The 48218-nt window shown below is 58.7% G+C and carries 40 protein-coding genes; 15 read left to right on the top strand and 25 right to left on the bottom strand.

The window, feature by feature from the left end; genetic code table 11:
- Window positions 1–239: hypothetical protein (locus VEB01_RS17750; protein WP_324877765.1), on the top strand; the 239-nt coding region annotated here is incomplete at its 5' end.
- Here VEB01_RS17750 and tyrS read toward each other — a convergent pair.
- The gene (gene tyrS, locus VEB01_RS17745) at window positions 217–1422 is read right to left on the bottom strand and encodes a tyrosine--tRNA ligase (protein WP_324877763.1); all 1206 of its coding nucleotides are present in this window, start codon (window positions 1420–1422) and stop codon (window positions 217–219) included. The two genes, VEB01_RS17750 and tyrS, sit on opposite strands and share 23 nt — an antisense overlap.
- A gap of 425 nt (window positions 1423–1847) precedes the next feature.
- Between tyrS and VEB01_RS17740 the strand changes: the two genes are divergently transcribed.
- The gene (locus VEB01_RS17740; RefSeq protein WP_324877761.1) at window positions 1848–3149 is read left to right on the top strand and encodes a hypothetical protein; all 1302 of its coding nucleotides are present in this window, start codon (window positions 1848–1850) and stop codon (window positions 3147–3149) included.
- A gap of 157 nt (window positions 3150–3306) precedes the next feature.
- Here the strand turns inward: VEB01_RS17740 and VEB01_RS17735 are convergent, their stop codons facing one another.
- From VEB01_RS17735 to VEB01_RS17665, 15 genes are all read right to left on the bottom strand, one after another.
- Window positions 3307–4344: a cytochrome-c peroxidase gene (locus tag VEB01_RS17735; RefSeq protein WP_324877759.1), complete on the bottom strand. Its 1038-nt coding sequence runs from the start codon at window positions 4342–4344 to the stop codon at window positions 3307–3309.
- Window positions 4345–4623: 279 nt separating this feature from the next.
- On the bottom strand, window positions 4624–5244 hold the full coding sequence (gene ureG, locus VEB01_RS17730) for an urease accessory protein UreG (RefSeq protein ID WP_324877757.1): 621 nt from the start codon (window positions 5242–5244) through the stop codon (window positions 4624–4626).
- 182 nt (window positions 5245–5426) lie between these two features.
- Complete coding sequence (locus VEB01_RS17725; protein ID WP_324877756.1) at window positions 5427–6101, bottom strand: urease accessory protein UreF; 675 nt, start codon at window positions 6099–6101, stop codon at window positions 5427–5429.
- A complete protein-coding gene (gene ureE, locus VEB01_RS17720; RefSeq protein ID WP_324877754.1) occupies window positions 6091–6528 on the bottom strand; it encodes an urease accessory protein UreE in 438 nt (145 codons plus the stop codon). Before ureE ends, VEB01_RS17725 begins: the two co-directional genes overlap by 11 nt.
- A gap of 10 nt (window positions 6529–6538) precedes the next feature.
- Window positions 6539–8242 (bottom strand): urease subunit alpha, encoded by a 1704-nt coding sequence (gene ureC, locus VEB01_RS17715; protein ID WP_324877752.1) that lies wholly within the window; start codon window positions 8240–8242, stop codon window positions 6539–6541.
- Entirely contained in the window at window positions 8239–8544 is a 306-nt protein-coding gene (locus VEB01_RS17710; RefSeq protein ID WP_324877750.1) for an urease subunit beta, read from the bottom strand. Before VEB01_RS17710 ends, ureC begins: the two co-directional genes overlap by 4 nt.
- A gap of 141 nt (window positions 8545–8685) precedes the next feature.
- Window positions 8686–8988: an urease subunit gamma gene (gene ureA / locus VEB01_RS17705; RefSeq protein ID WP_324877748.1), complete on the bottom strand. Its 303-nt coding sequence runs from the start codon at window positions 8986–8988 to the stop codon at window positions 8686–8688.
- A gap of 241 nt (window positions 8989–9229) precedes the next feature.
- Window positions 9230–10051 (bottom strand): urease accessory protein UreD, encoded by an 822-nt coding sequence (locus VEB01_RS17700; protein WP_324877746.1) that lies wholly within the window; start codon window positions 10049–10051, stop codon window positions 9230–9232.
- A 9-nt stretch (window positions 10052–10060) separates the two neighbouring features.
- A complete protein-coding gene (locus VEB01_RS17695; protein ID WP_324877745.1) occupies window positions 10061–10600 on the bottom strand; it encodes a HupE/UreJ family protein in 540 nt (179 codons plus the stop codon).
- A gap of 202 nt (window positions 10601–10802) precedes the next feature.
- On the bottom strand, window positions 10803–11582 hold the full coding sequence (locus VEB01_RS17690; protein ID WP_324877743.1) for an ABC transporter ATP-binding protein: 780 nt from the start codon (window positions 11580–11582) through the stop codon (window positions 10803–10805).
- Window positions 11582–12406, bottom strand: a complete 825-nt coding sequence (gene urtD / locus VEB01_RS17685) for an urea ABC transporter ATP-binding protein UrtD (RefSeq protein WP_324877741.1) — start codon at window positions 12404–12406, stop codon at window positions 11582–11584. The genes VEB01_RS17690 and urtD overlap by 1 nt, the downstream gene beginning before the upstream one ends.
- The gene (gene urtC / locus VEB01_RS17680; protein WP_324877740.1) at window positions 12403–13488 is read right to left on the bottom strand and encodes an urea ABC transporter permease subunit UrtC; all 1086 of its coding nucleotides are present in this window, start codon (window positions 13486–13488) and stop codon (window positions 12403–12405) included. The genes urtD and urtC overlap by 4 nt, the downstream gene beginning before the upstream one ends.
- Before the next feature lie 3 nt (window positions 13489–13491).
- Entirely contained in the window at window positions 13492–15135 is a 1644-nt protein-coding gene (gene urtB / locus VEB01_RS17675) for an urea ABC transporter permease subunit UrtB (RefSeq protein WP_324877738.1), read from the bottom strand.
- 435 nt (window positions 15136–15570) lie between these two features.
- The gene (gene urtA / locus VEB01_RS17670) at window positions 15571–16872 is read right to left on the bottom strand and encodes an urea ABC transporter substrate-binding protein (RefSeq protein ID WP_324877736.1); all 1302 of its coding nucleotides are present in this window, start codon (window positions 16870–16872) and stop codon (window positions 15571–15573) included.
- Window positions 16873–16914: 42 nt separating this feature from the next.
- Complete coding sequence (locus tag VEB01_RS17665; protein WP_324877734.1) at window positions 16915–18147, bottom strand: hypothetical protein; 1233 nt, start codon at window positions 18145–18147, stop codon at window positions 16915–16917.
- Window positions 18148–18837: 690 nt separating this feature from the next.
- On the opposite strand from VEB01_RS17665, the gene VEB01_RS17660 reads away from it, so the two are divergent.
- From VEB01_RS17660 to VEB01_RS17650, 3 genes are all read left to right on the top strand, one after another.
- Window positions 18838–19686 carry a hypothetical protein gene (locus VEB01_RS17660; RefSeq protein ID WP_324877732.1) on the top strand — a complete coding sequence of 283 codons (849 nt, stop codon included), beginning with the start codon at window positions 18838–18840 and terminating at the stop codon, window positions 19684–19686.
- Between the two features lie 347 nt (window positions 19687–20033).
- The gene (locus tag VEB01_RS17655) at window positions 20034–23408 is read left to right on the top strand and encodes a hybrid sensor histidine kinase/response regulator (protein WP_324877730.1); all 3375 of its coding nucleotides are present in this window, start codon (window positions 20034–20036) and stop codon (window positions 23406–23408) included.
- A 1-nt stretch (window position 23409) separates the two neighbouring features.
- On the top strand, window positions 23410–24363 hold the full coding sequence (locus tag VEB01_RS17650) for a response regulator transcription factor (protein WP_324877728.1): 954 nt from the start codon (window positions 23410–23412) through the stop codon (window positions 24361–24363).
- A gap of 140 nt (window positions 24364–24503) precedes the next feature.
- On the opposite strand, the gene VEB01_RS17645 is transcribed toward VEB01_RS17650, so the two are convergent.
- From VEB01_RS17645 to VEB01_RS17605, 9 genes are all read right to left on the bottom strand, one after another.
- Entirely contained in the window at window positions 24504–25709 is a 1206-nt protein-coding gene (locus VEB01_RS17645) for a zinc-dependent alcohol dehydrogenase (protein ID WP_324877727.1), read from the bottom strand.
- Window positions 25710–26164: 455 nt separating this feature from the next.
- A complete protein-coding gene (locus VEB01_RS17640) occupies window positions 26165–26581 on the bottom strand; it encodes a putative toxin-antitoxin system toxin component, PIN family (RefSeq protein WP_324877725.1) in 417 nt (138 codons plus the stop codon).
- Window positions 26578–26802: an AbrB/MazE/SpoVT family DNA-binding domain-containing protein gene (locus VEB01_RS17635; RefSeq protein WP_324877723.1), complete on the bottom strand. Its 225-nt coding sequence runs from the start codon at window positions 26800–26802 to the stop codon at window positions 26578–26580. The genes VEB01_RS17640 and VEB01_RS17635 overlap by 4 nt, the downstream gene beginning before the upstream one ends.
- 72 nt (window positions 26803–26874) lie before the next feature.
- Complete coding sequence (locus VEB01_RS17630; RefSeq protein WP_324877721.1) at window positions 26875–27009, bottom strand: hypothetical protein; 135 nt, start codon at window positions 27007–27009, stop codon at window positions 26875–26877.
- 219 nt (window positions 27010–27228) lie between these two features.
- Window positions 27229–28170: a DUF6748 domain-containing protein gene (locus VEB01_RS17625; protein WP_324877719.1), complete on the bottom strand. Its 942-nt coding sequence runs from the start codon at window positions 28168–28170 to the stop codon at window positions 27229–27231.
- 428 nt (window positions 28171–28598) lie between these two features.
- Window positions 28599–29105 carry a YchJ family protein gene (locus VEB01_RS17620; protein ID WP_324877717.1) on the bottom strand — a complete coding sequence of 169 codons (507 nt, stop codon included), beginning with the start codon at window positions 29103–29105 and terminating at the stop codon, window positions 28599–28601.
- A gap of 212 nt (window positions 29106–29317) precedes the next feature.
- Entirely contained in the window at window positions 29318–30550 is a 1233-nt protein-coding gene (locus tag VEB01_RS17615) for a hypothetical protein (RefSeq protein WP_324877716.1), read from the bottom strand.
- Window positions 30551–30565: 15 nt separating this feature from the next.
- A complete protein-coding gene (locus tag VEB01_RS17610) occupies window positions 30566–31543 on the bottom strand; it encodes an alpha-E domain-containing protein (RefSeq protein WP_324877714.1) in 978 nt (325 codons plus the stop codon).
- Window positions 31528–32991, bottom strand: a complete 1464-nt coding sequence (locus tag VEB01_RS17605) for a circularly permuted type 2 ATP-grasp protein (RefSeq protein ID WP_324877713.1) — start codon at window positions 32989–32991, stop codon at window positions 31528–31530. Before VEB01_RS17605 ends, VEB01_RS17610 begins: the two co-directional genes overlap by 16 nt.
- A gap of 294 nt (window positions 32992–33285) precedes the next feature.
- On the opposite strand from VEB01_RS17605, the gene VEB01_RS17600 reads away from it, so the two are divergent.
- The 10 genes from VEB01_RS17600 to VEB01_RS17555 all read left to right on the top strand — a co-directional run bounded on the left by VEB01_RS17600 (window position 33286) and on the right by VEB01_RS17555 (window position 47794).
- Window positions 33286–34107: a proteasome-type protease gene (locus tag VEB01_RS17600; RefSeq protein WP_324877711.1), complete on the top strand. Its 822-nt coding sequence runs from the start codon at window positions 33286–33288 to the stop codon at window positions 34105–34107.
- A gap of 443 nt (window positions 34108–34550) precedes the next feature.
- The gene (locus tag VEB01_RS17595) at window positions 34551–37898 is read left to right on the top strand and encodes a transglutaminase family protein (RefSeq protein ID WP_324877709.1); all 3348 of its coding nucleotides are present in this window, start codon (window positions 34551–34553) and stop codon (window positions 37896–37898) included.
- Window positions 37895–41248 (top strand): transglutaminase family protein, encoded by a 3354-nt coding sequence (locus tag VEB01_RS17590; RefSeq protein WP_324877707.1) that lies wholly within the window; start codon window positions 37895–37897, stop codon window positions 41246–41248. The genes VEB01_RS17595 and VEB01_RS17590 overlap by 4 nt, the downstream gene beginning before the upstream one ends.
- Before the next feature lie 340 nt (window positions 41249–41588).
- On the top strand, window positions 41589–42797 hold the full coding sequence (locus VEB01_RS17585; protein WP_324877705.1) for a cyclopropane-fatty-acyl-phospholipid synthase family protein: 1209 nt from the start codon (window positions 41589–41591) through the stop codon (window positions 42795–42797).
- Between the two features lie 423 nt (window positions 42798–43220).
- Window positions 43221–44501 (top strand): NAD(P)/FAD-dependent oxidoreductase, encoded by a 1281-nt coding sequence (locus VEB01_RS17580; protein WP_324877703.1) that lies wholly within the window; start codon window positions 43221–43223, stop codon window positions 44499–44501.
- Window positions 44502–44524: 23 nt separating this feature from the next.
- Window positions 44525–45598 (top strand): chorismate transformation FkbO/Hyg5 family protein, encoded by a 1074-nt coding sequence (locus tag VEB01_RS17575; RefSeq protein ID WP_324877701.1) that lies wholly within the window; start codon window positions 44525–44527, stop codon window positions 45596–45598.
- Between the two features lie 53 nt (window positions 45599–45651).
- Window positions 45652–45921 (top strand): phosphopantetheine-binding protein, encoded by a 270-nt coding sequence (locus VEB01_RS17570; protein ID WP_324877699.1) that lies wholly within the window; start codon window positions 45652–45654, stop codon window positions 45919–45921.
- A gap of 3 nt (window positions 45922–45924) precedes the next feature.
- Window positions 45925–46563, top strand: coding sequence for a COG4648 family protein (locus VEB01_RS17565; protein ID WP_324877696.1), 639 nt, complete (start codon window positions 45925–45927; stop codon window positions 46561–46563).
- A gap of 35 nt (window positions 46564–46598) precedes the next feature.
- Complete coding sequence (locus VEB01_RS17560; RefSeq protein WP_324877694.1) at window positions 46599–46901, top strand: 3-hydroxyacyl-ACP dehydratase FabZ family protein; 303 nt, start codon at window positions 46599–46601, stop codon at window positions 46899–46901.
- Window positions 46898–47794, top strand: coding sequence for an LpxL/LpxP family acyltransferase (locus VEB01_RS17555; protein ID WP_324877692.1), 897 nt, complete (start codon window positions 46898–46900; stop codon window positions 47792–47794). The genes VEB01_RS17560 and VEB01_RS17555 overlap by 4 nt, the downstream gene beginning before the upstream one ends.
- Window positions 47795–48218: the final 424 nt, after the last annotated feature.

Raw genomic sequence — 48218 nt, 5'->3', positions numbered from 1 at the left:
CAAACTCGCCCAATTCGACACAAGCGCCCACACCATTGCTTGATCAATCTGTTAAAGAACATTCGGCGTCCGCCGCGAAGAAGGATCATTATAAAGACTTTCCAGTCCGTGTCAACCCTTCCTTTTCCCTTCCCTCCCGCCGCCTGCGCCGCCCGATTCGCTCAGGCCCGTCAGCACCGGAAGAGCTGACTATTATGCCTCAACCCACCTCACCCGTCAAGTGCGTGGGTTTAATTTAACCTTGGCGATTTTCCGTTTCCCCACTTGGACGATGTATGAGGCTCCTGCCCTCAATACTAGCTTTTGGTCAGAGATCTTCTCTCCGTCGATCTTTACGCCACCCTGCAGGATGAGTCGATTCGATTCCGAGGTACTAGCGGCCAAGCCTAAATCTTTAAGGAGATTCGGGACTGGATAGCCGCTTTCTCCAGTTACTAACTCTTGCTCATCCAAGTTCTCAGGAATCAAACCTTGCTTAAAGCGAGCCTCGAAATTCTCCAAAGCGCTTTTAGCGAAACACGGCCCATGAAAGCGGCCCACGATTTCTTGCGCGAATCGAACCTTGTATTCGCGTGGATTAGCGCCTTCACTGCACTGTCGTTTCCAAGCATTGATCTCTGACAATGGCGTAAAACTTAGCAACTCCATATACCGCCACATTAAGTCATCAGAAATGGACATCAGCTTTCCGAACATTTCATCGAACGGCTCAGCAATTCCAACGTAATTAGCTAGCGATTTCGACATTTTTTGTATGCCGTCCAACCCTTCCAAAATCGGCATCGTGATAACAACTTGAGGCTTCTGCCCGAATGTTTCTTGCAATTGCCGCCCAACTAAAAGGTTAAATTTCTGGTCAGTTCCACCTAACTCGACATCAGCCTTCATGGCGACCGAGTCATATCCCTGAATAAGCGGATATAGAAATTCATGGATAGCTATTGGCTGTCCGGCCTTGTATCTGTTGCTAAAGTCATCCCTCTCCAGCATTCGCGCGACGGTATGCTTAGCAGCCAATTGGATCAAGTCAGCCGAGGTCATAGCGTTCATCCAACTGGAATTGAACATGACCAGGGTCTTCTCCGGATGCAAGATTTTGTATATTTGCTCCTCATAGGTTCGAGCATTCTCGATTACCTGATCCCGGGTCAGAGGTTTGCGAGTAGCATTTTTCCCGGTGGGATCGCCGATCATTCCAGTAAAGTCGCCGATGAGGAATATAGCCTCGTGACCTAGATCCTGAAACTGCTTCAGTTTGTTTAAAAGAACCGTATGTCCGAGGTGCAGATCCGGTGCCGTAGGATCGAAACCGGCTTTTATGCGCAGAGGGCGTCCTTCGCCCAATTTCTTGATTAACTCATCTTCTCTGATAATCTCCGCCGTGCCTCTTCCGATTAATGCTAGCGCTTCGTCGACAGACATAGAGAAATCCTGTTTGGTCGTCTGAATAAAAAAGCTGGAATTGTAAATCAGGGGCAGATGTACGTCGCTTAGAATTAGCGATCACGATGAACTTTGTTAGACGCCGAGTTCGTTAGATTACTCGCCGGATCGCCCTAAACCTGCTGCACGGCATCTAAAGCTACACGGTGAACGCCGTCACTGAAGTTTTAGAGATACATCCCAATACTGTGTACCGCTTGGAAGGTCCGGGCACAAGCTAAAGGAGGCACTGAGGATCTATCAGCACGCTGTCCTTAGAGAGTCTACGCTGCCATAGATCCCTTGTTACCTTCTTAATTAATTACAAAAATGCTCTGCACTCCGCATAAAATCACAAATCTCCGACAAAAACGCCCCGTTGCTCATGCATAATGATTAGCACACTTAGGCTTTCCGCCAGGTAGATGGACAACTTGACCAAACCGGCTCTACCTCGCACCATGGTTTACATTCATTTTCTTGCCCGCTATCTCGTCCTTCCGGCGTTTCTGACGGTTCTCGTTCTAGTAGCGCTTGTTATAGAAACCAAACCCTTGGTACCGCCGAGCCAAGACCCCGCTCACGAGTACCTGGCCAGAACCCGACAGTTGCTCAGCACAACGGTTCAGTTCACACAGACCGATAATCCGGAAAAGCTGATCGTTTTGACCGACAGTGATCTGACTGCTGCCTCTAATTTCGCTCTTCTTAAGAAGAAATTGGACGGTCAGGCCAATTGTACGATCAAGAAAAGCCGATTGAAGCTCGCAATGACTATCCGATTACCTATAAAGCTGACTCCGCTTTTTCTGAATTTCAGGGTCATCGCTGACGATGCTGACCCTCACGCAGTCATCAAGCAGCTTAAACTCGGCAGTCTGGCCATGCCCAGGGTGGTGGTTAAGTGGCTTATGCGCGGCTTTTTGAACTTTGCGCCGCTATTCCGATACAGTCAGATCGGCGACCAATTGATCAAGAGAATCCGTATCATCGATGGACAGCTGCAGGTGGCCGTCAATTGGAATCGAGATGCGCTGAGTCAAGCCAAAGGTCTAATAACCGATTTGGGCGATAAAGAACGGCTATTGGTTTATAACGACAAGCTCGCGGAAATCGTCAATCAATCTCAACTGAAGCGTTTCATGCGACTCGGTCCTTTGACGCAAGATCTGTTTGCCCTGGCTAAGAGCCGATCTGAGGACAACAATCCGATCGAGGAAAACCGCGCGCTAATTTTGGTCTTAAGTGCATACGTTAACGGCAAAAACATAGCGCAGTGGCTGCCGTCAAATCAGCAACCGATCATTCCTCCCCGGCGCGGGGTACTCCTTAACCGTCGCACCGATACGGCCCAGCATTTTATGGCCTCAGCGGCTTTGGCCATGTCCGGCCATAGCACCTTGGCGAACATGATCGGCCTTGCCAAAGAAATGAACGATACCCATAGCGGAAGCGGTTTCAGTTTCACGGATTTAGCCGCCGATCACGCCGGCGCCTTGTTCGGCAAAACTGCAGTCCGCTCGGAAGAGAAGGCGCGCAAAGTACAAAACATCCTGAGCCAGAGCGCCGATGAATCCTTATTTATGCCAAACATTAATGATCTGCCGGAGAATTTGAATCCCACCGAGTTCGCGCAGCGTTTCAAGGACATCCAAAGCCCTGAGTTCAATGAGTTGAAAAGACAGATCGAAGAACGAATCCTGGCTTGTACCCTCTACCAGCCATAATCCTGTTTATAGCGCCGAGATCCACAAGTAACGATCTAAGCCATAACTTGTTTGAGGAAAATCCCGGTCCCGCTGTGCATATAGCGTTCTCCGGCGCGCAAAAACAAAAAAGCCAGCTCAAAGAGCTGGCTTTTTTGCCAAACACTGACCGTTGCGATTATTCGTAATCGAAGGTTTTATCCGCGTAGCTCGGTAACCGCGGCATTTCCTGCTTCGGGAATTCGCCATTCAAGGCATTGAGGAAGGCCACAAGGTCGGCGGTTTGCTCCGGAGTCACATCCTTGTTCAACTGCAGCTTGGCCATGACCTTCACCGCATCTTCCAGGCTTTTTACCTTGCCATTGTGGAAGTACGGCGCCGTCAGTGCGATGTTGCGCAGGGTCGGCACCTTGTACATATGCTTGTCGGCTTCGTTCTTGGTTACGTCATAACGCCCCATATCCTTGGACAAGTTGTATTGGGCCTCAAGATAACCGTTCTCGTAAGTAGGAAACTTCATGAAGAACCCGGTGCCCTCGGGCAGCTGCGGACCGTTGAAAGCGGGTCCCGAATGACAGCTGCTGCAGCCGAGTTCTGCAAAGGTATTCATGCCCCGTACCTGCTGCTCGGTCATCGCATTCTTGTCGCCGTTGACATATTTGTCATAAGCGCTGTTCGGAGTAATCAGAGTACGCTCGTAGGCTGCAATGGCCTTGGCGGCATTGTCGGCGGTGACTGAATCGACATTGCCGAAAGCGGCGGTAAACGCCTGCGTATAACCCGGAATAACTTTCAAGCGGGCGATGACGTCGTCCCAGCTTTTCATGCCCATTTCGATCGGATTGGTTACCGGACCTTTGGCTTGAGCTTCAAGACTCGGAGCCCGCCCATCCCAGAACTGGACCGAATTGAAGGCGGAATTCCAAACGGTTGGGGCACTGCGTCCGCCCACTTGGCCGCGCACGCCTACCGACCCGCCACGATTATCCTCGCCGCCGTTCATCACGTTGTGGCAAGAACTGCAGGACACCGTGCCGCTGGAGGACAAACGAGGATCGTGATAGAGCATTCTGCCCAATTCGACCTTGGCTGGCGTGCTCGGATTATCCGAGGGTTCCGGCGCCTTACTAGGCAATGCCTGCCACTCGCCCGCCGCTGCAGTCATCGACGCTCCAGCCAAGGCGAGAGCACTGATTAATACATTCAGCTTAAACATGGAATGCTGCTCCTCTCTTCTAGTTATTTCGTTATTCGCCGACGGAAAGGCCGTCGCATGTTTTTGTAGGGTAAGGGGAAACCCTTATATTGAATTACTTTGACAATTGCAACCCAGAGCTCGATACCGGATTATCGGTCTGTCGGGCCCCAACACCGACTCGTTCCGGATGCCGAAAGGTCAGAGCAGACAACAGTCCAGATATTTCATCTTGCCCCATCTTTGCGTTAGCCGCGGAACCCGAAATAAGCGGCCGGCCATTTTGTCGGCTGTAGTGATTTAATCGTGCAGCATGCCCTGCCGGACGATGAAGTCCGCAACAATCTGCAATCCTTCGCCCGTTTTCAGATTCGTGAAAACGAATGGCCGGTCGCCGCGCATTTTTCGGGCGTCCCGGTCCATTACCTCCAGCGAGGCGCCGACATAAGGCGCGAGGTCGATCTTGTTGATCACCAGGAGATCCGAGCGGGTGATGCCCGGTCCACCCTTTCGGGGAATTTTGTCGCCGGCCGCCACGTCTATGACATAGATCGTAAGATCGGCGAGCTCCGGACTGAAGGTGGCGCTGAGATTGTCGCCGCCGCTCTCCACCAGCACGAAATCCAGATTCGGGAACCGATGACATAGGTCGTCCACCGCCGCGAGGTTCATCGAGGCGTCCTCCCGAATTGCCGTGTGCGGGCAACCTCCGGTTTCGACGCCCAAAATCCGCTCTTCCGTCAGCGCCTGACTGCGGATCAGAAATTGCTGGTCTTCCCTTGTGTAGATGTCGTTGGTCACCACGCCGATCTGATAGCGTTCGCGCATCAGCTTGCACAGCGCATCCACCAGCGCGGTCTTGCCCGAACCCACCGGACCGCCGACGCCCACTCTCAATACGTGCCGATCTTGATCATTCATTTTTTTCTCTTGGTCTTACGCATTTTGCTCCTTCCCCCTCTGGGAGACCCGTCGACAGTGCAGTCGAAGGGCCCAGAGCGCCCGGTATGAACGTGGGATGAGGGAATCAAAAGAAAAAACTCCGTGGTTTTCGACTCACCCTAACCGTCTCCCAAAGGGAGAGGGAACTAAAGGCGAATATCTTAAGAACGGAATAGCCGCGAGTACTGCACCTCGTGGCGGCTGCTGGCCAAAGCCAAGCCGAAGGCGCTGCCGCCGATCTCGTCATCGGTTAGGCTGAACGCCTCCGTCACCCGTCCGGGCAAGCGCTCCGCCAGTTCGCTCAACAACCGCTGCCCCGCCGCTTGTCCGAGCGGTACGAGCTTTACGGCGCACAGGACCTGGTTTTCCAGCCAGCTCCACAAATAACCCAGCGCCGCCTCGAACTTAGGGATTCCCCAGCTTACCGCCGCCAAGCTGAAACAGGTGGCGAGAGTGGCGGACGGCTTCCGCACCCAAACTCCGGCACGCTCGACGTTCAAACCGACCAACACTCTAGCCAAGGCTTGTCCGCTCAGGCGGTCCTCCGTTCGCAATTCGCCGGTTTCCCGATAGGCAAGAAGATGGGTGCTCCAGTGTTCGACGGCGGCAACATCCGCTTCGACCCAGGCATCGTACAGGCGTGACAGGCACGGTAAATCCGTTCTCGTTTGGCAACGTTCGAGAACTCCGGCAATCCACTCGCCCGCCTGCTGCTCGTTTCTTACCCAGGCATCCTCCACCGCCCGCTCCAAACCCTGCGAATAGCTGTACATGCCGATGGGCAACGCCGGACTAACCAGTTGCAGCAGCTTCACCAGACCCAGATCAGTGATCATGGTGATGTCCGTGATAAGCCCCGCGTTCCGGCTCGAACGGCATCAGTGCGTGCTCGATCGTCAGACCCAATCCTCGCACCATGTCGTCCAGCACGTGATCCCGGAGATAGCGCAGTTCGCCCCGGTTGATCTGTAGAGCGACATGCCGGTTGCCGAGGTGATAGCAAACCTTGGCGAATAATAGCGAATCATCGGTGCGTACCACCGATACCGGCTCTGCCGCGGCCCGCACCAGCACCACGCGACCATCGTCAGCCGCCAAGCGGTCTCCGTCCCGGAGAATGGTTCCTCGGGGCAGAAACACGCCCGCTTCGGCTCCGCTGTCGAGACGGACCAGCAAGCGGCTTTTCTGCCGGGCCTCGAAGGGCAAAGTCAGCGTATCCTGATGATCCGGTCCCGGCGGAGCGAATTCGGTGAGTTTCAACATTCTCTGAAAATCAAAACAGAAAATACCGCTGCGCCAAGGGCAGCACGTCCGCCGGCTCGCAGGTCAGCAATACACCGTCCGCACGCACCGCATAAGTTTGCGGGTCGACCTCGATCCGGGGCATGTAACTGTTGTGAATCAGGCTGGCTTTGCCGATGCTACGCGTATTCGACACGACGCCGACCAGCTTTTGGAGCCCCAGCCGTTTCGCGACGTCCGCCTCGGTTGCCGCCTTGGATAAAAAGGTCATCGAGGTCGCGCTGCAGGCACCGCCGTAAGCTCCGAACATGGGGCGGTAATGCACCGGCTGCGGCGTCGGGATCGATGCATTGGGATCGCCCATGGGCGCCGCGGCGATCATGCCGCCCTTAATAATGAGGCTGGGCTTGACGCCGAAAAAGGCCGGCGGCCATAGCACCAGATCGGCCAGCTTGCCGACTTCCACCGAACCCACCTCGTGGGCAATGCCATGGCTGATGGCCGGGTTGATGGTGTACTTGGCGATGTAGCGCTTGATACGGAAGTTGTCGTGCCGCGCCGGGTCCTCCGGAAGACTCCCCCGCTGAATCTTCATTTTGTGAGCCGTTTGCCAGGTACGCGTGATGACTTCCCCCACCCGCCCCATGGCCTGAGAATCGGACGCAATCATCGAGAATGCACCGAGATCGTGAAGAATATCCTCGGCGGCGATGGTTTCCCGGCGAATGCGCGATTCGGCGAAAGCGACATCCTCGGGAATGCCCGGGTCCAAATGATGACAGACCATCAGCATGTCGAGGTGTTCGTCCACCGTGTTGACCGTGTAAGGCCGCGTGGGATTAGTGGACGAGGGCAGCACGTTGGCCTCGCCGCAAGCCTTGATGATGTCCGGGGCATGGCCGCCACCCGCGCCTTCGGTGTGATAGGTGTGAATGGTGCGTCCCTTGAACGCCGCCAAGGTGTCCTCGACAAAGCCGGATTCGTTCAAGGTATCCGTGTGGATCGCCGCCTGCACGTCGAATGCATCGGCGACCGAGAGACAACAATCGATGGCGGCTGGCGTCGTGCCCCAGTCTTCGTGCAGCTTCAATCCCATCGCCCCGGCGCGGAGCTGTTCCTCCAGCGCCTCCGGCAAGCTAGCGTTGCCCTTCCCCAGGAGGCCGATGTTCATGGGCAGCCCGTCCACCGATTGCAGCATGCGGTGGATGTTCCACGGCCCCGGCGTGCAGGTGGTGGCATTGGTGCCGGTCGCCGGGCCCGTTCCCCCGCCGATCATGGTGGTCACCCCGGACATCAGGGCTTCTTCGATCTGTTGCGGACAAATGAAGTGAATATGCGCATCGATGCCGCCCGCCGTGAGAATCTGCCCTTCGCCCGCGATGACTTCGGTGCCGGGACCGACGACGATGTCGACCCCGGCCTGGGTGTCCGGGTTGCCCGCCTTGCCGATCCCCGCGATCCGTCCGTTCTTGATGCCGACATCGGCTTTGACGATGCCCCAATGGTCCACGATCAGCGCATTGGTGATGACCGTGTCCACCGCCGTTTCCGAAGTGCGCTGGCTTTGACCCATGCCGTCGCGGATTACCTTGCCGCCGCCGAACTTAACTTCGTCACCGTAAACGGTCCAGTCTTCCTCCACCTGAACGAAAAGCTCCGTATCCGCCAGCCGCACCCGGTCACCCGTGGTCGGACCAAACATTTCGGCGTAGGCTTGCCTCCCGATCCGGCTCATAAGGCACCCATGATCTTTTGTTGAAATCCGTAAATGCGGCGGCTGCCCGCAAACGGCACCAGCCGAACCTCCCGCGTCTGGCCCGGCTCGAAACGCACCGCTGTGCCCGCCGGGATGTCCAGCCGATAGCCCCGAGCCAGATCCCGATCGAAGCGCAAAGCCGAATTGGTCTCGAAGAAGTGGTAATGGGAACCTACCTGAATCGGTCGATCCCCCGTATTCGCGACAACCACGGTGACGGCCTCGCGTCCCGCATTCAGCTCGATCTCGCCGTCTTCGACGAAGATTTCTCCGGGTATCATTCGCCCTCCCTAAAGTTATTCAAAACCGTAGCGAGCCCCGTCAGGGCAAGGCGCGAAAGGGCGAAAAACCGGAGTGTACAGAGGCGTACATGAGGATTTTGAGCCCTTGAGCAACGCGGCCATGGCGGGGCGCAGTAGATTTTATAGAATCGGATTATGGACAGTGACCAGCTTGGTGCCGTCCGGAAATGTCGCCTCCACCTGCACCTCCGGAATCATCTCCGCCACGCCATCCATGACGTCCTCCCGGCTCAGCAGCGTGCGCCCGTACGCCATCAATTCCGCAACGCTGCGTCCTTCCCTCGCACCTTCCATGATGGCGGCGCTGAGATAAGCCACCGCCTCCGGATAGTTAAGTTTCAAGCCCTTCGCCTTGCGCCGCTCGGCGAGCAGCGCCGCGGTAAAAAGGAGTAATTTGTCTTTTTCTCGTGGGGTTAATTGCATGGCCGCTGTTACACGTTTCAAAAATCATGGGTAGGGTGGGTTAGACGCGCCTCCCTTGGCCCTTCCCTTTACTCTTAACCTTCGAGCGCGTCGTAACCCACCAATTAACCTTTGGGCTTGCATCGACGGTCGCCGGTGGGTTACGGCACGCATCAAAGCCGATGCAACCGGGAAGCTTATCGCAAAGCGTGCCTAACCCACCCTACATCTTGTTTCGATGAACTCTGCCTATCGACGCCTTTCAAGTCGCCCAAATCCTCGGCAAGCACACCGGCCGGCCGATGACATCCGGACGGATGGCCCGCCACAACTCGACCAATAGCCGACGCAGGGGCTCGATATGACTGTCCAGAGCGCGACACACCAGCAAATCGTCGATCACCGTAGCCCCGAAGGCGGGCCGGTCGCCGGCGACAACCCGCACAAGCTCCAGGCTTTTGGGCGACGCAGGGTAAGCGTACAGGGTTGCGCCGATCGGCTGTCCCTGTAAGCCCCAGCTAGCCTTGAGAACCTGATCATCCACCTCGAACCGTTCGATCAGCAGCGGCCTTTCGTTCACCCGAATCGACCACCGAAACGCCGCTCTTCCTCGATCGAACGCTTCGCCGCTGGCCGGACGGCCGAAGCAAAAGCTTTCCCAGCCTATGAACCGCGCCGACTCCGCCAAGCTGACGTCCACTTCCGAAACGACCCGAGCCCCGCGATAGAAAATGGCCTCTTGCGGAAGCCATTCCAGCGCGGCGGTCGCGCCTGCCGCCAGATGAACCGACTGCCGCGCCGCAAGGCCTTCGCTCCGGTAGAACTTGCCCGCGGCGGGCGTGGTCACCAGCGCCCTGCTCTCCGCTCCGGCATTCACCCGAATATCCAAACGATCTCCCCCGACTACCCCACCCGGCGGATGAAGAAGATATACGTGGCAAAGATCTCCCTCCGGATAAAACGGCCTTTGTACCGTGAGCGGGCCGCGGTGCCGACGCTGGACCAGCAGGGTTTTTCCCTGCCGGGATTCGAAGCCGAGCCGAAGGTCCGCCTCCCAACTCGAACCCGACTCCTGGACTGACAAGGCCGCGGCCTAGCTTCCGGCCAAGAGGTAAACACCCACACCGGCGCAAAACGCCCCGAGCGCCCGACGCAGCGGTTCAAGGTTCCGGGCAACGGCCCCGAGAAGAATTCCCAATCCGTGCAAAAACGCGGTAGCCATCAGAAATCCCGAGGCATAAGTGAAAGCGCTCATACCCGACCCGATTTCCTCGGCGTGTACATACCCGTGGAACAGGGCGAAACCCGCCACCAAAGCACCCGCCAGACCATATGCCGTGCGCCGGTTCCACAAGAGAACGAGCCCCATGACGGCCACCGAAAGCGATACCGGCACCTCGGCGGAAGGCAGAACGAAACCCGCATGCTGGATACCGGCCCCGGCCGCCATGACGGTCACGAAGGAAAGCGGCAAGAACCACAAGGCGCGGCCGCCCAGCACAGCAGCCCACAGACCGACGGCCAGCATCGTCAACAAATGGTCCAGCCCCGTGAACGGATGGAAAAATCCGGCGGCAAAGCCGTGAATCGAACCGCCTCCGGTGTGGGCGAAAGCGTCTTCGGATAGGAGCATTAAGGGCGCCACGACGGCTATAGAAAATTTCAAAGCTGCTACAAGCTTTCTTGCCCGTACGCCGGGAACGGCAGCTGCCCCTTCGACGGGGCTCAGGACAGGCTTATCCCGGCCTACAAAGGTCGAAATCAACAAATTACGCGAAAGCCGCTGAGTCATGAATCCTCCGTAAGATCGAAAATCGATGGTGCGTCTTAACACGTTACACGGTCAGATACTGCCGCACCATATCTTCCGTCAATTCGTCCATGGCCCCGCCGGCGACGATGCGCCCCTTATCCATCACAAAGAATCGGTTGGCCACGCGCCTTACGAAATGCTGTTTTTGTTCCACCAGGAGAACCGTCACTCCCATTTCCCGGTTGACTCGGACAATGGCGTCGCGAATCTCGTCTGCCACGGACGGCTCACGTCGCTCGAAGTGGACTTCTTTGCCGCGCGCCCGGTTAAGACGGATGATCACATCGCCGATTTCGCTGACGATATTGGGTTGTATGCCCTCGGTGGGCTCGTCGAGGATCAAGAGTTTGGGCTGCAACACCAATGCCCGCCCGATGGCGAGTTGCTGCTGCTGCCCGCCCGAAAGATCGCCGCCCCGGCGGCGCAGCATGGTCTTGAGCACGGGAAAAATCTCGAACACTTCTTCGGGAATCCGCTTGGATTTGTCGCCGCGTGCCCTGAGCCCCGTCTTCAGATTTTCCTCCACGGTCAGCATGGGAAAGATTTCCCGACCCTGCGGGACATAACCGATACCCAATTCGGCGCGCTTTTCCGCTCTTAACGCTGTCAGAGAACGATCGCCAAAGCGGATCTCGCCCGACCGGGCGGAAAGCAGCCCCATGATGCATTTCAGCAGCGTGGTCTTGCCGACGCCGTTCCGTCCCATGAGGGACACGCAGGACCCTTCCGGAATATCGAGGCTCAGATCCCAAAGGGTGTGGCTTTCGCCGTAGTATTGATTCAGTGCGGCTACGCTCAGCATCAGGCCCCCAAATACACTTCGATCACCCGCGGATCGTTCTGGACTTCGTCCATGCGCCCTTCGGTCAATACCGAGCCTTCGTGCAACACCGTGACCTTCCGGGCGATGGACCGCACGAACTCCATGTCGTGCTCCACCACCACGACCGAGTGCTTCCCTTCGAGCGACAGCAACAATTCGGCGGTCCGTTCCGTCTCCTGGTGGGTCATGCCCGCTACGGGCTCGTCCACCAGCAGCACCTTGGGTTGCTGCATCAGCAGCATGCCGATTTCCAGCCATTGCTTCTGCCCGTGGGACAGTTCGCCGGCCCGCCGGTCCCGATGCCCGGTCAAGCCGATGGTCTCAAGGACTTCATGAATGGAATCCCGCTGTTCCCCTGTCAATCGCGCGAACAGGATCGGCCATACCCGTTTGTCGGTGCGCATGGCCAATTCCAGGTTTTCGAACACGGTTTGTTTCTCGAACACGCTGGGCTTCTGGAATTTCCGGCAGATGCCGGCTTCTGCAATGGCCGGCTCGTCCAGCGTCAAAAGATCCAGGGTCTGGCCGAAATAAACGGTGCCCTTGTCCGGTCGGGTCTTCCCGGTGATGACATCCATCATCGTCGTCTTGCCGGCGCCGTTCGGCCCGATGATGCAGCGCAGTTCGCCGTCGTCGATGTAGAGCGTCAGCGCATTGAGCGCCCGGAATCCGTCGAAACTGACCGTGACTTCTTCCAGATAGAGTATCGGCTTGTGTGCCGGTTCGATCCGGCGATCGGCAAGTTGCTCGTCATTCGCCGGAACGGCCGTGAGTTCTGCCTTGGCGGCGCTCGCGGCGGTCATGCGGCCTGCTCCCGGCGGCGCCAAAGCCCGGCCAAACCTTCGGGCAACAGCAAGGTAACCAGCACGAATATCGCGCCCAGGGCGAACAGCCACATTTCGGGCAATACACCCGTGAATACGGTTTTGGCGTAATTCACCAGAATCGCGCCGACGATCGCGCCGTAAAGCGTTCCCCGGCCGCCGACCGCCACCCAGATGACGATCTCGATCGAGGTCAGCGGAGAAAACTCGCTGGGATTGATGATGCCGACCTGGGGCACGTATAAGGCCCCAGCTAGACCTGCCAGAACCGCGGAAAAAACGAAGACCCAGAGCTTGAACTGCTCGACCCGATAGCCCAGGAACCGGGTCCGGTTCTCCGCGTCGCGGATCGCCGCCACCACCCGCCCCAGCTTGGATTCGACCACCAGGCGGCTGGCCACGTACGCGCCCATCAGCGAGAGCGAGGACGCCATGAACAGAGCCGCGCGCGTGCCGTCGGACTGGAGATTGAAGCCCAAGATGTCTTTGAAATCGGTCAGGCCGTTGTTGCCGCCGAAGCCCATCTCATTGCGGAAAAACGCCAGCATCAGGGCGTAGGTGAGCGCTTGAGTGATGATGGAAAGGTAGACGCCGGTCACCCGCGAGCGAAACGCCAGCCATCCGAACACGAATGCCAAGAGGCCCGGTGCCAAGAGCACCATCACGAGCGAAAACCAGAACTGATCGAAGCCGTACCAATACCAGGGCAATTCCTGCCAGTTGAGGAACACCATGAAATCGGGCAAAACCGGATTGCCGTATACGCCGCGCTCGCCGATCTGCCGCATCAGATACATGCCCATGGCATAGCCGCCGAGAGCGAAAAAAGCGCCGTGGCCTAGGCTCAGAATGCCGCAATAGCCCCAGACCAGATCCACCGCCAAAGCGAGCAGCGCGTAGGTCAGATATTTGCCCACCAAAGTCACGGTGTAGGTCGACAGATGCAAGGGCGAGGATTCCGGCAAAGCCAGGTTGCCGAGCGGGACGAGCACCGTAATCGTCGCGAGCACGATCAGAAAAGGACCGTCGACCGCATGCTTGCGCAGTAGGCTGAATGCCATGGATCAAGCCTCCGCCGCTCGGCCCTTCTGCGGGAACAAACCCCGCGGGCGCTTCTGGATGAATACGATGATGAAGACCAGCATCAGGATTTTCGCCAATACCGCGCCGGAGTAGGGTTCGAGAAGCTTGTTGGCGATCCCCAGCGAGAACCCGCCGATCAGGGTTCCCCACAAGTTTCCCACCCCGCCGAATACCACCACCATGAACGAGTCCACGATGTACGACTGGCCCAAATTGGGTCCCACATTGGTGAGCTGGCTGAGCGCCACGCCGGCGACTCCGGCGATACCGGAGCCCAATCCGAAGGTCAGCGCATCGACTCGTTCCGTCGGAATGCCCATGGCTTTGGCCATGGCCCGGTTCTGCGCGACCGCCCGCACTTCAAGCCCGATCCGGCTGCGCTTCAAGATTTGAAGCAAGGCCGCGAATACCAGAAGGCAGAACACGAGGATGTAAAACCGGTTCAAAGTCAGCGACAACGCGCCGTTGATCTCCACCGAACCGCTCATCCAGGCCGGCGTCGCCACGCTACGGTTCAAGGGAGAAAAGATCGTGCGGACCAATTGCTGGAGAAACAGGCTCACTCCGAATGTGGCCAGCAAGGTCTCCAAGGGTCGTCCGTAGAGAAAGCGGATGATGCCGCGCTCGATCGCAATCCCGACCAGCGCGGACAGCAGAAATGCCGCCGGAATAGCCACGAACAGGGAAATGTCCAGATGCCCGGGCATCAGCTGCTGTACCACGTAGGTGGTGTAAGCACCCAGCATCATCAGCTCGCCATGGGCCATGTTGATAACCCCCATAACCCCGAAGGTAATGGCCAAGCCGATGGAGGCGAGCACCAGAACCGCTCCCAGGCTCAAGCCGAAAAAGACCGTCTCGGCCGCGCGATACGCGGTCAGCTTGGATTCGATCGTTTTGATGGCGACTTGGGCCGAATTTCGAATATCCGAATCGGGTTCCAGATACCGGCCCTCCTCATCCTTCTCCAGCAGTTCGTTCAGACGGTTAAATACGTCTGGCCTCAGATTGCCATGCAAGGCATCGATCGCACGGATACGTAGATTTTTGTCATCACTCGATAGATCGGCCAAGGCCAGGACCGATCCGATCGCTTCCGAAACTTTGGGATCGGTTTCGACATCAAGTTGGGCGCGCAGCAATCCTACGCTCTTTTCGTCCAGAGATTGGCTCATGGCCTCGACCGCCTTGAGCCGCTGCACGGGGTCTTCCACCGTCAATTCGAGCCGCCCGAGGGTTTCGCGCAGGGTCGTGCGCAACGCATTGTTGATGCTGATCTTCTTGAGATCGAACTTGGCCACGGTGCCTTGAGCCTGCCCGTCGAGGACATTCACGATCGAGAGACCATCTTCGGCGGCATCGCCGAAAACGACCGCGCCGTCGTCCTTGCGGTAGTAAAGACGTCCGTCGAGGAGCGCCCGGAGCACAGGCACCGTCCGCGAATCCTTGATGCCGGCGATCCGTTCGACGACTTCGCCCATTTCATTCAGAGGAACCTCCTTGAGCCGGGCCAATGCATCGGCGAACGGGTCCCCCGATCCCGCCGCCGCTTCGCACAAGCCCAGCATCATCATGCTCAGCATGACAACGCCCCATCGCCGCACGCTGAAAATCAAAGGTCTCATCTCATCTCCCGAATTCTGTACACAGCGCCGGTTGCCGGGAACGCTGCGCTTATCCCGGCCTACAATCTCTACACAAGTTTTCGAACTCGGAAACCCCGTTTCCGGGTTGTCTTTAAATCCCGTTTGCCGCGCCGAGCACCGGAGCTTTCGGCCGGAATGCCCCTCCAGGGGCGCGGAAAGGATTCCGCGCGTCGCCAGAGGGGCATGGAGGCCCCTTCTGGCGACCCCGGCTGAAAGCGAGGAGCGCAAGGATCAAGCGGCAACCGGGCCGCCTTTGGCTCCTTTCTTTTGGCGGCGCAAAAGAAAGGAGCTCGGCCGTGGGTCCGAGAACCCACACTCAAATAAAGTCATCGCACAGCGATTCCTTCTTTGATCGACCTATCTAGATACCTCTGCCCTTACCTATTCCCGGAGGGAAAAGAACTGCCCTGTCGATCAATACTTCTGACCGGAACACTTCTTGGTCTTGGTGTTGTAGTTGCCGCAGTTGATCGGCGGCGTCCACTCGGCGACGATCGGCTTGCTCTCGGGCAGGAAGTCGGACCAGGCGTCGCCCTCGACCAGCTTCTGGGTCTGCCATACCGTCTGGAACTGGCCGTCGTCCTGAATCTCGCCGATCAGCACCGGCTTGGTGATGTGGTGGTTCAAAAGCATCTTCGACACCCCGCCCGTCAGGTTCGGCGCTTCGATGCCGATGATGGCCTTGCCCACGGCGTCGGTATCGGTCGTACCCGCCTTTTCCACCGCCTTGACCCACATATTGAAGCCGATGTAATGCGCTTCCATCGGGTCGTTGGTCACGCGCTTCCTGTTTTTGATGAACTGATGCCACTTGGTGATGAACGCCGCGTTTTCGGGCGTATCGACGCTCATGAAATAGTTCCAGGCGGCGAGATGGCCGACCAGCGGCTTGGTGTCGATGCCGGACAACTCCTCTTCGCCGACCGAAAACGCGACGACCGGGATCGACTCGGCCGAAACGCCCTGATTGCCCAACTCCTTATAGAAAGGCACGTTAGCATCGCCGTTGATGGTGGATACCACCGCCGTCTTCTTGCCCGCCGAGCCGAACTTCTTGATGTCCGCCACGATGCTCTGCCAATCCGAATGGCCGAACGGCGTGTAATTGATCATGATGTCCTTTTCCTTCACACCTTTCGATTTCAGATAAGCTTCCAGGATTTTGTTGGTCGTTCTTGGATATACATAATCCGTGCCCGCCAAGACCCAGCGTTTAACCTTCAGATCCTTCATGAGGTAATCGACGGCGGGGATGGCCTGCTGATTGGGCGCTGCACCGGTATAGAACACGTTCTTCGACGATTCCTCGCCCTCGTACTGCACCGGATAGAACAAGAGTCCGTTCAATTCCTCCACCACCGGCAGCACCGACTTGCGGGAGACCGAAGTCCAGCAGCCGAAGATGGCGGCGACTTTGTCCTTGGTCAAAAGCTCGCGGGTTTTTTCGGCGAACAACGGCCAGTTCGAAGCGGGATCGACGACCACCGGTTCCAGCTTTTTGCCAAGAAGACCGCCCTTTTTGTTCTGTTCGTCGATCAGCATCAGCATGGTGTCCTTCAGCGTGGTTTCGCTGATGGCCATGGTGCCCGAGAGCGAATGGAGGATGCCCACCTTGATCGTCTCTTCGGCGCGGGCCTCTGCCCCGCAGAAAAGTGCAAGCGACGACAGAACCAAACAAATCAAGAGCTGCGGGAAGGTTTTTCGATAATCAGCCATGAATGCTTACCCCTAAGTGGTTGATGGAATGCCAAAGAGTGATCAGATCTGCAATTGGAAGCCCAGCTTGATCGAGCTGACGTCGTCGCCCGAAGCCGTCGAGGTGTAATCCAGCCCCTTGGTGAGCAGGTCGCCGTACTCGTACATCAGCATGATCTTGGCGTTGTGGCCGTCGATGATGTAGTTGATGCCGGCCTCGTAGTTCTCGCGGCTGGCGCTCTTGATCGGATCGACGTTGACGTAGCGGATGTAAGGCTGAAATTGCCCTATCCACACCTTCTGCGGAAGCAGATACATGGCGCTCATGTCGTAGGCGTTGCCCTCGAACATGGCGAAGCCACCGCCGGCCAAGCGCGACGCCATGCCGTAGCCCTTGATGCCGTAGTTCTTGTATTCGCCGTTGACCGTCACCACGCCCATGTCGCCCAAAGGCTTTTCAAACAGAACGTCCACCGCGGTGCCGCGGAACTGGCCCGGATCGGCCCGGGTGCCGGCGCCGTCTTCCTGGTACTGGTTCGAAACGCCCAAGGTCAGAATGTCGCCGCCCCGGCCGTAATAGGTGCCGGAAGTGTAGTAACCGGGGTTTTTTTCCACGTCCAGGAAGTTGTAGGCGAAACGCTGAGCATAGAGGATGTTGTCGTCGACGTTGGCGCCATTCCGAAGCCCGCGGAAGAAACCCACGGCGTACTGGAAACGGCTGTCGAAAACCGAGCCCCAGATGGTGGCGCCGTCGTCGCGGCCGAAGGAGCCGGCGGAGGTGCCGTCCGATCTTATCGTGGTGTTGAAGTCCGACGGTTCGAAGGGCGTGCCGGCGCCGAAGATGTTGTACACGGCACTGAAGAACGGCCCGTTCATTTCGCGGCGCTCGGCGGGCACCAGCATCCGGCCCATCCAGATGTTGAACAGCGGATCGAACTCGAATTTGCCGATGGCATCGAGAATGCGCATCTCGCCGCCGTCGCCGCAGGTTTGACAGTCGGTGTTGAACTCGATCTTGAAGTATTTGTGAATCTGGCCGTTCAGATAGAGACGGATGTTGTCCAGATTGAAGTCGTTGGACCATTTGCCTGCGTTGGCGGCCTCCTCCGTGGCGGTAAAGCTCGTTCTAAGGCCGGCGCCTATGCTCACCCACTTGGTATCGTCGATCTTGAACGTCGCTCCCCCGTGCGACACGGGCGCATACGCCACCGTCAACGCCGCCAAGGCGGCGGGCAAAAGCGCATTCTGCAAGCCGCGGCTATCGGCTTGCGTCGCGCAATTCTCTCGATTGTTCATGACTGAAATCCCCTAATCGTTAATGTCGGTCTACGAGCGCTCCTGCGTCCGACGACGGTCATTTCCGGTGTCGGCACAAGTCACCCAGATGTCCGCGTGCTTCGCCGGTAAAGGCTTTTCACCCGGCTCGGCAAATATCCTTATTGGTTGAATCCGAAGAGCGGTTCACGGAGCCAGCCGTTGCGGCTAACTCATTGTGAGGACGGGGCTAATTAGATTTCCGGGGGGCATATGTCACAATCAGTCAAATGACGTATGCCGAGGCGGGGGATATCGGCTTAGAGTCTGTGCGGTGCGCCGCTCTGCATAGTCCGAGATGTAGGCCGGAATAAGCGTCAGCGTTTCCGGCAACCACTATGGCATAGTGGGGGCTTGAGGGAGCCCATAAGAGGTGCCGCTAACCGCGGCGATGGTTTTAGAGCGGGGGGCCGCCCCGCACGCGGGGTACTTTCTTTTGTTTGGCCAAAAGAAAGTACCCAAAGAAAAGGCCACCCGAAGGGCACCCTGATCCTGCGCGTCGTCACCTGGGACCGGGGGCGACCGAAGGCACGTCCGTGTGCCTCGGTCGCCGCGCGCGATCCTTCGCGCGCCCCAATGGGCTATTCCGGTCCCAGGCGACGATGCTCGGGGGTACCCTACGGGATTAACCATGACGCTGAAACCGCTGTAAATTCACCAAAAATAATGCTTATGCGTCTCCCATTTTTGATCGTTTCCTTGGGCATACTTGCCGCCTGCTCCGTAGGATTAAAACCCCAAGGCACTCCTCTGCGGCCCGAATCGGTCGGGAAAATTCTGTTCCGTGTAGCACCCGATAATTTGGATGAGGCACCGATTCCGGCCATGGCCGAACGGATCAGCAAGAATCTGAGCTCTTGGGGATATCCGGTCGAGGCGGATACGGGCGACAGCCGGAAAAGCGATACGACTCACATCATGGAAGCCCAGGTCGGAACTATCGAAAACAAGAGCACACCCACCGGCTTTTCGTTCAGCATCGGCAATTCCGATCCGCGTGCGCTCGATTTCCAAAAGGCGGAGGTGCTCCCGGTGACCTGTGCGCTCAAATCCGCTGCCGGGCCGTCCGAAACCGCCAGCCTGTTCATGGATTTCATCGCGGACGAGAAAATCAAGAATTCGAGCCGTGCCAAGAGCGATCGGGCATTACTGGAAATTTACGAGAATCACATCGGAACGGTCTGCTTCAATCTTCTCGACGAACTGAAGGTACCGAGGAAGAAAACGGAGCCGTCGGCAAGCACGACCACGTGGATGCCCGAGATACGCATCGAGGTGAAGGAAAAACCTACGGCGAAAAAGAGCGGCGCCGCAATCGAGCCGCTTCCCGTCCATCCGGTGGAGACCGGTGAAAGCACAGCGGCCGAAACCTCGGAATCCGGCGGCAGCCCTGCAACTCCGCCGGCAGAGCCGCCCGTAAAAACCGAGACCAACATTAACGAGGAGGAAGGCCGCAAACAAATCATCATCCATAACCGCGGCAATCCGGTGATTCTCGACTTCGGCTTCGAAAGGAAATAAACCCGAGCCGTCTTCGCATCGCTGGTTCGCCCTTTTGATGTGCAATTTCCCGGTAATTGCTCCAAGTCGGGGCACTGACCGGCGAGTACGCCCCTCGCCCTCGGTGTTCTCTCACATGACTGGCTCAGCGGCACGCGATTTGCTGCCGCTGGAGGATTCGGGCGTGGCACAAGATAGGAACGGTGCCCGCCTCTCTAAAGACGTTCTCAAAGAATCCGTTCGCATCGGGCGTAGCGACGTCGAAGTGTTGGCTTTTCGTATTTCGACGCCGCCACGCCCGATGCGAACGGATTCTGGATTGTTCGAAGCTTCTCCAATAAGAACCATACAAGAGGCAGAACATCTTCATGGGGGTATTGAGCCGTCAGGCCATCGTAAAGATACGCCGCGACTATAACGCCTGGGTCGCGAACGAGACCCTGGAGGACTACGCGCTGCGGTTCGCGCCGCGGTCGTTTCGGAAATGGTCCGAATTCCGGGTGGCGAACACCGCTTTCGGCTCCATTTCATTTCTGGTGCTCGAGGCCATCGGCGGCTTTCTGACCATCAACTACGGCTTCGTCAACGCCTGCTGGGCCATTCTGGCCGTGGGGCTCGTCGTTTTCCTCACTGGCCTGCCGATCAGCTATTACGCGGCCAAGCACAACATCGACATGGACTTGCTGACCCGCGGCGCCGGGTTCGGCTACATCGGCTCGACCCTGACCTCGCTGATCTACGCCTCCTTCACCTTCACCCTGTTCGCGCTCGAAGCGTCCATCATGTCGCTGGCGCTGGAGCTGTATTTCGACATCCCCATCGCCGCCGCGCATGTCGTCAGCGCCTTGACGGTCATCCCGCTCGTCACCTACGGCGTCACCACCATCAGCCGCCTTCAGCTCTGGACTCAACCGCTGTGGATCGTGCTGCTTATCTCACCGTATGCGGCCGTCATCTGGCGAGAACCCCAGGCGCTGGCCGAACTCACCCTATTCCCCGGCCGCGAGGCTCGCGGAGCGCAGTTCGACTGGATTCTGTTCGGAACGGCCGCGACCATGGCCTTTTCCATGGTGGCCCAAATCGGCGAGCAAGTGGATTTCCTGCGGTTCTTGCCGGAAAAAACCCAAAAAAACCGGTATCGGTGGTGGGCGGCCACGATCGTCGCCGGTCCCGGATGGATTTTCTTGGGCATGGCCCGGCAACTGGGGGGCGCTTTCCTGGCTTATCTGGCGCTTCGGCATGGAATCGTCGATGAACGGGCGCACGAACCGACCCAGATGTATTTGGTGGCCTACGGCTACGTATTCGACGACGCCAGGCCGGCGCTGGCGGCGACGGCGCTTTTCGTGGTCGTCTCGCAGCTCAAGATCAATGTCACCAATGCCTATGCGGGGTCGCTCGCCTGGTCGAACTTTTTCTCGCGGCTGACCCACAGCCATCCCGGGCGGGTCGTGTGGCTGGTCTTCAATGTGTCGATCGCCCTGCTCCTCATGGAACTCGGCGTATTCGGCGCGCTGGAGCGGGTCCTAGGACTCTTTTCGAACGTGGCGATCGCATGGATCGGCGCGCTGGCCGCCGATCTGGTGATCAACAAGCCGCTGGGGCTCAGCCCGCCGTTCGTCGAGTTCAAGCGCGCCTACCTGCCCGACATCAACCCGGTCGGGGTGGTTTCCACCCTAGGTGCCTCGGCGGTCTCCATCGCCGCCTACGCGGGCGTTTTCGGAGCGCTGCCGCAAGCGTTTTCGGCCTTTATCGCCCTGGCCACCGCCTTCCTGCTCGCGCCGGCCATCGCCGCAATGACGCGCGGCCGGCATTATCTGGCGAGAGACCGCGACGACTGGGGGCCGACCACGCCCCATGCCAAATGCTGCATTTGCGAGAACGATTTCGAGATGGAGGACAAGGCTTATTGCCCCGCCTATCAAGGGACGATCTGCTCGCTCTGCTGCACCCTGGACGCCCGCTGTCTGGACGCCTGCAAGCCGAACGCGCGCCTCAGGGATCAATTGGAGCGGCTGGCGAGCCGCTGGCTGCCCGCACACTTGTCGCCCCAGCTCAAGCTGCGCCTGGTTCAGTTCGCTCTCGTTTACCTGCTCCTCGCCGCGCTCACCGGCATCTTCGTGGGCGTGATCTATTACCAGGACATCCTGGTGGCCGCCCAGCGGGACGAGGCTTTATCCCAAGCGCTGCTCAACAATTTCCTCAAGGTGTATTCGTCGCTGCTGGTGTTTCTGGGCCTGGCCGCGTGGTGGGTAGTGCTTAGCAACGAGAGCCGGCAGGTAGCCCAGGAGGAATCCGGCAAGCAAACCTCTCTGCTGCTCAAGGAGATCGAGGAACACCGCAAAACCGACGGCAAGCTTAAGGAAACCAGGGAAGCCGCCGACCGCGCCAATCAGGCCAAGAGCCGCTTCGTGAGCGACATGAGCCACGAGATTCGGACGCCGCTGAACAGCATTCTCGGGTATGCCCAGATCTTGCGGAAAGATCCGAGCATCCCGGCCCATCGGCGGGATGCGGTGGAAATCATTCAGCGCAGCGGCGAGCATCTTTCCTCTCTGATCGAAGACATTCTCGATATCGCCCGCATCGAAGCGCGCAAGATCGAGCTGCGGCCTGCGCCGATCGATTTTCCGGCCTTCATCGAGCAGTTGGTGCGCATGTTCAAGCCGCAAGCGGAAGCGAAAGGGCTGACTTTCCGCTGCCAAATCGTCGACATACTGCCGCGCCGGATTCGCGGAGACGAAAAGCGGGTGGGCCAGATTCTCATCAACCTACTGAGCAATGCCGTGAAATTCACCCAGGACGGCGGGGTGCTGTTCCGCGTGGGCTACAGCGGAGAGATCGCCCGCTTTCAGGTGGTCGACACCGGCGACGGCATATCGCAAGACCAGTTCGAGACCATATTCCTGCCTTTTCAGCGATTGGCGAACGCGCGCGGCAACGCCATTCCCGGCAGCGGCTTGGGGCTGACGATCAGCAAGATATTGGCGCAGGTCATGGGCGGCGAACTCACGGTGGAGAGCGAGCCTCGGCAGGGTTCCACGTTTGCGGTGCGGCTTTTTCTTCCGGACCTCCGAAGCGCGGACGAGGCGCTGAACGAGGACGATATCGTGGGTTATTGCGGTCCGCGCCGCAAGATTCTGATTGTCGACGACCAACCGGAGCACCGCGGCGTGTTGACCTCGGCATTGGCCCCCTTGGATTTTAATCTCAAGGAAGCGGGCTCCGGCGAAGAGTGCTTGGCGCTGGTACGGGAGTGGAACCCGGACCTGATCCTATTGGACATTCTGATGACCGGAATGACCGGCATCGAGGCCGCGGCCAGCCTACGTCAGACCGGCTGCAAGACCCCCATCGTCGTAGTAAGCGCCAATGCCTATCAAAACGACCGCCGCTCGACCATCGCCGCCGGCTGCGATGACTTCTTGGCCAAGCCCATCCAGATCAGCGAACTCCTGTGCAAACTCAAGCTGCATCTAAGCCTCGATTGGCTGTATCGCGGAGACGACACGGCACAAAGCCGGTCCACGGCCGACCCGGAGGCGCCGATGATACGCCCGCCCCCGGATTGCCTGAAAGAACTGGTCGCGTTTGCCCGAATCGGCGACCTTCGCGGCTTGGCGGACCGTCTGGAAGCACTGGTCGAAAGCGACGGCGGCTACGCTCCGTTCGCGAGCCGCCTTCGAACCCTTTCGCGGGAATTCCGTCTCGGCGACATAAAGAAAATACTCAACGAGGCCTAAGATGAGCTCAAAACACCAATGCTGCCAAGGTACGGTGATGATCGTGGACGATGTGCCGGCCAATCTCGCCCTTCTTTCCGACGCCCTTGAAGAAGCGGGCTACCGCGTGCTGGTCGCCACCGACGGCGTTTCCGCCCTGGAGCAGCTTCGCTACGCCGATCCCGACGTCATTCTGCTGGACGCCGTCATGCCGGGAATGGATGGCTTTGAGACGTGCCGCCGCCTCAAGGCGAATCCTGCGACCCGGCCCATTCCGATCATCTTCATGACCGGGCTCGGCGAACTGAACGACCTGCTCCGGGGTTTCAGCGAAGGCGCCGTGGACTACCTGGTGAAGCCGATCCGCCACGAGGAGGTCTTGGCCAGGGTGGGAGCTCATTTGGCGCAGTCGCGGATGGTGTTCCGCGCCGAAGAAGCGCTGGAACGCAGCGGATTCGCGACGATCAGCGTCGATGCCGCGGGACGGATTGTTTGGCTGACGTCCTCGGCCATCCATTGGCTGGCGGCATTCGCGGGGAGTAACGTGCTCGATTTCGAAAGCTTGGCCAGCTTTTTACCCAAACCGCTTTTGGATTGGGCCCTGGCCCGGATCGCAGCGGGTGAAAAAACGGAACACGAGATGTTCACCCTTCGTCGCGGCGGCAGGAAGTTCACCGCCAGACTCACCCCCTGCCAGGACGGATCGGAATACCTGCTGCTGCTGCAAGAATCGTCGGGGGACTGGGATCTGGAGTCTTTGCGGGAGGACCTGGGACTCACCTTCCGCGAAGCGGAGATACTGATGTGGATCGCCCGAGGCAAGACCAATCGCGACGTCGGCGAGATCTTGGGCAGCAGTCCCCGAACGGTCAACAAGCACCTGGAGCACATCTTCGAAAAGCTGGGTGTCGGCACGCGCGCCGCCGCGGTAGCCGTCGCCATGCAAAGCATGCGTACCGGTGCCGAGGCGGCGTAAATGCCTTTAAGGAAGCTCTGATTAAGTCCTTCGACAGGCTCAGGACGAACGGTAAGGTATTGATTCCGTTCGTGGTGAGCTTGTCGAACCATGAACGGAATCGACTTGTTCAGAGTTTCCTTAAAGTTCCAATACGAGGATCAAACCAATTCGACTTTTACCCAGCCGGGGCGGCGCTCGTCGAATGCCTGATAAGCCTCGATGACCGAAGTTAAGGGCTCCGTCTGGGTCAATATCTCCGTCGGATCGATAACCCCGCTGCGGACAAGGTCGATGAGCATGGGGATGTATTGGCGATGATTGCAATTGCCCATCTTCAGGGTGAGATTCTTGTTCATCGCCATGCCGATGGGAAAGAAGCGGTGGGCTGGCGGATAAACCCCTATGATCGACAAGGTCCCGGCCTTGGCCAGAGCCTGGACGGCCCAGGTCAAAACCAGCGACGGGCTGTCGCCGTGATGCCAGTGATCCCCCGGCCGGGGCGCTTCCGGCGCAATTTCGCTCAGTTCCTGGTCGAACTGGACTTTTTGCTCTTCGGCCTTTTGAGCAGCCGGTCCATGATGGGGACGTTCGGCATCCACCCCCACCGCGTCGATGGCGCGATCCACGCCGATCCCGCCGGTCAGGTCGCGGATCACCTGGACGGGATCCTCGGAATCGAAGTTGATGACTTCCGCACCTTGGTTGCGTGCCATCTCAAGACGTGAGGGTTCGTTGTCCACCGCCAGCACTCGGCCGGCGCCCTGAAGCTTGGCGCAGGTGATGGAAAATTGCCCGACCGGTCCGCAGCCGAACACGGCTACCGTATCGCCGGGTTTGATCTCCGCCAACTCCGCTCCGAAGTAGGCCGTCGGCAGGATATCCGAGATCAGTATGGCTTCGTCGTCGGTGACGTCGTCGGGCAGCTTGACCAACCCGACGTTGGCGAACGGGATCCGCGCCTTTTCCGCCTGCAATCCGTTAAGGCCGCCGGCCATCGCGGGACCTCCGAAGAAGGTCGTCCCGCCGAGGAGGCCGCCGGGATTGGCATTGTCGCATTGGGCATAGTAGCCCGCCCGGCAATAGGAACAGTAGCCGCAGGCCACGGTGGAGGGAACCACCACCCGGTCGCCTTCTCTGAGATTCCGGACGTTCGGTCCGAGCGATTCCACGATGCCGACGGCCTCGTGTCCCAGAACGGTGCCGGGCTTGAGCCCGCCCAAGGTGCCGCGCACCATGTGCAGGTCAGTCCCGCAAATCGCGCTGGCGGTGATCCGCAAAATGGCGTCTGTGGGGTCTTCGATGTGCGGCTCGGCGACTTCTTCCAGACGAATATCGCCGACTCCGTGAAAAACGACTCCCTTCATCTCTGCCTCCGGTTTTCACCTGGTGGTTTCAGGGTGCTGCACTAAATCCCAGCACCCGATCAGGATTCTTCCCCCGGGCATCAAAGCCGGCTTTCCCCTCGAAATGCTCGCCCCCCTCGTTTCTGCTTTGATGCCCGCGTTCCGCCGCAGTTCCCGCTGACCTGCGCCACCGAGCCATTCGCATAGATCGGACAGTAGATGAAATATAAAAGCTTGAAGCGTGGCCGCATAAAAAGCGATCGCGTCGCCATTTTTTGCGAAACTATTGACTCGACGCCCGGCCGTGATGCCTTGTGTATGGCCTACGACCGCCGCTACCCGCGGCGACCTTCGGCCACACACTCGGCGCTCGGGCTTCCGGGGACTACTCGACTCACTCGCTCCATGTCTCACAGCAAAGGTTCCAGAGCTTCTGGACGATGTCTCGGGTCGTTTAGCTCATGAGTCGTCGGTATTCAGGCCAGATGGCCTTTCAGTTCGTCGGCGGTGAGAATGGGCGGTTGGAAGTCGGCTCTGAGCGCCAACAGGTCGGCGTCGCCGGTGACGAGGAAATCGGCGCTCGCCGCTTGAGCAAGGCATAGAAAAACCCGGTCGTCAGGGTCGCGGCACGTCGGAACGCCCTGCAGATCCGTAGGCAATTTGGCGGTTTCCGCCCACGGCAGAAAGTCGGCGAGCAATTCTTCCTTTTCCTCCACCGTCAACCTGAATTTGGGATAGGCGAGCACCCGCAGCAATTCGGCGGCGGTTTCGCGGCAAACGACGGGAACGATCGTTCCCGCCTGCCAAGCATGGCGCACCCAGGCCAGCCGTCCCTCGCGGAATACCAGGGCGGACAGAACAATGTTGGTATCGAGTACCACACGGAGGGTCATTCCGGTCTTCGCGCCCAGGCAACGGCGTCGGCGATGTCACTTTCATCGATACCGAGTTGGGCCAGCTTTTCCCGCACGGCATCGGCTTTCTGGACCCGCACTGGTGTGAGCACTAACTTTCCGCCCTCGACCTGGATGTCGAAATACTCGGCGGCGGGAAGCTGGGACACCACGGCTTTCGGCAGGGTGATCTGGTTTTTGGAGGTCATCTTGGCGAGCATGGCAGTTTTCCCGATGTAAGGAAGTAAGGAAATAATGATTTGCCGATATCATGGGATCAAAGTTGTCGGTCGTCAAGCCAGCTGTTCCCAAACCGCCTCGTTCATCTCCGCCAGCAGGCCGTCCAGTTTGCCATCGAAAATCTTGTCCATCCATTTGAACCCGCCGTCCTGCTTGAGGGGACCGCTGTCCAGCGTTTCCCGATCCAAATCGCGGAACTATAGCTCGCTAAGCCGGTACGGCGGGTGGAGCAAATCGTTGGGTCAGCCCTGGGCGCTGGGAAGCAAGGATTTGTATCTTCTTGATGCTCGGGAGCGACCATAGGCTGCCGGGCCGGAAAGCCCGACAGCATGGCTTGGGGTAAGGCTTTTCAGTTCAAACAGTTGCTCAAGTTGTTCGCTTCGGCGTAACAGTTGGTCAGAGCCTCCCTAATGCCCGGGAGCCGGCACCATGGGCGGTTCCACGCAAGCTCCGGCGTGATCGAGTTGAACCTGGGCGCGCTGGCGCGCGCAGTCATTGCTGTAGGTTTCGCCGTCGCATCCGCAGACGGGATCGTGTTCTGTCGTGCAGATTTCCGGGGCGACCCGACAGGTTCCCGATGCGCTCGTCGAGCCGCAAGCATTGGGAGTCTCGACCTCGCAGTATTGCCCGGGCGGACATTGCGCCCCACCTGTTCCGCCGCAGGCTTGCCCGGCCACGGGTGCGGGGGATTCCATCAGGTAAAATTCGCTCGCGAGAAGGGACTTGCTTTTACCCGCCGGTCCGGTAACGGTTTCATGACTGCCGGCCACGAGAATGCTCCCCTGCTTGAGGGCTTGATATCCGGCGTTGATCCGCGCGGGATCGGCGGCGGATGCGAGTAGATCGATGTCTGCAATCAGAGCCTTGCTCAGGGTATTCAGCCGCTCCTGCTCGATGTGTTCACACGGGACGGTCAGGCAAGGGTTGCCGACATCCCTCACCCGGTACAGGGCTCCCGCCGGAGACGCCAGTGCCTGGGCCCGCCACGTCTCGTGCACAACCAGAACGCTGGCTTCACCGGAAGAAGCGGTCGAACGCCTCTCGAGAGTTCCCCGCACCACCCCGCGGCCCGAGACATACTCTCTTATGAATTCCTCGTTTTGCCGCTGAATGCCGCCCGCTGCGGAAAAATCGATCTCGCCGACATAACACTCCCGGCGCCAAATTCCGTCAGCGCAACGTGTTCGCGGTTTATTGACTTCCTTCACGAAAATCTTGTTGCAAGATGGTGCAACGCACTGCCTTAGGTCTTGGTGACTAACCCTGAAGTACCGATCTTCATCCCCGAGGACCGGACTGCTCCCCCAAAGTCCGACGACCATTATCCATAGAGCCAGCTCTTTGATCATTCCTGATCCTCCTTCCGTTCGTTTCAATTGCCGCACCGATCCTAACAAGGCATCGGAGAAAAATCACGGATTGCTGAAAACAGCGAGGGAAAGCGAAGATGAAGAAACGACAAAGAAAAGGTGTCGCCATTTCCGGCGACACCGAGTCCAGCTCAAAGAGGGGGGAAAAGAAAAACGGATAAGAGTTGGTGCGGTCCGATGAGTGGGTATCGATTCGTGGCGTCCTGCCTGTCACTCACCGGCCGCCAGGATTTTAGTGAGCAATTCATGTGCCACTCAAAACGCCGGTAACTTCAACAATCGACAGAACGCCCATAGGGAAAGGGCGGGAAATCCCTCAGTGAGGTGATGGAATTGCCGCACTCGGCATTTTCGCCGCGACTGGATCGAGAAAAACGCGCTGCCGCGTCGCCCGGACACGACGGGAGCTACGCCTTCCCCAAACGACTCGACGAGCCGCCGCAGCATTTTTTGTATTTCTTGCCGCTGCCACAGGGGCAAGGCGCATTGCGGAGAATCTCGCCTTTGTGGGCGATTTTGCCGTGATAATGGATGGTTCCGTCCAGGTAAACCCATCGCCCCGCCACCCGGTGAAACCGGCTGACCTCATGGATCAGATAGGTGTCGTCACCCAACTCGAACTGCGCTTTGAATTCCACTACCCCGCGATCGTCGCTCTCGCCGCCGCCTACGGTTCCGACGATCTCAAGGCGGGACCAGGTGCGGGTGTCGCCTTCAAAATCCAAAGAGGCCGGCCGTTTGCCGGGGTCCCAGCTCTCTTTAAGATAATCGGCATTGCGCAGCTCGAAGGCCGTAAAACGCGAACGCATGAGAGCTTCCGCGGTGGGCGCAGCCGATTGTCCGGCCAGATAAGGGCCGCAGCATGCGTCGAAGGATTTTTCGGAGCCACAGGGGCAAGTCGTGGGAGTGTTCACCGGATTTTGGAAGAAATACGGGTTGATCTGCTGAACGCTGACTGACCGGTGAAATTCAACGAGTGCTATGCTCGGGCCTTTCAATGGTGCGCCAAAGTTCTTTTCGGCTTGAATTATCGAGGACCGATTCTAACACGGGGAACGATTGGCTGCCTTCGTCTCCGCCCATCGGCACCCCAAGGCGGGCGTGAGGTCCGCCCATTTATACCCTGCTATGAACCGGCCTCCGCCTCCAATGCACGCAAGCTTTCTTCCACCCCGGCGGCATGGGTCAGCTCGGCCACGTTGTCCTTCGTGAAGAACCCTTGGAAATCGCCGAAGCGTTGCACGTATTCGACGATCAAGGAGGAATATTCCGATGCGCTGGAGAAAATTTGCTTGAGTCCCTCCTCCTTAGAACCGATGACGTCTAGCAAAAAGTCCTTGCCGCAATCCCGCAGCGTATCGACCACGTAGTCGATATTGGCTTTCCCTGCCGTCTCTCCGTCCCGCACCGCCACCGCGAGATGATGCAGCCGCGGGCCGTAGTTGCGTACGAAAGCCTCGGTCGGCGACGGCAGCTTGAGCAGATGATTGACGAAATACGGATGGTTCGCGGCGGTGAAGACCTTGGCCGGACTTTCCAACTCGTTCGCGTGATGCACGCTCTTGGTGACGTTGGTGGAGGAATTTTGGGAAACGATGTCGTAAGAGCCCCAGTAGTAATAACTGGTCAACGTCAGCCATTCGAGAATCGCCGCCTCCCGATTCTGGCTGTAGATCCGGGTGGCGAGATGGTCGATCGGCAGAAGCAGCGATTCCAGTCCCAACGTGGCACGGGCTTCCTTCGCTTCCAGGTAGGCCGCTTGGACGTCGTCGCGGACGGTGCTCCACCCGAGGGCATAAACGCGGATGTCCCGTTCCGGCCGCTCCCAATAACCCACGATATTGTGGGTATAGGGCGACGGTTTGACGATCGCCATGTTGCCCGGCATTTCCAGCTTCCGGATCTGATCCTGATTGAAGAAGCGCACGTCGCGGGACTTCTGCAATTCCACCACATCGTGCACATCGGTCACCCGGAACACTTCGCCCATGTAGCGGGAGTTGGGTTTGTGCGCGCCGATCGGATAGACCTCGTTGAGGCTTCTGAATATGCCTTGGGTATTGGGGTCCTTGACCTCGCGCACCAGAATGTCCGGAGCACTCATGTCGATGCGGAGCACGTGGGTGTAATGGCTCTCGGATTCGAGCGTAATCAGATAGTGGTACGGCGTCATCAGGCACAGTTCGCCCACGTAGGGAACGGAATGCCCCGGCTCTACCGTGATCATCAACGCATCGATCCGGCGGATCAGATCGGTGAGCCCGACACGATCGCGCTGCTCGAGAAGCCGGACCAAAAACTCTTCGAAAAACGGCGAGTTCTGCTTGTCGCCATAACGGGGAAAATCCAGAGAAGACATCGCGGTCGCTACTCCCTAGGCATTGACCGCTCGTGCCGGCGGTGTGGTTTGCTGCTGTTGCATATGGAAATAAAAATATTGATGGGACACCGCCATGTGAATGGCACCCAAATCGGTCTGAACCTGGTCCAGATACTCGTGCAGCACGGCCGGCGTCAGACCTTCCCAGCGTAGTCCCGCAAGCCGCCGCCAACTCCGGCGGGTCGCTTTCATGGCGTCCGTATGGTTGGGCAGCGCGGCCAGACACCCTTCGATTTCCGAGAGGCAATGGCGAACCGTTCGCGGAAAGTGGGAATCGAGCAGCAGATAGCTCAGCACCGCATGGCCGCGCACATGCACGTCCACATGGCGGCGGTACATCTGGTAAGCGCTTAGGGTCTTGAGTACGTTCATCCACAGCCGCTCCTGCAATGGCTCCAATGCGCCGCCTTGCCGCGGCAGCAACACGACCGAATTGATATCCATGATGCGCGTGGTCATATCGGCGCGTTCGAGATTTCTCCCCAGCCTGATGAATTCATAAGCGAGGTCGTGGCTCATGCAGCCCATCAACAACCCGGCCAGCGACTGGCTGCGCTCGACGATCTGGTTGAGCACTTCATAACGCTGAGCCCGATTCTGAGCCGTGCCGGAAGCGACCCCTTGAATGTAAAGATAAAGCCCATTCACCCGCTCCCAAAATTCCTTGGGGAGGATCTCCCGAAACGTGCGGCTGTTCTCGCGGGCGCAGCGGATGCTGGACACGATGGCGCTCGGGTTGCGCTCGTCCAGAACGAGAAAGCGCATGATGTTGGATTCGTTCGCCTCTCGATAATGCTCTTCGAAGAGCTTATCCAAGCCCACCACCTTGAGCAGGATATCCCAGCCGAACGAGGCGCCTCTGGGCAAGTCCAGCAGTACCTCCGTCGTGGTGTTGATGAGGCGCGCGGTGTTCTCGGACCGCTCCAGATAACGGGCCATCCAGTACAAGTTCTCGGCTACGCGGGATAACATGAGTCCTCCGTATCGACGATCCAAGTATCTTTGCTGCCGCCGCCCTGGGATGAGTTCACCACCAGGGATCCCGACTTCAAGGCTACCCGCGTCAGTCCGCCGGTCGTGGCGTAAAGCCGATTGGACTGCAGGATGAAAGGCCGGAGATCCAAATGCCGAGGCGCCAGGTGATCGCCGACCAGGGTCGGCGCGGTGGAGATGCTCAAAGTCGGCTGTGCCATGTAATTGCGCGGGTTGGCGCGGATCAGATCGGCAAACGCCGCGTGCTCCTCCGCCGTGGCCCGCGGCCCGATGATCATGCCGTAGCCCCCCGATTCGTTCGCCGGCTTGACCACCAGCTTGTGGAGGTTGGCCAGCACGTACTCCCGTTCTTTATCGTCCATGCACAGATAGCTCGGCACGTTGGGAATGATCGGGTCCTGATCGAGGTAATAGCGGATGATCTTCGGCACGAAGGTATAGACGACCTTATCGTCCGCGACCCCCGAGCCGGGAGCGTTGGCGATGCCGACCTTGCCGTTCCGCCAGGCGCGCATGATGCCGGGAACGCCGAGCGAGGAATCGGGACGAAAAGCTTCCGGATCCAGAAAATCGTCGTCGATGCGACGGTAGATCACGTCCACCCGCCGGGGACCGGAAACCGTTTTCATGTAGACCTGGTCGTCCGTGTCCACCATCAGATCCGATCCTTCCACCAGAAAGGCGCCCATCTGCTGGGCGAGATAACTGTGTTCGAAATAAGCGGAGTTGAAAATGCCCGGAGTCAGCACGACCACCATCGGTCGTTCGTCGTCCCTCGGAGAAAGAGCCGCCAGCGTGTCATAAAGCTGGGTGGGATAGTCATCGACCGGCAGGATGGTGCAGGCCTGGAAAATCTCGGGAAACAGGCGCTTCATCAATTGGCGGTTTTCCAACATATAAGAAACGCCCGACGGCACCCGGAGATTATCCTCCAGCACGTAAACCGTACCGTCCTTGTCGCGCACCAAGTCAGTACCGCACACGTGAGCCCAAACACCGAAACGGGGCGTGATGCCTTTGCACTCCGGCCGGAAATTGTGTGAACTGGCAATCAGTTCGAGCGGAAAAACACCGTCTTTGACGATGCGCTGCTCGTTGTAAAGATCGTTGATGAACAAATTCAGAGCCGTAAGCCGCTGCTTCAGCCCTTCCTCGATCCGCGTCCATTCACTTTTCGCCATGACGCGGGGAATGATGTCGAAGGGCCAAGCCCGGTCGATATTCCCGGCCTCGCTGTACACGGTAAACGTGATGCCCATCGTCATGATGGCCGCATCCACCGACTGCCGGCGGGTTTCCAACTCCCCAGGCTGAAGAGAGTTCAGATAATTGAAGAGGGCTTGGGCGGCAGGTCGCGGCTGACCGTCCGGTTCCAAGAGCTCGTCGTAGGCTTCGCTGATCCGGTAGTCGTTGTGGAAAATTTTCATAAGCAAACGGTAATGTTGACGCTTCCGACAAAGCATCCTCTGTGCCAATGGTGCAGGCGAGGACTACAGCGCGGCACCGAGCGAATAAGGGGTTTCGCCGTATGGCTTACTGCACCGACAAAGGGGATAAGGTAAACAGTCGCGCGCGATCCGCGCTGTTGTGGTGCGCACCATAATGGAGTGGCGTTCGGCCGTTTTAGTACTACAGCTGTATGACTAAATGATTTCATCCTGAAACATCTGACGCTAGAATCCATCGAATACCAACAAACCCAGTCCATTCCGATCATCGCCATGACGTATTGCCTTTCTATCAACGTGGAACGTGGCCTGGTCTTCTGCTCCGATTCCCGCACCAATGCGGGAATGGACAATATCGGCAGCTATTCGAAGATGCACACGTTCGTGTGGCCGGGAGAGCGAGTTTTTGTTTTGCTGTCCGCCGGGAATCTCGCCACTACCCAAGCCGTAGTGAAAAAAATGCACCGGGATATCGAGCAGGCCATCGTACCCAATCTGGTGACCGCGACCAGCATGAGCGAAGCCGCGGATTACGTGGGCATGATCAGCACCCAACTGCAACGCCAGCAGGCCAGCCGCGATATAGCCAATACCAGCTTCGAAGCCACCTTCATCTTCGGCGGCCAGTTGGCCAACAATCCGCCCGAGACTTTCATGATTTACCCGCAGGGCAATTACATTCACGAATCGGGGGAACATCCCTTTCTCCAAATCGGCGAGACCAAGTACGGCAAACCGATATTGGACCGCGTCATCAAGCGGGATATCGACTTGGAGCGGGCCGCGCGATGCGCCTTGGTTTCCATGAACTCCACCGTCCGCAGCAACGTCACTGTCGGCCCGCCGGTGGAATTGCTGATCTACGAACGGGACAGCTTGACCGAAGGCCGCCGGTTGTACCTCACCGACGATGATCCCTTTGCCAGGGACCTCTCCGAAAAATGGAACGAGGGACTGATCCTGGCCTTGGAAACTCTGCCGCATTTCTCCTGGGAAAACCTCGAATCCGAGGCGACCGAAATCAAACTCGCCCTGCTCAAGAAGCAGCTCGAGTTAAGGAAAGAAGTGGGCATTTCACTGGAAGATGACGAGTAGTCAAGTACTGGGCTGATGTATGGGCTTTCTATATTGTCCCGTCATGGCGCGCCCGAGCGTCGCCGCCTGGAGCCGGATCAGCCCAGAGGGGCGCGGCTCCAGGCGGCGACGCGCAGGATCAGCGCGCCATCCGGGTGCCCTTTCTTTGGGTTACTTTGGGCACGCAAAGGAACTCGCCTGCGGGGCGAGACCCGCTCCAAACTAAGACGCCGCCACGGCGGCTCCTTCACATTCACTGGGGAGTGGCTAACGCATAATTCACAGCAAGCGTTCGCCACCCGTTTCCGGGGCAATCCCGTGCCGAAACAGCGCATTTCTTATCCTTCTTTGCCACAACAAAACAGTCGCGCGGCTTTCCGATAATTCGCCATGAGAAATTGGCACCATTACTGCTACTCCGGCTTTCGAACTGTTTTATCCGTAACCGTCGGGTGGAGTAACTCTTGGCGATACTTGTCGAAATCGAACACATCACCACCTACCGGTACGACCGGCCCGTTCAGCTTTCCCCGCACCTGATCCGCTTACGCCCGGCGCCCCACACTCGGACTCCGGTGCACGATTACCGTCTGGACATCGGTCCGTCCGAGCACCGGATCTATTGGCAGCATGATTCCTTCGGGAACCGTATTGCGAGGGTGGTGTTTCCGGAAAAGGTGAACGAACTCAAGGTCGATGTTCGGGTGGTGGCGGAAATGACGGTCATCAACCCCTTCGACTTCTTCGTCGAGAACTACGCCGAGCACTACCCCTTCGAATACGACAGCCTTCTGAAGCACGAACTCGAACCCTATTTCGAGATTACCGAAAACGGGCCTCGTCTTTCGGCGTGGCTTGGGGGCGCCAACCGCAACAAGCAGCGCATCGTCGATTTTTTGGTCGAACTGAATCAGCAACTGCAAAAGGACATTGCTTATACGATCCGGCTCGATCCCGGCATTCAAAGCTGCGAAGAGACCTTCGAGAAAGGCACGGGGTCCTGCCGCGACACCGGCTGGCTGCTGGTGCAAATCCTGCGTCGCCTGGGATTGGCCGCTCGCTTCGTTTCGGGCTATTTGATACAGCTCACCGCCGATCAAAAGGCACTCGACGGCCCCTCGGGACCGGAGCACGATTTCACCGATTTGCACGCCTGGGCCGAGGTCTACATTCCCGGTGCCGGCTGGATCGGGCTCGATCCCACCTCCGGGCTGTTCGCCGGAGAAGGCCATATCCCGCTGGCCTGCACGCCGGACGCGGTCAGCGCCGCGCCCGTCACCGGCTACGCCGATAAATGCGAGGTGCATTTCGAATACAGCAATGTGGTGCGCCGGATTCACGAAGACCCTCGGGTGACGAAACCCTATACGGAAGACCAATGGACTGACATTCAGCAGCTCGGGCGTGCCGTGGACTCCGAGCTTTCGGCCCTGGATGTGCGCTTGACCATGGGCGGCGAGCCTACTTTTGTCTCCATCGACGACATGGAAGGCGCGGAGTGGAACACCGAGGCGCTGGGCATACACAAGCGGGAGCGCGCCGGTGCTCTACTCGAACAGTTGAAAAATGCCTTCGCCCCCGGTGGCCTGCTCTACTACGGCCAGGGCAAATGGTATCCCGGCGAACCTCTGCCCCGGTGGGCGCTGGGTTGCTTTTGGCGGGCGGACGGAGTCCCGCTCTGGCGGAACGGCTCATGGGTGGCGGACGAACGGCGCGACTACGGCTTTACGGAAACGGATGCGCGGCATTTCGGCGAACGCTTGGCCACGCGGCTTGGAATCGAGGCTGCGTATCTCACGCCCGGATTCGAGGACTGGATTTACTATCTCTGGCGCGAAGCCAACCAGCCGGCCGATTTCAACCCGATCGCCATCCCATGGGCACCTCGGTATCGCGACGATCTGAGCCTGGCTCTGGCGCGCGGACTCGACCGCACCGTGGGCTACGCGCTGCCTTTGGCGTGGGATTGGAGCCGGGGCGCCTGGCACTCGGGACCTTGGAATTTCCGTCGTAACGCCATGTATCTCATACCGGGCAGTTCGCCCATGGGATTCCGGCTGCCGATCCGGGAATTGGGCTGGACGGCGGAAATCGAGAGCGAGGAAAGCTTCGCGGAACCGCCCGAGCCGGCCAAACCGATACCGGTGACGTTCAACGGAATGCCGGAGCCGCCCGAACATCGCCGGCCTCTCGCCGCCGACGAACGGCCGGAAATCATCCGGCGACGCTACAAAAAATGGGTGGGCGTTCCCCATACCGCGCTCTGTCTCGAGCCGCGGGCCGGCCGGCTTTACGTCTTCATGCCGCCCGTGAACGAGCTTCAGCATTACGGCGATCTCCTGGCGGCTATCGAGCAAACTGCCGCCGAGCTGAACCTGCCCGTCATCGTCGAGGGCTACGAACCGCCGGCTTCGCCAGAGCTCCGCTGTCTCAAGGTAACGCCCGACCCCGGCGTCATCGAGATCAACATTCATCCCGCGGCTTCTTGGGATGCGCTGGAAGAAAACACCGTGACGCTGTACGAAGAGGCCCGACTGGCCCGGCTCGCAACGGAGAAATTCATGCTCGACGGGCGACACACCGGCACCGGCGGCGGCAACCATGTGACGCTCGGCGGCGCGACGGTTCACGACAGCCCGTTCCTGCGCCGCCCCGACTTGCTGCGTTCGCTCATCACCTATTGGCAACATCATCCTTCGCTGTCTTATCTCTTTTCCGGCCTCTTCATCGGTCCGACTTCGCAGGCGCCGCGAGTCGACGAGCGCGGCGGCCATCTGCTCGACGAATTGGAGCTGAGCCTTAACGAGATCGAACGGACCCAAGATTCCCGGATGGTCGATCGGGCTCTCCGCAGCTTCTTGGCCGACCTCACCGGCAACACCCATCGTTCGGAGTTTTGCATCGACAAGCTTTACTCGATGGACACGGCATCGGGCCGGCAGGGTCTGGTGGAATTCCGCGGCTTCGAAATGCCGCCCCACGCGCGCATGAGCCTTGCCCAAATGCTGCTGCTGCGGACCTTGATCGCTTACTTCTGGAAGCACCCTTATCGCCACCCGCTGGTCCGCTGGGGTACGGCTCTGCACGACCGGTTTCTGCTGCCGCACTATGTCTGGGCGGATTTCCGCTCGGTCATCGCCGAACTCAACGAGGCTGGTTATCCTTTCAGCACCGCGTGGTACGAGCCGTTTCTCGAATTCCGCTTCCCCCATTACGGACAGGTCGAATGCGAGGGCGTCGTTTTGGAATTGCGCATGGCCCTGGAACCCTGGCTGGTCCTCGGGGAAGAAGCCGGCGCACAACGCGAGGCGCGGGTGGTGGATTCCGCCGTCGAACGGTTGCAAGTGAAGTGCCGCGGGTATGATCCGGAGCGGTTCCTCGTCACGTGCAACGGACGCCGTATTCCGCTGCAACCGACCGGGCCGGAAGGCGAATATGTGGCTGGCGTCCGGTACAAAGCCTGGAAGGCGGCATTCGGCCTTCATCCCACCATCGAAGTGCACGCGCCTCTGGTCTTCGACCTCTTCGACCGGCGGCTCGGACGCTCCGTGGGCGGTTGCGTCTACCATATCGCTCATCCCGGCGGCCGTTCCTACGAAACCTTCCCCGTCAATGCTTACGAAGCGGAGTCGCGGCGCATCTCGCGATTCTGGGATTGGGGCCACACGGCCGGAGACAGGCCGCCGCCGGTTTGGGCCGAAAAGCTGAAAGCCCATTATGGCCACGGCTCTGCAACACAGGTCCACGAACCGCCCCCGGAGCCGATGAATCCGGACTATCCCTGCACCCTGGATCTGCGCCGCCCGCTATGAGCACACGCATCGCTCTTACCCACGTTATCGAGCAACGCTTCGCGCATCGAATTCAGCTGTCCACTCATTGGCTGCGGCTGCGCCCCGCGCCGCATACCCAAGCCAACATCAGCGCCTATTCCTTGAAGGTGCAGGCCCAACCCCATTTCATCAACTGGGTTCGGGATCCATTCGAAAATCACCTCGCCCGCCTAGATCTGCCGGAACCGGTGTTCGATTTGAAAATCGTGGTCGAGCTCATCGCCGATCTCGTGCCGGTCAATCCCTTCGATTTTCTGGTCGATCCCGCCGCAGGAAATTACCCGTTCGACTATCCGCTGCAGCTTCGAAAGGAGCTCAAACCCTATTTCAGCCTCGGGCGGGTCGGGCCGCGATTGGCCGATTGGCTGGGAACGCTCGATCGACCTTCCGGTTACATCGTCGACACCTTGGACGAATTCACTCGCTCCGTTCAGGAACACTTGCCGGTCACGGGCGAACTGCGACCGGGCGCGGTGGATTCGGAAGCGGTGTTGCAATGCGGCGCCGCATCGGCCTGGGAGGCCGCCTGGCTTTTCACTTTGAGCCTCCGGCATCTGGGACTGGCAGCCAGATTCACGTCCGGCTACCGCATCCACCTGGCGCCCGAACCGGCCGGGATGCATGCCTGGGGCGATACTCACCTGTCAGCAGCGGAAGTTTTTCCCGACACGGCCGGCCTCCACGCCTGGAGCGAAATCTACCTGCCGGGCGCCGGCTGGATCGGACTGGATCCCGCTACCGGATTGTTCACCCACGAAGGCTACATACCGCTTGCCTCGGCTCCCGACGCGCTAAGAACCCTGCCGTTGATCGGTTATTGCGAAGCCTGCGAAGAGCAGTGCAGCGAACAGGTCCGCGTGCGGCGCCTCGTTCCGGCGCCAAATCCTTCGCCGTACTCGGAGACCCAGTGGGCCGACCTTCAGGCGGTCGGGCAACAGATCGATGCGGCGTTGAAGTCAGCCGATATCGGCCTCTCAAGCGGAATCACCCTGAGTTTCGTTTCCGCAACCGACGCCAGCGCTCCGGAATGGTCCACCGCAGCCCTGGGGACTCATAAGCGGACGGTTGCAGAGGATTTCTTATCCCGTTTGTGGCACGGCCTGGGAAGCGGGGGGATCGTGCACGAGGGCCAAGGCGAATGGTTTGCGGGAGAAGCCCTGCCCCGCTGGCGACTCAATTGTTTCTTCCGAGCCGACGGACATCCGATCTGGCGGAACCCATCGTCGCTTGGCCAGCTAGCCCGAAGCGGCGAGTTCGGCTCGGTGGACGCCGAATATTTCGGCCAAGTCCTGGCGAGTAAATTAGGCGTGTCATCGCGTTTTCTGGTGTCGGCCCACGAGGACCAACTGTACGAACTTTGGCTGAACCGCGCTCAAATGGAATACGCTCCGCCGGCCGAAGCGCTGCGCGATCCGATCCGCCGGCGCGAACTCGCGGCAAGCCTGTCTGAAACCCGGCGAGAGCCCGTGGGTTACGTCCTGCCGCTACGCTGGAATTTTCTCTCCGAGAGCTGGGCCAGCGGTAGGTGGCGGTTTCGAAGAGGTGCGCTATACCTCTCGCCGGGCGAATCGTCCATGGGCTACCGGCTGCCCCTCGATAGCCTGCCCATCGGCGAGGAGAGCGCAGCAGCCCTGAATCCCGAACGCTGTCACTTCGAGGAGCGGCCCTTGCTCCCCGCCATCTACGGCGAACTCAGCTCGCGCCTGACCGCGTTTACGACCGGCCCAACAGCAGTGGAAAACGCCGACTCCGAATCCCCGATGAGGAGCGGTGCGCCACGCACGGCACTGTGCATACAGGCTCGAAACGGACGGCTTTACGTGTTCCTGCCGCCCTTGACGCATCTCGAGCATTATCTCGATTTGCTCGCCGCCATCGAAGCCACGGCCTTTATCGTGGGCATGCCGGTGATGCTGGAAGGCTACGAGCCGCCCGAGGATTACCGCCTGCGGCGCCTCGCCCTGGAACCCGATGCCGGCGTACTCAAGGTGGTGCTGCCGATGGCGGAAACCTGGGATCAGGCGCTGCACTTTTCGGCGGTAGCCTACCGAGAGGCTGCGAATGCGGGATTGTCCGGCGAGCGGATTGCGGCAAACGGGCGGCGTGCGCCGCCCGGCGGACGCTCCGATTTGATTCTGGGCGGAGAGCAGCCCTCATCAAGTCCTTTCCTCCGCCACCCGGCCTTGCTGCATTCCCTCATCGCTTACTGGCAGCAGCACCCGGCCCTGTCCTATTTCTTTGCAGGCCGACCGATCGGGCCGTCCAGCGCCTCGCCGAGACCCGACGAGGGACGCGACGATGCCTTGTACGAGCTCGGCATCGCGCTCTCCCGCATGCCGCAGGGCGAAACTCTTTTCCCGTGGATTCCCGACCGTGCCTTGCGCCATCTGCTCGCCGATCCGGCCGGGGATATGAGGCGCGCGGAGATTCGCATGGACCAGCTATATGCACCCGATAGGGCCAGTCAGCGACTGGGGCGAATCACGATCCGCTCTTTCGAAACGGCCCCCGATCCGAAACTCGCCGCCGCCCAGCTCTTGCTGGCGAGGGGCTTGGTGGCGTTTGTCGCGGAGCACCCGGTCGAATCCCGGCTGATCGACTGGGAAACGGAGCTGCATGACCGATTCATGTTGCCGCGGCTGCTCTGGGAGGATCTGGAAGACGTTCTCCGGGACCTCAATCGAGCCGGGTATCCGTTTCAGGCCGAATGGTTCGAGCCGTTCCTGAACCTGCGTTTCCCCGCGTTGGGACAGGTTCGGCTGGATGACGTAACCATAGAGCTGCGCATGGCCCACGAGCCTTGGCCGGTGCTTGCCGAAGAAGTGACTTCCGCGGGGATCTCGCGCTTCGTGGACACCGCCAATGAACGGGTACAAGTAGAAGTCTCGGGACTGACACCCTCCCGGCACGTGCTGATCTGCAACGGCAGACAGGTGCCTTTGCGGCCTACAAAGATTAAGGGCCGTTATGTGGCCGGCGTACGCTATAAGACGCGGAACCCTGTCGCCTCGCTTCATCCGACCGTCTCTCCGATTGCATCGCTCGTATTCGATCTCGTCGATACCTGGACCGGTCGGGTATTGGGCGGATGCACGTACTTGCCGGAACCCTCGGAACCTTTGGGTCTTGCCGCCGTCCCGGTAATGATCACAGAACCGGAACGTACAGGCGGACATCAGTTTCAGCGTCCTTACCCCGAAACGCCGCCCCCCTGGAGTTTCGGAGGTCGCTTCCTGAATACCGGCTCCCGGTTAAAACGAATGGAAGTGCCAGGCGAGATATTCAATTCGCGTCATGCATATCTCTTGGATCTCACAGTCATCGGTTAGAGCGTTTTTCATCACGGTTTAAACGCCGGATACGCTGACGCGTATTCCCGCCTACATTCCTGATGGAGTTCTGCGTCGCTTGCGCCCCACCTCGTTCGACCGCCTCGGGAACGTCTTCACAACGGTGAACGTAGCGTTCGGTGACTTCGCTATAGGAAACGTGCCATTCGAGATGAGCGGGACTATTACGCTGTACGGATTACTCGGATTTCAATCCGGTCAAACATGTTGTGGCCAAGCGGCCACATTCGTCTTTTCACCATTGGCGAGATTGCCCGCCAACCAGCGGGGCCATTCGGATAGGCTTTAGATACGGCGACAAACAAGGAGTTAAAAACCGGTGGCACAGGGAAGAATTTTGCATCGGAACCTAACCGGGCTGCTGGCCCGACATATTCGGGAAGGGTCCCTTCATCTCCATGTTTCAGGCAGCCCAAACCGCCGCTTCGGAGACGGACAGCCGGAGGCGCACTGGAATATCCACGATGCAGCAATCCTCCGCCGCCTCCTTTTGGACCCGGAACTTCAAATCGGCGAAACCTATCTGGAAGGCGGCTGGGACGCGGGCTTGCCTAACGCGCTGCCGACATTTGTGGAGGTGATGATGCGGAATCTCTCCGGACCTATGCCAGCACCGTACACGCATATCCGCCGATGGCTGCATCGCATCGTTCGGACAGGTAATGCAATCGCCCGCAGTTATCGGAATGTAAACCATCATTACGACCTCGACGAATGGTTATTCCGACGGTTCTTGGACAAACGCCTTTTTTATTCCTGCGCTTATTTCGAACAACCGGAGCAAAGCCTCGAAGAGGCTCAACTTGCCAAGTGCCGGCTCATCGCCCGAAAACTTCGGCTGCAGCCCGGTATGCACGTCCTCGATATCGGTAGCGGCTGGGGCGGGTTGGCCGTTTATCTCGCCCGACAGGCTGACGTCCAAGTGACCGGTTTGACGCTCTCCAAAGAACAGCTCCGAGTAGCCCAAGCCGAAGCCGAGCGTCTGGGACTTCAAGATAGGGTCCGCTTCCACCTCCAAGATTACCGGAAACACGTCGGAGACTATGACCGGATCGTTAGTGTCGGGATGTTCGAACACGTCGGAATCCGTCACTATCCGGATTTCTTCCGGCAAATGGAGCGACTGCTGAAACGCGACGGCATCGCACTGCTCCATACCATTGGCGCCACCAACAAGGATGGCCCTACCAATCCATGGATAAAGCGCCACATTTTTCCGGGCGGTTATATCCCCCTGCTTTCGGACCTGTCACCGGCCATGCAGCGCTCCGGCCTGATGCTGACCGATCTCGAGGTGCTGAGGCTGCATTATGCGTATACCCTTCGAGAATGGTTTCGGCGGTTTCAAAACCATCGGGGCGAGGTGGTGGAACGGATGGGGGAACGCTTCGCCCGCATGTGGGAGCTTTATTTGGCCGTATCCGAAGGCTCTTTCCTCTGGGGAGACATGGCGGTTTTTCAGCTCCAGTTGGCGAAACAGCATGGATCTGTGCCGATCACCCGTGACTACCTTGTGACGGATCATTGAAACAAGGTGCTCTTGAGAGCGGACATGATCGACGAAGATCAGCTCGCAGGGGCGGAATACTGAAGGCGGTTCCGCTCATCCCCTGTCCTCCGCAACCTTAGAGCATTTTCCGGTTTAGTGTAGCGCCCCCGAGCATCGTCGACCAATCGGCAGGAAGTTGCCGGAAACGCTGCGCTTATTCCGGCCTACGACTGCTCCGATCACGGATGGTAGGCCGGGATAAGGCGTCAGCCGTTCCCGGCGAACAGCCGGAATGCCGGAAACGCTGACGCTTATTCCGGCCTACCTTTTGGGTGTGCGAGAGGCGTCCCAATTCACGCCGCTAAGCCGTGATGAAGAACGCTCTAGCTTGGCAGCACGAATCTTGCCGATTATCCTTATCTCCCTTCGGGGGCTGATCTTAATAACTTCAAAAATTCTCATATGAGCAAATCATGCGATGTGCTGGTCATCGGGGGAGGACCTGCAGGGTCGTCGATTGCGGCACTGCTGGCGGAAAAAGACTGGCGCGTAGTGCTCGTCGAAAAAGACCGACATCCGCGGTTTCACATCGGTGAATCGCTGCTGCCGCTGAGCATCCCCTATTTGGAACGGCTGGGCGTCTTGGATGAGATCGAGAAAATCGGCCTCCGCAAATATGCCGCCGAATTCAATTCCATGTATCACGGCAAGTGCTCCGACTTCCAGTTCGGCGAGGCGCTGGACAAATCCTACCCCTATGCCTTCGAGGTCAAGCGCTCGGAGTTCGATCATATCCTTTTAAAGAATGCGGCTGCCAAGGGCGCGGACGTTCACGAAGGCTGCCGGGTGACTTCGGTGGAACTCCACGACGATCGGGTGGATCGGGTCAGGGCCATCGACGAACACGGCGCGGAGCATGTTTGGCAACCGCGCTTCCTGGTCGATGCCTCGGGCCGCGACACCTTTCTGGCCGATCAGCTCGGCACCAAGGAACGCAACAGAAAACACAGCAGTGCGGCGATTTTCGGCCATTTCGAGGGAGCCGAGCGAAGAAGCGGCCGGGAAGAAGGCAATATCAGCATTTACTGGTTCGATCACGGCTGGTTTTGGATGATCCCGCTCAAGGGAGACGTAATGAGCGTGGGCGCCGTCTGCTGGCCTTATTATCTGAAAGGCCGCCGGACGCCGGTCGAACAGTTCTTCTTCGACACCATTGCTCTATGCCCTCAGGTGCAAGCCCGGCTGGAAAACGCCCGGCTGGTGTCGCCCGTAACCGCGACCGGCAATTACTCGTATCGTTCGACGCGGATGAGCGGCAAGAATTACTTGCTGGTCGGCGATGCATTCACCTTTATCGATCCGGTGTTTTCCAGCGGCGTACATCTCGCCCTGTATGGCGCGGTGTCGGGCGCGGAAACCGTGGATGGCTTCCTGCGCGAGCCCGAGACCTCCGAACAACGTTTCAAGCAGTACGAAAAATCGGTGCGCAGCGGGCTGAAAACTCTTTCCTGGTTCATTTATCGAATCACCACACCGGCCATGCGGGACTTGATCATCCACCCCCAAAACAGGCTCCGGGTCAAGGAGGGGGTCATCTCGCTGCTCGCCGGGGATCTCTTCCGAAACACCCCGATCGCATCCAAGCTGCTGGTTTTCAAGATCATTTATTATTTGAATAACCTGTTAGACCCCTTCAACAACTACGCGGCCCATAAGCGCAGGCGGCGAAACATAATCGCCTAGAGTCCGTCTTTGATACACTGCCGATGATGATTGCGCCGATACGAAGAGGCTCCTCCGTCACGAGCCCGCATGTTTTACAGCAACGATCCACTCAACTTGATCTACCCGTCTACCTCAGCCTGCTTCCCGCCGAAGCCTTGGGCGGACTGACAAACACGGGCCGAACGTCCTTGCTCGGCGTGATCGGTTTCGGCGATTCACCCGAACCCGCGGCAGACGCACCGTATCCGGTTCTAATGCTGCCCATGGACAATCTCGATGAACAAAAACTCTGCGAGGTGTGGCTTAGCCCATGGCCGGTGACTTATGGTGAACATCAGGGCATCCGCTACGCCTTTAACGGGGAAATCCTGTTCGGCAGCCTAAGCATCTACGAGCAAGAGGAGGATTCCACGGAAGCCCTGACGTATCGGGCGTACCGCCGGATACTGGATCTGGTCCGCTCCTCGGGATATTCGCATATTATCCGGATGTGGAACTATCTTCCGCAGATCAATGGCGAACACATGGGATTGGAGCATTACCAGCAGTTTTGCCTGGGCCGGCACCAAGCTTTTGCCGAAGCCAATTACGTGTTCGACCGCGATTTGCCCGCTGCCAGCGCGATCGGCACCGCCTCGGATGGGCTCCGGGTTTATTTTCTCGCCTCCCGCACTCCCGGACGGCAGGTCGAGAATCCGCGCCAGGTGAGTGCCTATCGTTACCCGTTACAATACGGGCCGCGCAGTCCGTCATTTTCGCGCGCCACGCTGACCGAATTCGGTAGCGAACGGCAGCTTTATCTGTCGGGCACCGCGAGCATCGTCGGACACGAGACTCTGCACCTCGACGATGCGTGCGGGCAATTGCGGGAAACGTTGGTCAACATTCAAGCCGTACTGAACGAACTGGGTCGACCCCGAATAAAGCTCAACGAATTGGGCGCGGACTGTATGCTGAAGGTTTACCTGCGCCATCGCGAACATTTCGGCATCGCCAAGAAACTCCTTGCGGAAACCTTACATCCGTCATGCCCGGTTATTTTTCTCGAAGGCGATATTTGCCGTCGAGACCTTTTGCTGGAGATCGAAGGCGTCATTCGCCTGTCTCGTTCGTGATCCGGACGAAGCCTTTCAGCTTTAATAATCTAACTGTCGAATATAAATAGCTTATGACCTCGCAACTTACCCCGATGGAACTCGACGTGGCACGGATGATCGTCGAATCGTTGAACCTCGAAGCCATTCCGGAACACATCGAACCGGAAAAGCCGTTGTACCGGGAAGGATTGGGGCTGGATTCCATCGACCTGCTCGAACTTTCGCTGGTCATCTCCAAAAAGTACGGATTTCAGATTAAATCGGACGATCCGGACGTCACCAACATTTTCTCTTCGCTCCGGGCGCTGACCGACACCATCGAAAAGCGGCGCGCGAAATAAGGCATGGGAATCAGACAGGCTTTCACTTTATGCCTGGCGGCGCTGTTTCCCGTTTTGTCCTATGCCGCCATTCGCTTGGACATACCGCCGGTTTGGCTCGGCCTTGTCGACTTTCTGCTTCTGACGGCCATCTTGATCGCAGCACGCTTATCAAGGGGCGGTCGGGCGAAAGCGATCAGCCGTCTTTGGCCGATTGCTGCGGGGCTCGGCCTCTGCTTGGCGGTCTTTTATCTTCGGCCGGACGCTCTGATCTACTTTTCACCCATCGGTATCGGTTTGATACTCGCGAGCCTTTTCCTGACGACGCTCGCTCCGGGACAGGAGCCGCTGATTACCCGGCTCGCGCGGCTTGAGCGGGGCGTGCTGCCCGATGACTTGCGGATTTACACCCGCAATCTCACCTGCGCCTGGGCCATCTTTTTTTGCCTGCTGATCCTGGAATCGGTGCTGCTCGCTCTATTCGCTCCGGTGAAAACCTTTCTCCTATTCACCAACACCTTGAACTATCTTTTCGTCGCCGCATTCTTCGTGACCGAGTACATCTACCGGCGCATCCGCTACCGGCATCACAGCCATCCGTCCATCATCCACTTGATCGCGATCATTGCCCGTTCGGGCGTGATTGCCGCGACCAAGAAATAACCGGAATCCCGCGGGGCGAACCGGAACGACACACGATGATGGAGGCGCGCTTCACCGTTAAACCGGACCATCCTGCCCTGCCCGGCCATTTTCCGGGTAATCCGGTGGTCCCCGGCGTGATGATCCTGGACGAGATCGCCCACCTCTGGTTGACAGCCCACCCAGGCACCCGCCTCGCCGGCATTCCCGCCGCAAAATTCCTTTCGGTTCTCCGTCCGGGTGAACCGTGCCGGGTGCGATTCGACGAAAACGGCGAAGGCTCGGTGAAATTCGACTGCTTCTCGGGCGATCGGCGCATCGCCCATGGGCTTCTGCTATTCGCCGTTATCGCGTCATGAGCCGCAGTTGGATTAACCAAAAGGAGCGCAGCACCGGCTTCTGGCTGCGGACGATCGTTTGGATCGCCTTGCGACTGGGGCGGCCGATCGCACGCGCCCTGCTCTATCCCATCACCGCTTACTTTTTGATTTTCGCCGACCGGTCGCGCCAGGCCTCCGCCGCCTATCTCACGCGCATCTTCGGCAGAGCGCCGACGGGTCGGGAACTGTTTCGCCACTATCACACGTTTGCCGAAGCCCTGCTCGACCGGGTATTCGTGTTCGCCGAACGCGACGACTTCTTTCAAATCCGGATGCACGGATTTGAGTTACTGGAGCGGCTAGGATCGGAAAAGCAAGGCTTCCTCTTGGTCGGCGCCCATGTCGGTAGTTTCGAAATCCTCCGTGGGCTCGGACTTCGGCACAAAGGGCTCGCCGTCAAAGCGCTGGTCTACGGAGAGAATTCACCCAAGATCAACGCCATTTTCAGGACGCTGAACCCGGACCTGTTCAAGGACATCATTCCGGTAGGCACCGCCAATGCCCTTTTGGGGCTCGACGAGCACATTGCCAAGGGCGGCGTGGTCGCCCTGCTCGGCGACCGCAGCGTGCACGGCGAAAAGCGCGTCCTGTGCCGGTTTCTCGGCGAAGAGGCATGGTTCCCTGCGGCGCCCGTGTTGCTGGCGAATTTGTTCAAGGTCCCGGTGATTTTGTTTTTCTGTCTCCACAAAGGCGGCGCCGATTATGACGTGCATTTCGAGCTGCTGGCCGATCGCATAGAGTGCTCCCGGAAAGACCGGGACGAAAAGATCCATCAGTTCATGCAGCGTTACGCCGATCGGCTGGAGCATTACTGCCGCCAGGCGCCTTACAATTGGTTCAATTTTTATGATTTTTGGGACAAGAGCGGGTAAGCGCGGACGAGCGAGACGTACCCCCGGCGCTGCACATATTGAAATGATCCGGATTTTTGGCGAGCCTTGTTCGGGCATCCGTCTTGGTTAACGTCGCCGAATACCGGAAACATTAAGGAAACTCTGAACAAGTTGGTTCCGTTCATGCCCTTCGTCTGGGCTCAGGAGAACATTCGACAAGCTCACCACGAATGGAATCAACATCTTACCGCTCGTCCTGAGCCCGTCGAAGGACCTGACGATTGCGTCGCCATTTTTTACGAAACCTTTTGGGACATCCCAGTCTCCAAAAGGAGCAAATTGTGGCGACGGGTATTGCCTTCGGCGCCCCGGCCGTCCCAATCGCAAACGTCGCTTTAATCGCGACCTTCCTGCGTTCGACCGGTCCCGACCCAACCAGGGGTCGGGACCTGGCTCCACAATG

Source organism: Methylocaldum sp. (assembly GCF_035627495.1).
In the GTDB taxonomy this organism is placed as follows: Bacteria; Pseudomonadota; Gammaproteobacteria; order Methylococcales; family Methylococcaceae; genus Methylocaldum.
The sequence above is the reverse complement of the archived record's forward strand: the minus strand, read 5'-3'. Positions and strand labels throughout refer to the sequence as shown.

What these genes read in the sequence shown, in the direction of transcription:
- urtB (WP_324877738.1), bottom strand. Translation starts at nt 15,135, where the DNA reads ATGAGACCTTTGATTTTCAGCGTGCGGCGATGGGGCGTTGTCATGCTG.
- VEB01_RS17735 (WP_324877759.1), bottom strand. Translation starts at nt 4,344, where the DNA reads ATGTTTAAGCTGAATGTATTAATCAGTGCTCTCGCCTTGGCTGGAGCG.
- ureE (WP_324877754.1), bottom strand. Translation starts at nt 6,528, where the DNA reads ATGTTGAAACTCACCGAATTCGCTCCGCCGGGACCGGATCATCAGGAT.
- ureC (WP_324877752.1), bottom strand. Translation starts at nt 8,242, where the DNA reads ATGAGCCGGATCGGGAGGCAAGCCTACGCCGAAATGTTTGGTCCGACC.
- VEB01_RS17570 (WP_324877699.1), top strand. Translation starts at nt 45,652, where the DNA reads ATGACCTCGCAACTTACCCCGATGGAACTCGACGTGGCACGGATGATC.
- VEB01_RS17575 (WP_324877701.1), top strand. Translation starts at nt 44,525, where the DNA reads ATGATGATTGCGCCGATACGAAGAGGCTCCTCCGTCACGAGCCCGCAT.
- VEB01_RS17690 (WP_324877743.1), bottom strand. Translation starts at nt 11,582, where the DNA reads ATGCTGAGCGTAGCCGCACTGAATCAATACTACGGCGAAAGCCACACC.
- VEB01_RS17625 (WP_324877719.1), bottom strand. Translation starts at nt 28,170, where the DNA reads ATGATCAAAGAGCTGGCTCTATGGATAATGGTCGTCGGACTTTGGGGG.
- VEB01_RS17650 (WP_324877728.1), top strand. Translation starts at nt 23,410, where the DNA reads ATGAGCTCAAAACACCAATGCTGCCAAGGTACGGTGATGATCGTGGAC.
- VEB01_RS17725 (WP_324877756.1), bottom strand. Translation starts at nt 6,101, where the DNA reads ATGATCACTGATCTGGGTCTGGTGAAGCTGCTGCAACTGGTTAGTCCG.
- VEB01_RS17660 (WP_324877732.1), top strand. Translation starts at nt 18,838, where the DNA reads ATGCGTCTCCCATTTTTGATCGTTTCCTTGGGCATACTTGCCGCCTGC.
- VEB01_RS17710 (WP_324877750.1), bottom strand. Translation starts at nt 8,544, where the DNA reads ATGATACCCGGAGAAATCTTCGTCGAAGACGGCGAGATCGAGCTGAAT.
- urtC (WP_324877740.1), bottom strand. Translation starts at nt 13,488, where the DNA reads ATGGCATTCAGCCTACTGCGCAAGCATGCGGTCGACGGTCCTTTTCTG.
- VEB01_RS17605 (WP_324877713.1), bottom strand. Translation starts at nt 32,991, where the DNA reads ATGAAAATTTTCCACAACGACTACCGGATCAGCGAAGCCTACGACGAG.
- VEB01_RS17600 (WP_324877711.1), top strand. Translation starts at nt 33,286, where the DNA reads ATGACGTATTGCCTTTCTATCAACGTGGAACGTGGCCTGGTCTTCTGC.
- VEB01_RS17640 (WP_324877725.1), bottom strand. Translation starts at nt 26,581, where the DNA reads ATGACCCTCCGTGTGGTACTCGATACCAACATTGTTCTGTCCGCCCTG.
- VEB01_RS17635 (WP_324877723.1), bottom strand. Translation starts at nt 26,802, where the DNA reads ATGCTCGCCAAGATGACCTCCAAAAACCAGATCACCCTGCCGAAAGCC.
- VEB01_RS17555 (WP_324877692.1), top strand. Translation starts at nt 46,898, where the DNA reads ATGAGCCGCAGTTGGATTAACCAAAAGGAGCGCAGCACCGGCTTCTGG.
- ureG (WP_324877757.1), bottom strand. Translation starts at nt 5,244, where the DNA reads ATGAATGATCAAGATCGGCACGTATTGAGAGTGGGCGTCGGCGGTCCG.
- VEB01_RS17560 (WP_324877694.1), top strand. Translation starts at nt 46,599, where the DNA reads ATGATGGAGGCGCGCTTCACCGTTAAACCGGACCATCCTGCCCTGCCC.
- VEB01_RS17590 (WP_324877707.1), top strand. Translation starts at nt 37,895, where the DNA reads ATGAGCACACGCATCGCTCTTACCCACGTTATCGAGCAACGCTTCGCG.
- VEB01_RS17615 (WP_324877716.1), bottom strand. Translation starts at nt 30,550, where the DNA reads ATGTCTTCTCTGGATTTTCCCCGTTATGGCGACAAGCAGAACTCGCCG.
- tyrS (WP_324877763.1), bottom strand. Translation starts at nt 1,422, where the DNA reads ATGTCTGTCGACGAAGCGCTAGCATTAATCGGAAGAGGCACGGCGGAG.
- VEB01_RS17695 (WP_324877745.1), bottom strand. Translation starts at nt 10,600, where the DNA reads ATGCTCCTATCCGAAGACGCTTTCGCCCACACCGGAGGCGGTTCGATT.
- VEB01_RS17740 (WP_324877761.1), top strand. Translation starts at nt 1,848, where the DNA reads ATGGACAACTTGACCAAACCGGCTCTACCTCGCACCATGGTTTACATT.
- urtA (WP_324877736.1), bottom strand. Translation starts at nt 16,872, where the DNA reads ATGGCTGATTATCGAAAAACCTTCCCGCAGCTCTTGATTTGTTTGGTT.
- VEB01_RS17665 (WP_324877734.1), bottom strand. Translation starts at nt 18,147, where the DNA reads ATGAACAATCGAGAGAATTGCGCGACGCAAGCCGATAGCCGCGGCTTG.
- VEB01_RS17565 (WP_324877696.1), top strand. Translation starts at nt 45,925, where the DNA reads ATGGGAATCAGACAGGCTTTCACTTTATGCCTGGCGGCGCTGTTTCCC.
- VEB01_RS17645 (WP_324877727.1), bottom strand. Translation starts at nt 25,709, where the DNA reads ATGAAGGGAGTCGTTTTTCACGGAGTCGGCGATATTCGTCTGGAAGAA.
- VEB01_RS17580 (WP_324877703.1), top strand. Translation starts at nt 43,221, where the DNA reads ATGAGCAAATCATGCGATGTGCTGGTCATCGGGGGAGGACCTGCAGGG.
- ureA (WP_324877748.1), bottom strand. Translation starts at nt 8,988, where the DNA reads ATGCAATTAACCCCACGAGAAAAAGACAAATTACTCCTTTTTACCGCG.
- VEB01_RS17655 (WP_324877730.1), top strand. Translation starts at nt 20,034, where the DNA reads ATGGGGGTATTGAGCCGTCAGGCCATCGTAAAGATACGCCGCGACTAT.
- urtD (WP_324877741.1), bottom strand. Translation starts at nt 12,406, where the DNA reads ATGACCGCCGCGAGCGCCGCCAAGGCAGAACTCACGGCCGTTCCGGCG.
- VEB01_RS17610 (WP_324877714.1), bottom strand. Translation starts at nt 31,543, where the DNA reads ATGTTATCCCGCGTAGCCGAGAACTTGTACTGGATGGCCCGTTATCTG.